Origin of the sequence: Nonlabens sp., from assembly GCF_039941875.1 — a bacterium.
Taxonomy (GTDB): Bacteria; Bacteroidota; Bacteroidia; order Flavobacteriales; family Flavobacteriaceae; genus Nonlabens.
Window position 1 is genome coordinate 1 of sequence record NZ_JBDVDQ010000015.1, and the last position, 57,671, is coordinate 57,671.

Genomic DNA, 57,671 nt, shown 5'->3' on the forward strand with positions numbered 1-57,671 from the left:
CAGTTGATTTTCAACTGCAACCATTAAGGTGGTTATAGCGATGGGGCTCACCTCTTACCTTTCCGAACAGAGAAGTTAAGCCCATTTGCGCAGATGGTACTGCTATTTGTGGGAGAGTATGTCGCCGCCTTCTTTTAAACCTTTGTCTTAAAGACAAGGGTTTTTTTTGTTTATACATGTCCCATGCTGATATAGTGCAGTGCTAGAATCTTAGTGTAAGAGAAACTTCTGTGCTGAAATTAATCGAGTTAAAAGCAAAAGTCAACTTGCTTCAGAAACAGAAAGCAAGAGTTGTTTGTCTAATAGAGTATGGAGAAAAAAGATGATTATTTGAATTTGCTAATTGGTATTGAATAAATGGTATTGAATAAATGGTATTTGATTCGAGATCATAAAAACTACAAGCCTGAATTATCAAAATAAATATAAGAGTATACAGAGAAATAATAGCATCTACTTGTAGCTTTCTTGGACTTCGCAGACAGTTAATTATATCTCTCTATCGAAAAGAGGTTTCAGTCAATGTTTAGCACAAGAGATGCTTATTTTAGTTAATGATTTGCGTTAAAAAGATGATAGTTTAGGTGACGGTAAATTATATTATATAGCGACACATAACTATTTATATTTATTATTGAAATGGACAAGCTATTTAAACTACTAGCATTTAATTGCATCATCATAATGCGTATTACAAGCTATTATACAGTGATGAATTCTCATTATTGATTTAGAAAATATAGAAACATAGTCTACTCTGTGCAGATGAATAGAATAGAAGAAATATGCTAAGTGAAATCTTTTATATAGAAAAAAGAATAAAATATCTCATATAGCATAATTATCCGATCGGCGTTGGTTAATGTATCTCTGAATCTGAATGTAATATATTGTCTTCAAGTAGTAGAAATGAAACTTAATGAGAGACATTATACAGACAATTTGTTGACCTTGATCAATCACTTGGACAGTGACTTTATTGTTGCTGAAATCATTATGAAGCTATGCTAGTTGAATATAACTTTCATTCTAGTTTAATAAATAGTTATGTGATTTAATTATCACTAATTTTATTGTGAAATGATAGTTATATCTTGTTATCATTCTTTGTGAACGTTGTAAAATAAAATCCTGGTACTAATATCAGTAAAAGAATAGGGTGGATCAGAAATCTTCTGATGTAGAATAATAACATCTTTATCCAATTACTGTCAAATTGGGAAAATATTATAAAACCTGTAAGTAGTAGTATATAGAATGTCAGGTTAACCCAAAGAGTTGCTTTTATATAAGATTTAGTTTTAAATAAAACCCATATAATACTTAAAGAGATTATAAGATTAATCAGAAAACGTAAAGTCAGAGATAATATGAATTTTAGTACGTTAAAATCAGGGATGGAGAGGTTTTGAAAATTATTTTTGAAATAAGAATTGAAAGGATCGTAAAATAAATATGATTCAAATACTCTCACAGATATCAAACCTATTATTAATAATGATACCGATAAAATTATTTTCACCTTATGCATTTTTAATATTTTTTATCCAGTATAACCATAAAGTGATTACCGCACCGTATATAATAGTTGGGAAAATAATTTCGTGAGCAAAATGTGCATGCTCTTTATATGATACATATATTAATGCCAATAATACCAGCCTAATCAAATTGACTACATATATAAAACCTATTCCAAACAATATAAATGAAATTGTTTTCTTTAAATCTTTAGCAAATGCGATTATGAAGGAGGTAAACAGTATCATTACACTTACCGCGTTGCATCCTTCGATTACTCGGTATATTTTAGACTGGTTTATAAATAGAATTACAGATGGGTGAGAAGGTGAGTTGATAGTTTCTGTTTGATGCCCCAAGTAGTTAAGAATACTTTTCGTTTGATAGCTTATTTGTGCTGTGATAGGATCTGGATAGTTGTAACTATTCCAATTCACAGTTAAAAACAGATAATAACTTATTGATAGCAAAATGTAAATGCCGAAAAAGACAGCCACAAATTTGAATATAGGATAATAAGGTTTTAATGTTTTCAAATAGATTTATTTTACACAAATTTAGTTATTATAAAGAAACCAAATACTAGCTTTGCTTTTTATTAAAGTTAGATTATGAATTTAGATATCTTAAAGCCAGAAATTACCGATATAGTAAACAGTAATGGTATAGACGTTAGGCAGAAAATGCAATCGATATGCAATTTGTTGCAAAGTAATATTGATACTTATAATTGGGTTGGTTTTTATATGGCACATGAGTCAGAACCTACCCTACATTTGTGGAGTCAGGCAGGATTACCTACAGATCATCTTGTTATACCTTTTGGCAAAGGAATTTGTGGACAAGTAGCGGTTTCAAATTCTAATTTTGTGGTAGAAGATGTTCATGCACAAGATAATTATATAGCTTGTAGCATTCACGTGAAAAGTGAGGTCGTGATTCCTATGTTTAAAGACGGTAAAAATATCGGTCAGATAGATATAGATAGCAATACTATAAATGCTTTCAATGAAGCTGATGAGCGTTTTCTGGAGTGGATTAATGTTCAAGTGGCAACTTTACTATAAGATGTTTATTTTTAAGTAAATTGCGGTATGAATAATTTACTCTATTTTGATACAGGCCTTGGGATGATGATTGCTCAAGGAGCTATAGCAGCACTTGCAGGTTTCGTTTTGTTTTATAAAAAAGTTGTAACCTTCATAAAAGGCTGGTTCGGTTTAAGAAAAGCTGCAAAAGAGAATAGTTTTGAGAGTAATTATAATAAAGACTCCGAAACTAAATAATTTTGAAACATCCTTCATCATACAGAGATCCTTCTGGGTTTATTTTTAAAGAAAACGATAAATTTTTTAGACAGATTAATCCGGTATTTTTTGATGAGTATAAAGCCGCGGTGTCTTCAGGTATCTATAAATCGCTTTTTGATAAAAAATGGTTGGTCTCACATAAGGAGATATCTTCTGGTCATAATAAAATTATTCTAGAGCCAGAGCAATTAGATTTTATTACTTATCCGTATGAGTGGAGTTTTACACAGTACAAACATGCTGCACAGCTTACTCTTAGATTGCAAATTTGGTTATTAGAGAATGATTTTTCTCTTAAAGATGCTTCAGCTTTTAATATAACTTTTCAAAAAGGTAAAGCGATCTTTATAGATACTCTTAGTATAGAACAGTATAAAGTAAACACACCGTGGAGAGCGCTCCAACAATTTAATGAGCATTTTTTCGGTCCTCTCTTACTTGCTCGGTATCATGGAAGTTATCATTTAAAAACATTACAACATTCTATTAATGGTATTGATCTTAACGAAGTAAAAAGACAACTACCGTTTTTTAGTAGATTCAATCCTACCGTGTACAGTCATATTCATCTATTATCTAAATCTGATAATAACAGTGATAAGAATGAAGGCAATTCTGATCAATCTGTGGAGCTCAGTAAAGCTGCTCAGATAAAGATGTTGTCTGCATTAGAGATGTATATTGATGGCATGGAGTCTAAGGAAAATACAGAATGGTCTAAATATTATTCTCAGACCAATTATAACAAGAATTCCTTCGTGTTTAAGAAGGATCTTATTGTAAAATGGAATAAAGAATTAAATTCTAAAAAAGTTATTGACTTAGGTGGTAACGACGGTACGTTTGGTAAAGAGTTGTTGCCTCAGGTAGATCAACTTATAGTGTGTGATATAGATCAGCCTGCGATTGATCAGTGTTATCTTAATCATCTTAAAAGTGATTCAGGTAAATTGATATGTTTGGTAAATGATTTAATGCAGCCATCTCCTGGAGTAGGATTTAATAATCAAGAAAGGGATTCTTTCAATTCAAGAGTAATTGATTTTGCGCCAGATTTAAGTATGGCTTTGGCCTTGATCCATCATATTACTTTAACTGGTAACGTACCATTTGAAATGAGTGCACAATATTTTTCACAATTGTCTAAGTATCTCATTATTGAATTTCCAGATAGAGAAGATAGTTGGGTAGAATTTATATTGAATAGCAAGCGAGACGCTCGTCATTTATTTGACGATTATACTATTTCCGCTTTCGCGAAAGCGTATCAAAAATATTTTAAATTGATAAAATCTGAAAAAATCGAGGGAACAGCACGTACGTTGTTCCTGTTTGAGAGATTCTAATATCCAAGAGTATTCATATTTCAGCAGGTGATCTGCCTCTTATACCCCTTATTTTCCTCCTATGCATTAGGAAGTGAATAAAGCCATGTGTCGTCTGAAAATAAATTCAATAAAGTGCTTCTTTGCTATTATTAAAAAAAAAAACATCTTCTGATTATAATTCGACTGCTTTAAGTGTCTATTAAAAATGGGCTTTAGATAATAAGTTTCTTTAGCATCATGATTATCGAGTCAGCAAGGCTATGTAAGTAGTTTAAATAGGCGATTTAAGGTTAACTTAGCTATATCTAAAAGGTTGCTTAAAAGTAATGATTTAAGCTTTGTGAGTAGCTTTTATTATATTGTATTAATGTGGCAGTTGAAGCGGGAGATTAATGAACTGTTATAATGTGTTTGAGGAGTTGTTTCTAAGCTATAATTAAAAAGAGATTGTACTTAAATTTATTGCATAAAAAAAGGTCTTCATTTCTGAAGACCTTTTGTGGGCGCTAAGGGATTCGAACCCCTGACCCCTTGGGTGTAAACCAAGTGCTCTGAACCAACTGAGCTAAGCGCCCTAAGCGGTTGCAAATATACAACCCTTTTTTGAAACACAAAGAATTTTTACAAGTTTTTTTTAAATTATTTCTGAAATAACAAATGTACTACCGGTTACAAGGATCAAATCTTCATGATTTGCAGCTGTTTTTGAAGCTTCAAATGCTTGATTTACAGTATTAAATATAGTGTTGTTTAAATCGTAGCGATTTAAATGTGAGCTTAAAATATTTTTTTTCATTCCTCGAGGAATATTTGGTGTTGAGATGTAATAAATAGCATTTTTGGGTAAAAGCTTAATTACATTATCAGCATCTTTATCGCTTACCATCCCTAAAACTATATGCAATTGTCTAAATGGTTCCTTTTTTATTTGATTTATCAATAGATTTATACCTGCTACGTTATGTGCTGTATCCAGTATGGTTTTAGGATGCTGGTTAATTACATCATATCTACCTCTTAAACCTGTATTGTGGGCTACGTGTAGTAACCCTTTATTTAGATGCTCTTTTGAAACAATAAAGTGCTCTGGAGTAATTAACTCTATTATTTTACTTGCTAGTCTTGCATTAGATGTTTGATAGTGGCCTTTAAGGTCGGTAGGTGAGCTTTTAGTTCTGTGATCTATGAAATGGACAGAGCTTTGTCGATCATTAGCGATTTTGTTAAATAGCTTTTTTAAGTAGCTTTTTTTCTCACCTATTACCACTGGAATAGACTTTTTAATGATACCTGCCTTTTCTAGAGCAATCTTAGTGTATGTATTTCCTAAGATAGCAGTATGATCTTTATCGATGTTAGTAATAGCGCTTATAATAGGTTTGATAATGTTAGTAGAGTCTAGTCTGCCTCCTAAACCTGTTTCTATGATAGCTATATCTACATTTTCTTCTTTAAAGTGTTGAAAAGCCATACCTACGGTCATTTCAAAAAAGGATAGTTGGTGATCTTTAAAAAAGGATTGGTGCTTATGGATAAATTCTATTACAAATTGTTCGGTACACATCTTACCGTTTATTCTAATACGTTCTCTAAAATCTTTAAGATGTGGAGATGTGTATAGTCCTACTTTATATCCAGCCTCTTGAAGTACACTAGCTATCATATGACTGGTAGATCCTTTGCCATTTGTACCTGCTAGGTGTATAGTTTTATAAGCTTTATGTGGGTTGCTTAGATGGTTATCTAAGTCTATTGTGTTTTGCAAATCGGCTTTATAGGCTGCTTTTCCAGCTCTTTGATACATAGGTAGCTGCGAGAACAGCCATTCTAAAGTTTCTTTATAAGTAAGCAATGTTATTCTCCTACTTTAAATATAACTTCTATAAACCCTACTTGTGTAGGCTGGGCTTTAGGTGCAGGGCTAAATTTATAAGTCATAGCACTTTGTTTTGCAGCTTGTAATAAACAGTTTGCCTTATTAGTGGTTCCTTTCTTACCTGGGAACGCTTGTGTAACCTTTCCAGATCTGTCTACATGAATCTCTACGATTACCTTACCACTTTCAAAACAATCAGGTGTAACGCCGCTACCAGCCACTTTACCACGACCATTTAATCCATAACCTTTACCACCTTGTCCACTGCCAGGCGCGCCGTAATATGTATTAGCATATGGATCGCCATTAATGTCTCCCTTATTACCAGGACCGTCTCCAGGACCTTGTCCTTGGCTAGTTTCTCCATCTACAGTTTCTGCTCCTGCGACGCTGTTTAAAGCATCTAATACGGAAGAATCAGGTTTAGGTTCTGGCTTAGGTTTAACAGGTTTGGTGACAGGTTTAGTTACAGGCTTTGGATCTGGTTTTGCATCTGGATTTGATTCTACCGTAGGTGCTTCTGTATTTTCTTGAGTTACTATATTTTCAACTTGTGGCGTTTCTTGTTGCTCAACTACTTCTGGTTTAGACTCTGGGGCTACTTTAGTCGGTTTTGCCGGTTCAACAGGTCCTGATCCCACAGCGGTGTTACCAAAGTTGATCGCGATACCAGCATCTTCTGGTGGTTCAATTACATTAATTACAGAGACAAATCTGAATACGAGAATAAGCATCAGAATAAGTAGAGTACTTATTCCTGCAGATATCTTTTGTTCTTTTGTCTTTAAGTAACTCATGATTAATTATTTTTTACAGCAAGTACGACTTCAACCTTATTTCTATTTGCAATAGCCATTACTTTAACAGTATGACGTACAGCAGCATTTTCGTCAGATCGCAGCATGATGGTCGGTTTTTCTTTTCCTTCCAATACTTTGAGTATTCTACTTTCTAAGTCCTCTTCTGTAGCTTGCGTTGCATCTACATAATAAAGACCATCTTCTGATATGCTCACGGTAACTTTACCTTGCTTCTGTGTCTTGCCACCTGCGCTAGGTAATGTAAGATCTAAAGCTTCAGGTGTTATCGATGGAGATGTAAGCAAAAAGAATACCAAAAGTAAAAACACGATGTCAGTCATGGACGACATCGAGAATTCTGGACTAACTTTATTTCTACCTCTTAAATTCATAATTAAGCAGGTTCATTTAATAGGTCTAAGAAGTCAGATGCATTCTCTTCCATTTGGTGTACTACTTTATCAGTCTTTACAACTAGGTGATTATAGCCTATATAAGCAACGATACCTACTATAAGACCAGCAACCGTAGTAATCATAGCGGTGTAAATACCGCCAGCTAGACTACCCATGTCTGCACTACCACCAGCATCTGCTAGTGTTTTAAAGGCTAATACCATACCGATAACAGTACCTAAGAAACCTATCATAGGTGCAGCACCTGCGATCGTTGCTAGCATGCTCACGTTTTTCTCAAGTTTGTATACCTCAAGTTTACCTGCATTTTCTATTGCGCTATTGATATCTTCTAAAGGTGAGCCTATACGGCTTATACCTTTTTCAGTCAGTCTTGCTACTGGAGAATCTTCTTTTGCACAAAGCATTTTTGCACTATCCAATCTACCATTAGAAATATGGTCTTTAATGTTAAGCATGAACGAACTGTCTATTTTAGAACTAGATCTTATTTTCATAAGTCGCTCAAAATAAATGTACAAAGCAAAAAATAACAAAAGAATTAATACCGCAATAATAATGGTTCCAGATGGTCCACCAGCGGTAATTAATCCTAGCAAAGATTCAGATTGTTCATTTACTAGAGGTGCTGCCTCTGTAGTAACTTCTGCGGTTTCTTGAAAAAGTAGGCTCATTAAGTATGTAATTAGTATGGTTGTTAACGCAATCTATAGGAGTTTCATTGTCCTATAAATTGCGTTTTTATGTTTAAATAATTCCGCTTTCGCGAAAGCGAGATCACAATAATCTCTTACAATAATACTCTTTTATTATAAAAAGTATACTACACAACCTAATCCTACTAGTGTCAACACAATAGTATAAGGTAAAGCCATTTTTACCATTTTACCATAAGATAAGTTGATAAGTGGCGCTAGTGCAGATGTAAGTAAGAATAAGAATGCTGCCTGACCATTAGGCGTGGCAACACTTGGCAGGTTAGTACCGGTATTAATAGCAACTGCTAGATGTTCATATTGTTCTCTGGTAATTGTACCTGCTGTATAAGCATTGCTAACTTCGTTAATGTATACAGTTGCCACAAAAACGTTGTCAGATATCATACTTAAGAATCCATTTGCAAGGTAAAATATTGCTGGCTGACTAGAAGCATCCTGACTTAGTGCCCATTCTATAATAGGAGCAAATAAGTGTTGATCATGTATCATAGCAACGATTATAAAGAATACAACTAATAGACCTGTAAAAGGAAGTGCCTCTTCAAAGGCTTTACCTAGACTGTGCTCGTCAGTAATACCCATAAATGCAGTTTGTATAACGATTAATGCTAGTCCAATGAATCCTACTGGTGCGATATGAAGTGCTAATCCTACGATTAATAAAATAGCAGATATTGCTTGAACGACAAGTGCATATTTTTCTTTATCAGTACGTTCTTCGTCTCTTTTTTCCATCCATCCTTCTATAATTTGTCGTACTACAGGAGGCATTTTTTGACCAAAACCAAATGTCTTCGTGGTTTCTAATACAATGGTAGTTACTACACCGGCAAAAAGAACAGGAATCGTTATTGGTGCCATTTTAAGGAAAAATTCAATAAATTGATTGTCTGTGTCTATGATACCGGCTGCAGCTAGTTTACCACCTATTAAAAGGTTTTGAGGTTCTCCTACAATAGTACAAACACCACCTAATGCTGTACCTACTACACCATGCATTACTAAACTACGTAGGAAAGAACGGAACTGCTCAAGAGTCTCACCACTTAATTGTTTTCTGTCTAGTTTATTGTCTTTATCTAAATCTAGATCACTAGAATGAATGGTGTGGTATACATTGTAAAAACCTATACCTACACTTATCAATACAGCTGTTACCGTAAGTGCGTCTAAGAATGCAGATAATACAGCACAAATTAATAAAAACACGAGTGAAAGAAGTAGTTTTGATTTGACTTTTGTAAAAATTTTCACAAAAATATGCATCAATAGTGGTTTCATGAAGTAGATACCTGCTACCATAAATACTAATAAAAGTATTACTTCAAGGTTTTGAGAAACTTCGGCATATACACCATGGTCTTCACCAGGTCCACCAGGTGATGTTAAACCTAGTGCAAGTACTTGTATGCCTAATAAACCACCAGATTGTAGTGGGTAACATTTTAATGCCATTGCTAGACAGAAAATAAATTCTGCAATGAAAACCCATCCCATTACCATACCGCTAAGGGTAAAGTAACCGATCACGTTAAAGATTAAGAAAAATATCATGGTTAATTTAAACCACTTGGGACTATTACCTAAAAAGTATTTCATCAAACTAATTGTTTAAGTGCTATTTCAAATGCAGTAGAACTGATTTGTTTTTTTGAACTGTTATTATTAAAAGTATTCTGAATAGCATTACGTATAGTTATGCTAGTATCATTAAAAATTGCTTCGTCGGTCATTTGTACACGACGCTCCATGAAGTAGGCAAATACTCTAGCCATACCACAATTAGAGATAAAGTCAGGGATTAAGCTAACTTGCTCATCTGTATGCTCCATAATAGAACCGAAGAAAATCTCCTTATCTGCAAACGGAACATTTGCACCACAAGAGATAACTTCTAGTCCAGACGCTATCATTTGATCTATTTGATCTTTAGATATTAATCTAGAGGCCGCACAAGGAGCAAAAATCTCAGTTTTGATTTTCCAGATGCGATCATTTACTTCTTCAAAAGGAATTAAATCTTTTGCTTTAAGAGTGTTTCCATCCTTATTAAGAAATAACTCTGTAATTTCTTCATGGCTAAAACCATCTTCATTAATCAATCCACCTACACGGTCTATGATTCCCACTACTTTAGCACCCATTTGAGAGAGGTAAAAAGCAGCAGAACTACCTACATTACCAAATCCTTGTACAACGGCGCGTTTTCCTTTTACATCACCACCATAAATATCATAAAAATGCTTTACCGCCTCTGCAACACCATAACCGGTGATCATGTCTGCAACGGTATATTTTCTAGAAACGTCTGGGGAAAAAGTTGGGTTTTCTATGACTTTAATTACACCCTGACGCAATTGTCCGATGCGATTAATTTTATCTGCTTCACTTGGAGAAAAATGTCCAGTAAAAACCCCTTCTTGTGGATGCCATACTCCACAATCTTCTGTCATAGGTATTACCTCATGAATTTCATCAACGTTAAGATCGCCACCAGTACCATAATAACTTTTTAGTAATGGAGATACTGCTTTGTACCATCTTTCTAGAACGCCTTTTTTACGAGGATCTTGTGGGTCAAAGTTAATTCCAGATTTTGCTCCACCTATAGCTGGACCAGAAACCGTAAATTTTATTTCCATTGTTTTAGCAAGAGAAAGTACTTCGTTTTTATCAAGTCCTTTTCTCATTCTAGTACCACCACCAGCTGCACCACCACGTAAACTATTAATAACTGTCCATCCTTCAGCATCTGTTTCTGGATCATTCCAGTGGAAAACGATTTCGGGACTCGCGTTTTCATAACGTTTAAGTAGTTCTTTCATTTGGCTAGATTAGTTTGCACAAATATAATATAGTGATTATTGGAAATCTACTTTTTTACAATTTCTTAAGGTACGTAGATAACACCACTACTATGATCTCTATCTGCACCAGTAACGCTTGATAAACAGTTGTTTGCATTGCGCAGTTTTAAAACGCCTAGTAATGCAAATATTAATGCTTCTTTGTTTTCTACGATTTCATCTTCTGGAATTGTGATTTTTACAGCTGTGTGCTTCTTTAGAGAATCTATTAAATATGTATTGAAAGCACCGCCACCAGTTATTAATATTGTTTTTTGTGGACTTAATTGATTTGCTATTTGTATCGCAACGTGTTCTGTAAATGTGGTGATGGCATCTAGTGTGTTTAATGGATTTAATATTTTAAAAATATGATTGTTCACCCATTCCAGACCTAGCGACTTAGGTGCAGATTCCGTATAGAATGGTAAGTCGTTTAAACTTTCTAGTTGAGAGGATTGTATTTTTCCCGCTTTCGCGAAAGCGCCACCTGCATCATACTCTTTACCTAATTTAAGAGAATAGTGGTTAAGAACAACATTTACAGGGCATATGTCATAAGCGATTCTTTGCGTGCCTTTTTCAAAACTTAGGTTTGCAAATCCGCCTAGATTAAGGCAGTAGTCATAATCGCCAAATAATAGACGATCACCGATAGGGACTAACGGTGCACCTTGGCCATTTAATTCTACATCTTGAACTCTGAAATCACAAATTACGCGTTCCTTAATGATTTCAGCGAGATGAGGAAGATTACCTATTTGTAAAGTATAGTTATTTTCAGGTTTATGGAAAATGGTGTGACCATGAGAACAGACGGCAATTAAATTATTGATTTTATATTTTTCTATGAAAAGATTTATTTCATTTGCTAGGTACGCAGTGTATTCTTCATTAAGAGTTTCAATAGAGTTGGCGTCATAAGAAATAGCATCAGCTAACTTTTGTTTCATAGCGGTAGAGTAGGCTATGGTTTCTGCGACATGTATCTGAAAGCTCCAGACCTCTTTGCGTACTAATGTAATGTGAGCGATATCAATGCCGTCGAGAGATGTCCCAGACATTACTCCTAAAACGTTATAGTACTGATGATTCATAAGTTAAAGGTGTTGAAAATGGTGTAGAATAGCGTTAGATTTGCAAAACGGAAAAATAACTAAAAAAATACAAGAATAAATGGATTTTGGCCTAACAGAAGAGCATCTAATGATAAGAGATGCTGCAAGAGATTTTGCAAGAACAGAGCTTTTACCTGGAGTTATAGAAAGAGATAATCTTCAAAGATTTCCTACTGAACAGGTTAAGAAAATGGGTGAGCTAGGTTTTCTAGGTATGATGGCATCTCCTAAGTATGGTGGTGGTGGTATGGATACTATTTCTTACGTACTAGTGATGGAAGAGCTTTCTAAAATAGACGCAAGTGCATCGGTAATTGTTTCTGTAAATAATTCATTAGTATGTTGGGGTCTTGATACATATGGTAACGAAGCACAAAAAGAAAAATATCTAACTAAGCTTACTACTGGAGAATCTATAGGAGCTTTTTGTTTATCTGAACCAGAAGCTGGAAGTGATGCTACATCGCAAAAAACAACAGCTATAGATAAAGGTGATCATTATGTGCTTAATGGTACTAAAAACTGGATTACTAACGGTAATAGCGCAGATTTTTATCTGGTAATCGCACAGACAGATAAAGAAAAGAAGCACAAAGGTATCAACGCTTTTATAGTAGAAAAAGGTTGGGACGGTTTTGAAGTAGGTGCAAAAGAAGATAAGTTAGGAATACGTGGTAGTGATACTCATTCTTTAATCTTTAATGATGTTAAAGTACCTAAAGAAAATAGAATAGGTGAAGATGGTTTTGGATTTAAATTTGCGATGAAAACACTTTCTGGTGGTCGTATAGGTATTGCAGCACAAGCATTAGGTATCGCATCTGGAGCTTATGAGCTTGCTAGAGATTATTCTAAGGTAAGAAAAGCATTTGGTACTGAGATCTGTAATCATCAAGCTATTGCTTTTAAACTAGCAGATATGCATACTAATATTACTGCTGCTCGTCACTTAGTCATGCAAAGTGCCTGGGATAAAGATCAAGGACGTAATTATGATATGAGTGGTGCTATGGCAAAACTTTTTGCTTCACAAACTGCAATGGACGTGTCTGTAGAAGCGGTACAAGTGCATGGAGGTAATGGTTTTGTTAAAGAATATCACGTAGAACGTTTAATGAGAGATGCAAAAATCACTCAGATTTATGAAGGTACTAGCGAGATTCAAAAAATAGTAATCTCTAGAGGATTACTTAAAGATTAATATTCTTCAATAAATATAATATCAAGAGCTGTAATTTTTACAGCTCTTTTTTTATGTCATTTATTTAAATAATGTAGCTTTACAATCTATGAAAATATTAGTAACAGGAGGTTTAGGTTATATAGGTTCTCATGTGGTGGTGGAGCTACAAGAACAAGGGTATGAGGTTGTAATTATAGATAACTTATCTAACACTTCTATCGATGTTCTAGATAATATAAAATCCATTACTAATATTGAGCCGGCGTTTGAAAATGTAGACGTAAGAGACAAAGAGGCTCTGTCTAAGTTTTTTAATCAGTATCCGGATATAACAGGGATTATTCATTTTGCTGCTTCTAAAGCAGTAGGTGAGAGTGTGAAGAATCCATTATTATATTATGAGAATAATATTAATGCATTAGTTTATCTATTACAAAACATCCAAGACAAAGAAGCGAGTCTTATATTTAGCTCTTCTTGTACTGTCTATGGTCAGGCAGATGAGTTGCCCGTTACGGAAAATGCGCCTGTAAAACCTGCAGAATCTCCTTATGGCAATACAAAGCAAATAGGAGAGGAAATTATTATCGATACTTGCCGAGTTAAGCCTAATCTTAAAGCAATTGCTTTAAGGTACTTTAATCCTATAGGAGCGCATGATAGTGCAAAAATAGGGGAGTTACCGCTAGGCGTACCTCAAAACCTGGTGCCTTATATAACCCAAACTGCTGTAGGTTTAAGAGAACAACTTTCTGTCTATGGTGATGATTATCCAACTAGAGACGGTACAGCGATAAGAGATTATATTCACGTCGTAGATCTTGCCAAAGCTCATGTAGCTGCACTGTCTAGACTTTTAGAGAAGAAAGCAAAAGATAATTTCGAAGTATTTAATGTAGGGACTGGGACAGGTTCAACTGTTTTAGAAGTAATAACTGCTTTTGAAAAGGCTAGCGGGCAAAAATTAAATTATAAAATAGTAGGTCGTCGCGCAGGTGATGTAATAGAAGCATATGCTCAAACTGAAAAAGTAAGCAATGTTTTAGGATGGAAACCTAAATATAGTCTAGAGCAGGCTCTAGCAAGTTCTTGGGCCTGGGAGAAAAAGGTAAGGAATAAATAGAAGATTAGTGCAGTTTAAAACTAAGCCGACTTATTATTAATGAGTCGGCTTTTTTACGGTTACGTTTTCTCCATTTTTATTGAAATATTGATAAACACCAGTGTTTGTAGTTGTGTTAATCATTATATAGCTAGATGCATCTTTAGTTATTAAAGATGGAGATTGATTTGATAAATAGGAGAATAACTCTGGAAATAAATTTATAGAACTGGTAATTTTTTCTCTATAAGGATTGAATTCCTCTGTTGCTTTTATAGTTAGTAAAGAATTAAAAATACTTTTCTTTAACTCTAAGTCATTAGTAGGTTTAAGAAAGGCACTCCCAGTATATTCAAATCCTGCAAACCCACCATGATCTGCTGCGATTATTATTATTCCATCCTTATCTTTTGTTGTGATTAACTGTATGAGCTTGTTTATTTCGTCATTTATACCAGGTATTTTTTCTAGATAAATTTCTGTCTCTTTTTTAATTCCTAGACTATATTTTTTACTGTGATTGATGTGACTAGGGTTTAGGATTTCTATAAAGAAAAATTGCGGTGCTGTACTTTGATTAATTTCCATTCTTTTTTTGAAATCAGAATAATAATCGATGTCATTACGAAATGCAGGAAAAAACGACACGTCTTCCATTTTAATATTTAAATAATCATAGAATACTTTAGGTCTGTTATAAAGCAAATAATTGCTCTGTAAAATAGCGTTTGTTTCATAGCCATTATTTTTTAAAGTTCTCATAACCGGATTAGTTCCCATAATTTTATCTCTCGCATTGAATAGCTCATTTTTTGCCTTGCCTTGGTCAAAATAATGGTGCTGAGCATTAAATAATGCACTATTAGAAGATAATGTAGATGGATAATTACTTCGGTAGTTGTGATTAAAATTAAAATTGATAGCTTCTAGATTATCATAAAATTGATCGTTTGGGTAGTTATATAACTGTCCAGTCATGGTGGGTTTACCTACATAACCATCTGGCTGAATGAGATAAATATTGGGTTTCTTTTTAAATTTTAATTGTTCAAAATCTTGTGGTTGAGACCATTCTTGAAGACTGTAGATAGATTGATAATAGTAATTACCGAATTGTAATATCGCAGGAATAATCATAAGGCTTAAAAGTAGCACGCCTATTTTATAGAATTTAGATAGAAATATAGAAGATAGAATAGTAATTACAGCAACTAGAATAAGAACTTTCCATCTCCAACTCATATAAATAAATAGAGATAGGATGATAGCAAGATTAAGCAACAAAAAGCAATAATATAAATACTTGCGATAGCTGTTGAATTTCTTTTTGAATAAGAAATCCAATAAACCTATTACTATAGATGGAGTGATTATAAAATAAATTATGAATGCTATAAGTTGCTTCCACGAATTAACTAATGTAAAATTGTTTTGATAAAAATATAATAAAGAATAGATGCCAGGTAAAACTCCAACAGTCCACCAGTAATGATGGTCGTTTTTTAAATATTCTAATATTTTAGCTTTCATAATTTTAATCAGGATATTTATTTACCTCTTTATTTTCTAAAAATAAGAATACCGTTAAGAATCAAATATAAATAAATAGCCCTTAAGTGTGATTTAAGATATTTATTCAGTTCATTTTATTTAATAGAAAAAGCCGATTCAACTTAATGAATCGGCTTTTGATGAATTTCTAAATGTAAACTAATTACTTAGGATCAAGTATCATATTAATTCTTTCTACTAAATCTTGTAAGTGAATTTTAGATAATTTATCACTAGTGCGACTAGCTGCACGAGTAGCATCTCTTTTAAGAGTAACTAACTCTGCACGTACGATAGGTCTAATATCACTTTGTTCTACATCTACTCTTGTACCACCAAAACGGCTTCTAGGAGCTTCATTAGTCATAATGAATTCAAGTCTTTCTACGTAAGCACGTTGTAGGTTACGACGGTAACGATCGATAGTTTGACCTTTAGGAAGTTCTTTGAAGAGACCGTTTCTTAATTCAGTCATCATATCAAGTAAACCATATGCATTGCTACCGTTTACTTCTTCATTTTCCATAAGTCTCGCCATACGGCCAAAGTCAAGAACACTATTAAGTGTGCGTACTTGCATACCACGTATTCTTTCTATTCCACCAGCCGATTCTATTTTATTGAAAATATTTTGATCAATCAACCATTCTGGCGTGTCAAACAATTGTGTATTTAAAAAGGCCATAGCACGTTGTTGCTTATCTTTAGAAGCATGTGTGTAAACAGCACCTTCTTGGCCATAAGCTTTGTACGTTTCCTTAACTCCACCTATATTTCCAGTAACGTGACCCATGTAGCGATTAAACTGTCCCACTAACTGACCGTACATACTTTCTAATTCGTCAAAGTTCTCACCTTCTTCACCAGTCCATTTACCTAAATTAGGCACAATACGCTTTAAATTTTTAATACCGTATTCACTAGCACGCATAGAGTCGTCTCCTAGATCTTCAGTTTGTGAAGTATGATCTACAACACCAAATTGCTGACGACCAAATCTATAAACTGGATCTCCAGCTTTTTCAAGAATCCAGCTATCAAGTGTTTTCTTTTCTTCAATTGCAGTTTTATCAGGTATAGGCATGTAACCCCATTTGATAGAATATTTATCATAAGGACCTACTTCTGGCATAAGAGCTACATCTCCATCTTCTGGCTGTGCGATATAATTAAAACGAGCATAATCCATGATAGATGGTGCAGTACCGAATTCTTTAGTAAAGGCAGGGTCTCTTAATTTTTCTACAGGATAAGCAATAGAACTACCCATGTTGTGAGGTAAACCTAGTGTGTGACCTACTTCGTGAGAACTTACGAAACGTATTAAACGTCCCATAACCTCGTCATCAAAGTTATTCATACGTGCATCTGGGTTGATGGCAGCAGTTTGTATAAAGAACCAGTTATGTAATAAAGTCATTACATTATGGTACCAGTTAATATCACTTTCAAGAATCTCTCCAGATCGTGGGTCACTTACGTGAGGTCCATTTGCATTAGGGATAGGAGATGCTAAGTATCTTACCGTTGAGAATCTAACATCTTCAGGGCTCCATTCTGGATCTTCTTCTTTAGTAGGTGCATCTTTTGCAATGATAGCTTCCTTGAAACCTGCTGCTTCAAAAGCAACTTGCCAGTCTTCAATACCTTGCTTTATATATTTTCTCCATTGAACAGGTGTTGCAGGATCGATATAATAAATAATTTGTTTTTTAGGTACAACTAGTTCACCAGCCTTAAATTTAGCCATGTCTTCATCTCTTACCTCAAGTCTCCATCTATCTAAGTAAGTAACTGTTTTTGTCTTCTGATCATTAAGACCATAATCTTGTTGCCCTCTAGCAAACCATCCTACACGCTGGTCAAAGTAACGTCTCTTCATAGGTACTTTAGGTAAAAGTATCATAGAGTTACTTAATTCTAATGATATAGATTGCACACTTCTGTTAGAAGGTGGCGCACTAGAAAAGTATGTTTTTACGTGTCTCGTTTCTATGTTTTGTGGGTAAGAACGTAGAGTGTCTATGTACGATCTTGTAGCGTCTATTCTACTAACTTTATATCTAGATCTAGCTCTTTGTGGGAAACCTATAGCTTTTACATCTTTAGTAAAGAAGTCGGTTACGTCGATTACAGTATTGTTAGCAACACTATCTTTTTTTATAGCCTTAATAGGGAAGGAGTAAAGGATAGGTTCAAAATTTGAATTTTCTACTGCAATACTAACAGGTAAAGAGTCTGCAGCAACTACTTGATGAGATACAACTCTAAGTAGTACATCTTTATTTTTCTTTTGCCATCTTAATGTTTGAGTATTTTGCTTTCCACCACCAAAACCAAGGCCTGATGCAGTTTTTGCAATACGTGTTACCATTAACATCTCTCTATTAAAAAGACTGTCAGGTATTTCATAAAACCATTTTTCTCCTACTTGATGTACAGTAAATAAACCTTCATCACTTTTGGCTTTTTTAGTAATTACCTTTGAGTAAGGTTGTATGTCGCCTTTTTTAGGTTTCTTAGCTGCTGCGCTTGTCTTAGGCGCTGTTTTCTTTTTCCCTTGGAAAACAGAACAGCTTGTTGTCATGAAGACTGCTAGTAGCAGCATCATTAACATTTTAATTTTGCTCATTGATTTTGTTTTTTATTGATGCCTAAATATATTGTCATAAACATCAATATTTCTTAACAAGACGTTAACGCGATATAGGATTTTCTGTTAAAGTTACTTTTTGTAAATGAATTCTTACGTATTTCGCTTTCGCGAAAGCGAGTTTAAAACAAAAAAACTCGATAATTAAATTATCGAGTTTCTAGTAAAGGATTATAAAGATGTGATTTCACATCAAAATTTAAATAGTTGGCTAATCCTTAGTTTGTAGGAAATGCCCACATGTCGTTGTCTAGTAAATGTCCACCTTGTGCACTAATTGCTGCGTTATAATTAGTACCATTAGTTAATCTTTCAGAGATAGGGTAAAGGAATCTACGAGGAATAATTCTAGAAGGATTAACACCACCTACAGCACTTGGATTAGGTGTTAAAGCCGGGAATTTTGTTCTTCTAAAATCTGTCCATGCTTCAATCGGTGCGTTACCATAAGAAGATTTGTACTTTTCAGTAACAATCGTTTCTATTTTATCATCCATACTTCCTGAAAGAGTTAGAGCAGCAGTATAAGTGTCTGCATCTGTTTGTGATACTCCTACATAAAGCATGTTAGCCTCTACAGCAGCTTGCAGTGCAGCAAGAGCATCTGCATCGGTACCGCTTGTTCTTACGATCGCTTCAGCTTCTATGAATTTAACTTCCCAATAAGAAATTAATGGAGTAGGAGAGTCTGCTTGTCCCCAGAATAATCCTGCTCCTGCAAAATCACCGTCTACGTTAGTGTAAACTGGTAGCCTTGGGTCTCCTGTCATTAAAGAAGTTAACTGTGGGCTTACACCTAGTGTACCAGGTCTGTCATTGTCAAACAAGAACAAAGGATTTGAATTTGCCGCTGGTGAAGAATAAACAAAATCTGCTTGTTCACTTGTACTAGATAATGCTAACTGTGCTTGGGCAAGAGCACTAGCTGCAGCAGTATTATCAACTGAAGTTAAATGGATGTAATAACGAGCCTTTAATGCTCTCGCTGTTTTTTCCCAATCTGCTCCACCAGAACCAACACCATAGAATTCTCCAATACCACTAGATACTCCTCCAGCAATAGATTCATCTAGTAATCTTTGGATAGTAGCATAAACGTCTTCTTGAGAATCAAATGTTGGGTTAAAATTACCTTGATCTCCAATAAATGCATTATCATAAGGTACATCACCCCACATAGTAGTTGCTAGACCTAGATTAGCAGCCATGTATAACTTTGCTAGTGCTCCTACTTCTTCAGTGTTACTTGTGAAAATACCATAACAGTCAGGCATAGCACCTGTACCGTAAAGTGCCGCATCCCAATAGTCATCAGTGTCATCTTCACCTATATTATACTGGTCATATGCTATCTGCTGTGCGTCTAGTCCTTCATACTGTTGGGCAACTATACCTGCTATTCTAGCATTGATGGCAACCATATTTCTATGTGTTTGTGCAATCATACCAGGGTAAACGGCACCTGCATTTACTGATGCGCCATTAGGGTTATTTTGATCTATGTTTTCGTCTGTAATTTCACAGGATACTAAGCTGAGAAATAGGACTCCTATTAATATTTGTATTTTTTTCATATTGGCTTTTTTTAAAAATTAAGATTAAGGTTTACACCATAACTCTTGGTATTAGGTTGATTGAAATAATCTAAACCATAACCATTACTATCTCCTGTTAAGTTCGTTTCAGGATCTACTCCTGGATAATCAGTACTTAACCATAGGTTTCTACCATATGCAGAAATAGATGCGCTTTCAAAGAATGTCTTTTCTAGTAACTTAGAAGGTAAGTTATAAGTAACTGTTAATTCTCTAAGTCTTATCCATGAACCGTCATAGATATTACTTTCACTAGTACCACCAAAGCCATATCTTCTATAGAAGTTGTTGTTTTCACTAATAGTTGAATCGTAATAAGGAACAACTTGTGTATTAGGTAGACCGGTAGATTGTACTGTACCTTGAAAAACAGTAGTTTGATCTCTGTTTAAAGTACGAGTAGATGTACCGAAGTAATCTAGGATACCACAAGTACCACACCATACATCACCACCTTTTCTAATGTCAAAAAGGAATGATAAAGAGAAGTCTTTATAAGAAAAAGTATTGCTTATTCCTGCTTGCCAGTCTGGAGTAGGATCACCTACTATAGAATTCTCAGTACTTTGAATAGGGTAACCATCGTCACCTATTAAAACATTACCAGCGTCGTCTCTTTGAAAACTACTACCGAATATTGCACTAAAAGGCTGTCCAGCAGCTGCTACTGCAGATGTGCTAGAGAATCCATTTAAAGTTACTTGCTCTACACCTGGTGCAAGTGATTCTACAATGTTCTCATAAGTAGTCCAGTTCACATCAATATTCCATTGAAAATCTTCAGTTCTTATAGGTGTATAACCTAGTGCAATTTCCACACCTTTGTTAGAAACTTCTGCTGCGTTATCTATTTTACTAGTAAAACCTGATGAAGATGGAACATCTACAGGTAAGATTACATCAGAAGAAAGTTTGTCATAATAAGTTACGTCAAATTTTAATTTGTTATCAAACATTTTTAATTCCATACCTACTTCAAATTCTCTTGCTTTTTCAGGAGTTAAGTTTGGATTACCAGCTAAACCAGATCTCTCAAAAGATACCGTGTCATAAGCAGGGAAAGAAACGCCTTGAATAAAGCCATCACCACCTATGAATGATCCACCGAATACAGTAGTTGTTGCTAGGGTAGGAGCATCTTTACCTACAGATCCATAGGATAATCTCAGTTTACCATAGTCTAAGAAAGAATCATTTTCTTTAAAAAGTTCCGTAAATACAAAACTAGTACCTAAAGAATAGGATTGGAAAGAATTGTTACCTACAGGTAGTGTAGAAGACCAGTCATTTCTAAATGATGGAGTTACATAAATCATGTCTTTGTAGTTAAAACTAGCCGTTGCAAATGCACCGATTAATTTTTTTCCTCCAGCAGACTCACGTACCTGATTAGAAGAAGCATTGCTTACATCAAAGAATCCTGGAATAGTTAATCCATCACCTATTTGGATACGGCGGCTGAATTTAGTGTAATAACCATCATAACCTACATTGTATGTGAAGCCTAAATCTTCATTTAATTGCTTAGAACCGTTGATAACCATGTTCCAGTTAATATCAGCATTTGCAATCTGGTCATTTATAACTCTACCAGAACCGAATGAAGCATCTAAAACATTAAATCCTGATTTTCTTTGATCTGTATATTGATCTACAGAAAGAGCAGATCTTATTTCAACTTCGTCAGATAATTTGTAGTTGAGACCAACCTTACCTATAAAACGACTTACATCATCTGTGTTAGAATTTTGTGCTACCGTAAAGTATGGGTTGTTGTAAATTCCATTTCTATAACTTCTTTGGCCAGGTAATTCTTGCCCAGCTATATCATAATAGTAAGAAGAAGAATTATCTGCAGCATCTTGACCTGTAAGACCGTTACCGTTATCAAAAGTAGGTGTGCTTCTTACTAGACCTAGCATAATCCCAGATATGTTAGAACCTCTTTGTACACGATTACCGCCAGATACACTGTACTGACCAGACATGTCTAAACTAAATTTGTCATCTAATTTTGCATTTATATCTGCTCTAAAAGTCTTTCTGTCAAATTCTTCGTTAGGTGATATACCGTCTTGTGTTAATCTACCTATAGAACCACGGTATCTTATTGTTTCATTTCCACCTGCAACAGAAAAGTTATTTTCTTGAAGCACTCCTGTTTTAAAGAAGTCATAATGGTCATAAGTGTTTGCAGCTTGTCCATTTCCTGTTCCAGCAGCAACTAGACGACCATTACTATCAAAAGGGTAGTCAGTAGCTCCATCATACTCTAGAGTGTTAACGTTAGGTCCCCAAGAATCTCCTTCAAAAGTTTCTGGACCTCTGTAAGTTAAAACGCCACCTACAACACCACCTTGAGCATAGGTTCTTTGAAGATCAGGTACTTTATTGTATTGAGAGAAAGTTGTGTTGGAGGTAATACTTGCAGTCGTTTTACCTAATTTCCCTTTTTTAGTAGTTATTAATACCACACCATTAGAAGCTCTAATTCCGTAAAGAGTTTGAGCGGCTAGTCCTTTTAGTACAGTTACACTAGCGATGTCGTTAGAGTTAAGATCTACTGCTCTGTTTGAGAAGTCAGTACCACTTAAACCTCCGTCACCATCTGCTTCAGATGTAGAAGAGTTATCAATAGGGACACCGTCTACAATAAATAAAGGAGAGTTACCGCCTACGATAGAACTATTACCTCTAATTCTAATGTTAGCAGACGCTCCAACTGAACCTGAAGAGTTAGTTACACTCACACCAGGTGCTTTACCAGCTAGTGCAGATATTACGTTAACCTCTTTAGCTCTAGTTACTTCATCACCATCTACTGTTGCAATGGCGTATCCTAGAGCTCTTGGTTTAGCTTTTATTCCTTGCGCAATAACTACCACTTCTCCTAATGCTTCAGCATCATCGGATAAAACAACATTAATCACTGCTTCTCCAGCAACATTTACTTCCTTAGTCTGCAGTCCTAAGTAAGAAAAAATAAGTACGTCGCCTTCTTGAGCAAGAATACTATACTTACCATCAATGTCTGTTTGTGCTCCGGTTTTAGTTCCTTTCTTTTGAACATTAACACCCAGTAATACTTCTCCCGAAGAGTCTGATACTGTACCAGAGACTTGTTTTTCTTGTGCAAACGAAAATTGCACGACTAGCATCAATAGAAATACCAGTCTTTTGTGTAGAAATAGTTTCATACGTTTTGATTTATTTGGTTAAAACGCTAAAAATATCACAATTAACTATTGTTAACCTAATTTCCTACAAATTAAATCCTAGTTAGTTAATAGGGATTATAGTTTGTTTTTTTTATAAATCTGTTGTACAGTATTTTAGGTTAAAAACTTTAACATTTTAATTTTTATGGTTATCAAGATAAAATATAGTTGTTATCAATTATTTTGTTTTTTAACAATTATATTGTTTATTTATTACTCTATTATTTTTGTATAGTTATTTATTTTTCCCTATTAATTTTAATTAATATAAATAACTTTCTTATTTCGCTTTCGCGAAAGCGAGTATAAAACAAAAAAAAACTCGATAAATAAATTATCGAGTTTGAGTAAATAGATTCTGAATTTATACGCTTATTACGTATTTATTAAATTAGGATTTAATTGAATAAGTACATCGTTCGTTTCTGATCATTAGGTAAACCTATTATGTTATTTGCATAGTCTTCTTGATAAATCATTTCTCCCTTTTTGATATAACCTCTTGCAAAGGGCACACATGTTGCCCAAGATCCTGATGGTTTGCATTTAGAGACATCGTCTATTTTTACTACTGTATGGTTTTCTACTGTTATAAAAATGTATTTAAAGTCTGTGGCTTTTTTTAAAGCTTCTCCAAAGTTTTCTTTTGAAATATCGATTTTTTCTGCCGCGGTGTCATCTGCAAGTTTTTGAAATTCTTCGATAGGGTTTCCTTTTTCAGATGTAGTAAAAGACTTTATATCTTTTAGATAATCGGTGATATTACCGCTAGCAGTTATATTATTGCTTTTTGTAGCTGAGATTTCTGTGTTACTGTCAGTGCTTTGATCACTGGTGGTTGTTGTAGGGTTGTTATTTGTAGGAGGCAGGCTAGTGGAGGCTTCTTTATCTTCTTTACAGCTTATTAATAAAGTGAGTAAGAATAGAATACTTAGATATTTCATAAAGTTGGGTTTTAGTGGGTAACGATTCTTATTGGTATTATATTTTATATAGGGTACAATGTACGAGAGTTGAATTAAATGTAAAAGCCATCTCTAAAGAGATGGCTTTTATTTAAAATAAGATTAAGAAGAATGATTTACATCATTCCGCCCATGCCTCCTGGCATACCACCAGGCATAGCGCTACCAGCGTTTTCTTCCTTAATTTCTATAAGTGCACACTCTGTAGTAAGTATCATCCCAGAAACAGATGCTGCGTTTTCTAACGCCACACGAGTTACTTTTTTAGGATCGATAATTCCTTCTTTAAGCATGTCTACATATTTATCGTTTTTAGCATCATAACCATTAGAACCTTTAGTTTCTAAAACCTTTGATACAACAACGCTTCCTTCACCACCAGCATTTTCTACTATGGTTCTTAGAGGTGCTTCTATAGCGCGAGCCACGATAGAGATTCCTGTTTCTTCGTCAGCATTGTTAGCGTTAACCTTAGAAAGAACAGATTTTGCGCGTACTAGTGCAACACCACCACCAGCAACTATACCTTCTTCTACAGCTGCACGAGTTGCATGAAGAGCGTCATCTACACGATCTTTCTTTTCTTTCATTTCTACTTCACTAGCAGCACCTACATAAAGTACAGCAACACCACCAGCAAGTTTTGCTAGACGTTCTTGAAGTTTTTCTTTGTCATAGTCAGATGTAGTATTCTCAATTTGAGATTTGATCTGTCCTACTCTAGATGTAATGTCAGTATTGTTACCAGCACCGTTTACTAAAGTCGTGTTATCTTTATTGATGTCTACCTTTTCACAAGTACCTAACATCTCTAAAGTCGTATTTTCAAGAGTAAATCCTCTTTCTTCAGAAATAACAGTACCGCCAGTAAGAATTGCGATGTCTTCTAACATAGCTTTTCTTCTATCTCCAAAACCAGGTGCTTTAACAGCAGCAATTTTTAAAGAACCTCTTAATTTGTTTACTACTAGTGTAGCAAGAGCTTCTCCATCTACATCTTCAGCAATAATAAGAAGTGGTTTACCTGTTTGTGCTACTGGTTCTAGAACAGGCATTAGTTCTTTCATAGTAGAGATCTTCTTATCAAATAATAAGATGTATGGATTCTCTAATTCAGTAGTCATTTTTTCAGAGTTAGTAACGAAATATGGAGATAAATATCCACGGTCGAACTGCATTCCTTCTACAACGTCCACATAAGTTTCTGTTCCTTTTGCTTCTTCTACAGTAATTACACCTTCTTTACCTACTTTTCCGAAAGCCTTAGCGATAAGATCACCTACTACTTCATCGTTATTTGCAGATATAGATGCAACTTGCTTGATCATCTCGCTAGAGTCACCTACCTTTTTAGCTTGCTTTTCTAGATCTTTTACGATAGATTCTACAGCTTTGTCGATACCACGTTTTAAATCCATAGGATTTGCACCAGCAGCTACGTTTTTAAGGCCTTCTTTTACGATAGCTTGTGCAAGTACGGTTGCTGTAGTAGTTCCGTCACCTGCAAGGTCGTTAGTCCTAGAAGCAACTTCTTTTACCATTTGTGCGCCCATGTTTTCTAGCTCATTCTCCAGCTCGATTTCTTTGGCAACACTTACACCATCTTTTGTTACTACAGGAGCACCAAAAGATTTTCCTATAATTACATTACGACCTTTAGGGCCTAATGTTACTTTTACTGCATTAGCAAGTGCATCAACTCCACGTTTGATTCCATCTCTTGCTTCTATATCAAATTTTATGTCTTTTGCCATTTCTTTAATTTTTTAAAATTTACTGTTTTGAACAGTTATTTTTTTAATCGTTAAAATTATTGATGTTGTTCTCGCTTTCGCGAAAGCGGATCTATTTTATTAAACTATCGCTAGAATATCATCCTCACGCATGATAAGGTAATCGCTACCATCTAGTTTTAATTCTGTACCACTGTATTTACCATAAAGAACGGTGTCACCTACTTTTACAGTCATGTCGTGATCTTTTTTTCCATTTCCTACAGCAACTACTTTACCTTGTTGAGGTTTTTCTTTTGCTGTATCAGGAATGTATAAACCAGAAGCTGTTTTTTGCTCTGCAGCAGTTGGTTCTATAACTACTCTGTCTGATAAAGGTTGAATATTTAATGCCATTTTAAAAAATGTTTATTTGATTATTAATGATTTGAGAAGTTCCATAAATATGCCAATTTATTTTCACTGACAAAACTTCTGTAAACAAAAATATCCAGCCTTGTGGGCTGGATATTTTGTCAGTTTATGATGTAGTGATTTGCTATTCACTGTCAGTTTCTGTTCCTTCAGTAGTATTAGTAGCATCGCTAGGTATGTTGTTAGTTGTGCTTTCTATAGCTGTAGGATCTGTTACCTCGATAGAACTTACAGATTTACCTTGAATTAAAGATGTACTAGCAAGAAGTATAAGAACTAAAAGCGCAGTAGAAAGTATCCATGTACTTTTATCTAGAAAATCACCTGTTTTCTTTACACCACCTAATTGTTGTGTACCGCCACCGCCAAAGCTAGAAGATAAACCACCTCCTTTAGGGTTTTGTACCATGATAACTACTATTAGTAAAAATGCTACTAAAACGATGAGTGCTAAAAAAATATAAAATGTTGTCATTATGTATTGTTACTTTGTAAATTCTTAATTTCTTGAATTTGGTCTGCAAATAAACCACTTTTTTCTGGATGTTGCAATACTAAAATCTCATAAGCCTTCAAGGCTTTGGAATAGTTTTTTTGTGCAAGGTAAACTTTAGCAAGAGTTTCCGTCATAAATTGACTTGGATCTTGATATTGATTTGCTACATTAATCGAGGGACTAGGCGATTTACGAGGCTTTATCTTTGGTTTCTCTGCAAGAAATTGATCAATGCGAGCCATCTTTCTAGCGCGGTCATCTATCTCCTCAATTATTTTGGATGATGTTGATTTTTCTTTTATTTCTTCCTCTCTTTTTGAAGAAACCTGATTTTCATCATCATTTTGGGTTGTTCTATCTATAGGTTGTAGACTGGTTAGTTGCAACCACTGAGAGAAACTATATGTTTCATTTTTATTAAACTCTAATGGTTCGTCTACTATAGAGATTCTTTCTTTCTTCTCAAAAAGATCTATATCTGTTACTTGTGTAAAGTCTGTACTAGCATTAAGATCTTCTTCTATAGTTTTTTGAATAGCATCTACTTCAACAGTTGGAGATAATGCGTTTTTTGCATTTTCGTTCTGTTTCTCTTCTTCTTGAAGTTGTTTTATTTGCTCACTAACTTTATTTTGTATAAATAAATCTGATGTGATGAAATCAAATAATACAGATCGGTCCGTAGTGTGTGACGCTGTTCTTTGTAATTCTTTATTATATAAAGGACTACTTTCATTTTTCAACCCTTTGAGATAAATACTGCGAGCTGCCTGAAAATAAGGGAACTCAACAAGGGTCTCTTGCAGCAAGGCTATATGGTCTACAGTGACTCGGTCTGGTTGTGCAAGCACATTGTTTATGTGATTTACATCTACCATTTAGCTAGTGTGTCATTTATAATGTCTTGTGTAAGTTGTTCGTAGATAACTTCTAGTGCTGTTTCTAGGGCAGTACCTTGTAATTGTACGTTTGCATTATAGTCATAGAAGAAACTGTATTTTTTTTCAAAACTTTCTTCGTCTCTCTTAGTATCTGTAAATCGTACATTTATCTCTATCGTTAATCGATTTTGAGATGCTGTACTATTTGCGGTAGCAGTCATAGGGGCGATGTAATATCTAGTAATTTCTCCTTGATATATATAATCACCATTTTTAGTAACTAGACTCAATGTAGATTGATCTTGTATGGCATCTTGTAACTCGATGGTAAACGTTCTTTCTATACCTGGCTCTACCAGTGCTGCCTGATAACCGAAGTAATCAACTTGATACGTCTTAATGTCTGACGGTATGGTTACTCCACTTAAACTATAAAGCCCACAAGAACTTAAACTTAAAAAAGCCAGTCCGATTATTAAAAAGCGTACGTTCTTAAAGATCATATTGTTTTATTTTACGGTAAAGTGTACGTTCTGAGATTCCTAGATCATCTGCAGCAGCTTTTCTTTTACCTTTATGTCTGTCTAACGACTTTTTTATCAATTCTATTTCCTTGTCGGCTAGAGATAGTGATTCTTCTTCTTCTATTTCTTGTGCAAAGTCATAACGATCACTAGTAGGTGGTACCGGTTCTACATAATGATTTTCGGTGTTAACTTTTTGAACTGGTGCTATATGCTCTTCTTGTGTGTAATCATATGCGTTATCTATAACGTCTTCATAATCCTGCTCGTTTTCCTTATGGTTTCCGTAAATACGTTTGATTAAACCAGGATTTTCTTCTCTTACATCTTTTGCGTTACCGCTTTCCATCAGTTCGTTGGTAAGTTTTTTAAGATCGTTCAAGTCATTCTTCATGTCAAATAAGACTTTGTACAAGATCTCACGCTCGTTTGCAAACTCACTATCGCTCTTTTTCTTCTCACCTATAACAGCAGGTAAGTTTTTACCAGCGTCTGGTAAGTAGTTGTGTAAAGTTGCGGCGGTTATATTTCTTTCTTTTTCCAGTACACTTATTTGCTCTGCAATGTTACGTAACTGTCTTATGTTACCACTCCATCTATAATTAGTAAGCATAGAAATAGCATTTTCATCTAGACGCAAAGTAGGCATCTTGTACTTCATCGCAAAATCACTAGCAAATTTCCTGAAAAGCAAATGGATATCACCTTTACGTTCTCTTAATGGTGGTAAGTCTATTTCGACTGTGCTTAGTCTATAGTAAAGGTCTTCTCTAAACTTCCCTTTTTCAATCGCATCATACATCCTTACGTTAGTTGCTGCGACTATGCGAACATCAGTTTTTTGTGTGGTAGAAGATCCTACTTTAAGAAACTCTCCATTTTCTAATACACGTAATAAACGTACTTGTGTAGGTAGCGGTAATTCTCCTACTTCGTCTAGGAAAATTGTTCCACCATCTGCCACCTCAAAATATCCAGATCTGGTAGAAGTCGCACCTGTAAAAGCACCTTTCTCATGACCGAATAATTCAGAATCTATAGTTCCTTCTGGAATAGCACCACAGTTTACAGCGATGTATTTTGCATGTTTCCTAAAAGATTGTGAGTGTATAATCTTAGGAATACTTTCCTTACCGACTCCACTCTCTCCAGTAACAAGTACAGAAATATCTGTAGGAGCGACCTGTAATGACTTTTCTATCGCTCTATTAAAGCCAGGATCATTACCTATTAATTCAAAACGCTGTTTTACCGATTGTACACTTTCCATATTATACGGTGTCGTAAGTTAATGGTCCTTTCATGTCGCTATATCCTATAGCTTTACCTTTAAGAGTAGCGCTTGTACAGTCTGTAATTTCTACCATAACATATTCACCTACTTTGTAATCTTCTTTATCAAAAATAGCAACGTAGTTTTGAGTGTTTCTTCCTGCCCAGTGTTGATCAGATTTTTTAGATTCTTTTTCAATGAGGCATTCCACTGTTTTCCCTACAAAGTATTGTGCTCTTTCATGACCAGTTCTTCTTTGTACCGCTATAATCTCACTAAGTCTTCTACTTTTTACTTCTTCAGGTACATCGTCTTCTAGTTTACGAGCAGCCATTGTTCCTGGACGTTCAGAATAAGAAAACATGAATCCATAATCATATTTTACATATTCCATAAGGCTTAAAGTATCTTTATGGTCTTCTTCAGTTTCTGTAGGGAAACCAGTGATCATATCTTGAGAAACTGCACATTCTGGTATAATAGCGTGTACACGATCTATTAAATTCATGTATTCTTCACGAGTATGCAGTCTATTCATTTCTTTTAAGATGCGATTGCTACCAGACTGCACAGGTAGGTGTATATAATTACATATGTTTCTATGTGCTGCAATAGCATGTAAAACATCGTCACTTATATCTTGTGGATTACTAGTAGAAAAACGTATCCTTAAATCAGGGTGCGCATTTGCAACTTTATGTAATAACTGTGCAAAATCTACAGCGGTAGCCTTTGCCATCTTACTGGCTTTTTTAAAATCTTTTTTAAGCCCGCCACCATACCATAGGAAAGAATCTACATTCTGTCCTAATAAAGTGATTTCTTTAAAACCTTTATTCCATAAATCATTCACTTCTTCGAGTATGGAATGTGGATCGCGACTGCGTTCACGACCACGAGTAAATGGTACGACACAAAAGGTGCACATATTATCGCAACCTCTGGTAATAGATACAAAGGCAGTAACACCGTTAGAGTTTAACCTAACAGGCGCGATGTCTCCATAGGTTTCTTCTTTAGATAGAAGCACATTTACAGCATCTCTTCCTTCATCTATCTCGGCAACTAGATTAGGTAGGTCTTTATAAGCATCTGGTCCTACGACCATATCTACTATTTTTTCTTCTTCTAGAAACTTAGATTTTAGTCGCTCGGCCATGCAGCCTAGAACGCCTACTTTCATATTAGGGTTCTTACGTTCCTTAACACGGTTATATTTTTCTAATCTTTTACGAACGGTTTGTTCAGCTTTGTCTCTAATAGAGCAGGTGTTAACTAATACTAAATCAGCTTCTTCCATGTTATTAGTGGTGTTGAATCCTTCTTTTGCAAGAATAGATGCAACTATCTCACTATCAGAAAAATTCATCTGACATCCGTAACTTTCTATATAGAGTTTGCGCGTGTTTGTAGCATTGTGTTCTAACACGACAGCAGTTCCTTGCTTTTCTTCTTCAATAATCTTTTCCATCAATCGTCATCATTAATATAACGTTGCAAAGATATGTTTTATGACACAATGGCAGCATTAAGTTGGTTAATATTTTTTCAATCTCGATTAAGGCTATTTTTCATAATGGTAATAATGCATATAATAAGGACGGTTTTTGTTGCGGTCTCGCTTTCGCGAAAGCGGAATTCTAATCATCTTTTTACATAAAAACATTTTTATAGAGTAAAATAATTATAAAATGCAGATATGTTAATAAGGTTAAACGTCAAGAACTGAACGCTTTAAAATTTCAGGCGCCTTTTCAACTACTTGTTTAACAGATGTTTGTGGAGGTCATAAAAATAACTCATACCTTTGCATTTCAAAAATCATAGTTTAATGGCAAAGAATCTTGTTATTGTAGAGTCGCCGGCTAAGGCGAAAACGATAGAAAAATTTCTAGGTAAAGATTTTAAAGTGGCGTCCAGTTTTGGGCATATTGCAGACTTACCTTCTAAGGAATTAGGCGTAGATGTAGATAAGAATTTTGAGCCTAAATACATAGTGAGTAGTGACAAGAAAGATCTTGTAAGAAAACTAAAAAAGATGGCTGCCGATGCAGAGATGGTCTGGCTAGCAAGTGATGAGGATCGAGAAGGTGAGGCGATAGCGTGGCACCTAGCAGAACAGCTAGATCTTAAAGCAGGAAACACAAAACGTATCGTATTTAATGCGATTACTAAAAGTGCTGTGCAAAACGCGATTGATAACCCACGTACTATAGATTATGACCTAGTTAATGCGCAACAAGCGCGTCGTATACTGGATCGTATAGTTGGGTATGAAATTTCACCTATTTTATGGCGTAAAGTAAAAGGTGGAGCGAGCGCAGGACGTGTGCAATCTGTTGCTGTGCGTTTAATCGTAGAGCGTGAGGATGAAATACTGAACTTTAGTTCTGATAATTTTTTCAGAGTTGATGCAGATTTTAATACGGATGAAGGTGCGTTGCTCAAAGCAAAGCTACCTAGTAATTTAAAGTCGCTTAAAGAGGCTCAGGACTTTCTTGAGGTAAATAAAGGTGCAAAATTTGAAGTAGCAGATCTTGTTAAAAAGCCTGCTAAAAAATCTCCTGCACCACCATTTACTACTTCTACTTTACAACAAGAGGCGTCACGTAAATTGTTTTTTAACGTAAGTCGTACCATGCAGCTGGCACAACGCCTTTATGAGGCTGGTTTAATTACTTATATGAGAACAGATTCTGTTAACTTAAGTAAGGAGGCAAAGCAAGGCGCTGAAGAGGAAATACATAAAGCTTATGGAAGTGAATTCCATAAGGAACGTAATTATAAAGGAAAGTCTAAAGGTGCTCAAGAGGCGCATGAGGCTATACGTCCTACTAATTTTGCTGTCCATAGTTCTGGAGCAGATCGCGACCAGATACGTCTGTATGAGTTGATCTGGAAAAGAGCAATTGCAAGTCAGATGAGTGATGCAAAATTAGAACGTACTAATGTTACCATATCTGCAGATAAGCATGAGAAGAATTTTACTGCTAGTGGTGAGATTGTAAAGTTTGAAGGTTTCTTAAAAGTATATTTAGAAAGTACTGATGATGAAGATCTTGAGCAACAAGGATTATTGCCAGATCTTAAAATAGGGCAGTCATTATTAAATAAAAAAATCACAGCTACAGAGAGGTTTACTAGACCGCCTTACAGGTATACAGAAGCTTCTCTTGTAAAGCAACTAGAAGAATTAGGTATAGGACGTCCGTCTACATATGCACCTACTATTACTACCATTCAGAATAGAAAATACATTGAAAAAGGACAATCAGAAGGTCTTGAGCGTGACTATGTTCAACTTACTTTAAGTAAAGATAAGGTGGCAGAGAAAAAGCTTACTGAAAAGACTGGGTCTGATAAAAATAAAATGATTCCTACCGATGTCGGTAGAGTTGTGAATAGCTTCTTAGTAGAACACTTTGGAAGTATTTTAGATTATAATTTCACAGCAAATGTGGAGGAATCTTTTGATAATATCGCCGAAGGAAAAGAAGAATGGACCGATATGATGGGACATTTTTATAAAAGTTTTCACCCTACAGTACAAGATGTTGCTGAGAATGCAGAACGTGAAGTAGGAGAGCGTGTCTTAGGAGTTCATCCAGAAAGTGGTAAACCTATTAGTGTGCGTTTAGGAAGATTTGGTGCTATGGCGCAAATAGGTACGGTAGAGGATGAAGAGAAACCAGAATTTGCAAGTTTATTGCCTACTCAACATCTAAATACAATTACCTTAGAAGAGGTGATGGAGTTGTTTAAGCTGCCTAGAACTGTAGGTGAGTATAATGGTCATCCTGTTGAAGTAAACCAGGGACGTTTTGGTCCGTATGTGAAGTTTAATGAAAAGACATTTGTCAGTCTAGAGAAGGATGATGATCCTATGACTCTTACCTTCGAGCGTGCTGCAGAGTTGATTCAGATGAAAGAAAAGGCAGATGCTCCTATCTATACTTATGATGAGCAACCTGTGACTAAAGGTGTTGGTCGTTTTGGGCCGTATATTAAATGGGCAGGAATGTTTATTTCGGTAAATAAAAAATATGACTTTGATAATCTTTCTAATGATGATATAGAAACTTTAATAAAGGATAAGATTCAGAAAGAGAAGGATAAGCTTATCGTAGACTGGGAAGAAGAAGGAATACGAATTGAGAAGGCTAGATGGGGAAGGCATAATGTTATCAAAGGAAAGATTAAAGTAGAGCTTTCTAAGGATATCAATCCATTGAAAATAACATTGGAAAAAGCTCAAGAGCTTATTGCAAAAAAGGCTCCTAAGAAAAAAGCAGCCGCTAAAAAGAAGGCGCCTGCAAAAAAGAAAACCGTTGCTAAGAAAAAAGCACCAGTTAAAAAGAAAACAACAAAGAAATAAGTAAATGGCTTTAGAGTTTCTAAAACCGCTCAATGACGCAGTTGTAACGCACGCAGAATTGCAGCCTGACCAAACCATTGCAAAGTCTATAAGATTCCATACCTCACAAGATGGTTTGCCTAGTTTGAAAGGCGTACAGTTAGTTATTATAGGAGTGTTAGAGAATCGTAGAGATTCTAATGCGCTGTTTCAGGTAGAAAGTCTTGATCAAGTTCGTGAGAAGTTATACGAGCTATATCCAGGGAACTGGAGTACTGCATTAGCAGATTTAGGAGACGTTCATGCTGGAGATAGTGTTGAGGATACATATTATGTAGTAAAACAACTTACAGAACACTTTTTAAGAGAAGGTATAATTCCGATGTTTTTAGGAGGTAGTCAGGATTTAATGTATCCTATATATCGTGCGTTTGATGAATTTCAACACATGATAAATGTTGTTAATGTAGACTGTAGATTTGATTTGGGTGATATAGATTTACCTATTACTTCTCGCAGTTATGTTGGTAAAATGATTGCGCAAGAACCTTATAATCTATTCAATTATAGTAATCTAGGTTTTCAGACTTATTTTAATTCACAAGATGAAATAGATCTTTTAGATAGGATGTATTTCGATGCCATACGATTGGGATATCTAGATAATGACATTACATTAGCTGAGCCTGTTCTTAGGGACGCAGATATTGTAGGGATAGACATGAGTGTAGTGAGGGCAGGAGATCTTTCCTACAAAAAAGCAAACCCAAACGGACTTGATGGAAAGCAGGTATGCAGTTTATCGAGATATGCTGGGATAAGTGATAGGCTTAAAGTCTTTGGGATTTTTGAAATAAATAGTGAAAGGAATTCTGGAGCACAACTTGCTGCAGAGATGATTTGGTACTTTATCGAGGGTGTTAATTATCGTAGTTTTGAGTATCCTGTCGATATCTCAGATGGATGTATGATCTATAAGGTGCCTATTGATGACGAAGTTCTTACCTTTTACAAATCTAACGACAGTGGTCGCTGGTGGATTGAATTACCTTTTATTTCAAATGTTAATAATAAACTAAAACAAAATACGTTATTACCATGCGATCGACGAGATTATGAAATGGCATGTGATCAGATTCTTCCTGATAGATGGTTGAAAGCGAGACGTAAGAACGAAATATAGATATGGAATCTATCTTTATTATAATTTATTGATAAAAAAAAGTTGTGGAATCGAAATCTTTTAGATAGGTTTACGGCCTTAATTCATAAAGAAAACTTAAAATACCCTTATGAAAAAGTTATTTGTCCTTTTAGCAGTAGCATCACTTTTTGCAAGTTGTGGAAAAGGAGACCGAGGAATGGTTACAGGAGAGCGTGGAAAGAAATGGCATCCAGAAAAACCTTATGGTATGACGTTAGTGCCAGGTGGTGCATTTATTATGGGTAAATCCGATGATGATATCGCAGCAACTCGTAACGCACCTACTAAGACCGTTACAGTTCCTTCCTATTACATGGATGAAACTGAAATTACCAATGCAGAATACCGTCAGTTTGTTTACTGGACTAGAGATTCTTTGTTCAGAACTAATCTTGCGATTATGGCTGATGAGAATGGAGCTCTTCCTGGAGATGATGGAATCGGTGAGTTTGCATTTCTTGATGCTGAAGGAGCTGAGGGAGATGAATTAACGCCTTGGGAACAATATGTTCAAGATAACTATGTAGGATTAGGTCCTACAGGTTATGAAGGTCGTAAGTTGAATCACGATATTGATTTGATTTGGGATACGGAAGATATGCCAGATGAGTTTTACGCAGAAGTTTATGATAATATGATCATACCTTTTGAAGAAGCTTATAACGGTGAGCGTACTATAGATACAGAGAAAATTATCTTTACTTATACGAGTCTTGATGTGAATGCCGCGGCTAGAAATCGTGATGAATCTAAGTCAAGAAAAGATTTTATAGAACAAGTTCCTGTGAAAATCTATCCTGATACAACTGTGTGGATTCGTGATTTTAACTACAGTTATAACGAGCCTATGCATAATGATTATTTCTATCATGAAGCATATAGTGATTATCCTGTAGTAGGTGTTAACTGGAATCAGGCTAAAGCTTTTTGTCAGTGGAGAACATTGTATCACAATGCTTATCGTAAGCAAAGAAATGTAGAGCGTGTGAATGAATACCGTCTTCCTACTGAGGCAGAATGGGAGTATGCTGCTCGTGGTGGTCTAGAAGGAGCGACTTACCCTTGGGGTGGTCCTTATGCAAAGAATGACAGAGGTTGTTTCTTAGCTAACTTTAAACCTTTAAGAGGTGATTATGCTGCTGATCAAGCTTTGTATACTGTAGAGGCAGAGTCTTACGAGCCTAACGAGTATAATCTTTACAATATGGCAGGTAACGTATCAGAATGGGTGAATTCTTCTTACGAAGCTGGTGCATATGAACATATGTCTTCTATGAGTCCTGTAGTGAATGATGCTAACAATAAACGTAAAGGTGTACGTGGTGGATCATGGAAAGATGTTTCTTATTTCCTTCAAGTAGGTACACGTGATTATGAATATCAAGATAGCGCAAGAAGTTACATAGGTTTCCGTACAGTACAGTCGTACATGGGTACTGATGTTACTCTTAATGCTGCAACTAACTAGATTTTCAATCAAGTAAATAATAACTTAACTTAACTTAACTTAAAAACTTAACACAATGGCACAGTCTAAAACAACAAAGAAAATATTTAACATGGCTTACGGTATCGGAGCCTCTGTAGTAATTGTTGGAGCATTATTTAAAATTCTTCACTGGGATTTTGGATACGGTTTCTCAGGGAATAACCTTCTTATGATCGGTTTGATTACAGAAGCAGTTATTTTCTTTATCTCTGCATTTGAACCAGTAGAAGATGAATTAGACTGGTCTCTAGTATACCCAGAATTAGCAGGTGGACAATTAGCTAATAAAAAAACTGTTAAAAAAGAAGAGCAACCTAAAGATGCTCAAGGATTATTATCTCAAAAATTAGATGCTATGCTTAAAGAAGCTAAGCTTGATGGTGAGTTAATGTCTAGTTTAGGTAACAGTATCCGTTCTTTTGAAGGTGCTGCTAAAGGAATTGCTCCTACTGCTGAAGCAATGTCTTCAACTAAAAAATATTCAGAAGAAATGGCTCTTGCTGCTGCTCAAATGGAATCTTTAAACAGCCTTTATAAAGTTCAAGTTGAAAGCTCTTCTCGTCAAGCACAAGCAAATGAAGCCATCGCAGAAAATGCGACAAAACTTCAAGAGCAAATGGCAGGTCTTACTAATAACTTGTCTTCTCTAAACGGAGTTTATGGTAACATGTTAGGAGCTATGAAAGCTTAATTAGTTTATTATTAAAACTATTATTAACAATAACTAATTAGAATATTATGGCAGGAGGAAAACAGTCCCCAAGACAGAAGATGGTAAACCTGATGTATCTGGTTTTTATCTCAATGTTAGCATTGAACATGAGTAAAGAGGTGCTTAATGCATTTGGTTTACTTAATGTAAATATAGAAGAAAGTAATGTTGCTGCAACTGCAAAGAACGAGTTGGCAATGAATGGTTTGTCAGAACTTGCAAATGAACAACCTGATCAATACGGTGATGCAAAGAAAAAAGGTCAATTGGTTGATCAGGTTTCTAAAGAGTATTTTTCATATTTAGAAGAGTTAAAGAATGAAATGGAAGGTACTGTAGAAAATCCATCGGATTATGCAGTAATGGATAAGGGTGATTTTCTTGATGTTAAATTTTTAGAAGGAGGAGTAATTACTAAAGATGGTCAAGAATTTTTAGATCGTATGAAGGGATATAGAGATGCTGTAAAAGCTGCTGTTCCTGAAAATGTTGAGCTAAATAATGACTTAGATAAAAAGTTTACGCCTAATGATGTTACTAATAAGGATGGTAAGGAAATTCCTTATTTAGATTATCATTATAAAGGTTATCCTTTAATTGCTTCTATAGCAAAGATTACATTACTACAGAGTGAGGTTAAAAATACTGAGTCTCAAGTTTTAAGTAGTTTGATTAGTAAAGAACAAGCTAGTGCTTTAAGTGTTACCAAGCTTACTACTTTGATGGAACAACCTAAGTCGGCTTACTATAACGGTGAGATTTTTGATGGTAGTATTGTTTTAGGAAAAAAAGATCCTAATTTCAAGCCTACAAAAGTTGAATTAAAGCTAGATGGTAGAAAGCTATCTGAGAATCAGTATTCTATTGAGGCAGGTAAAATTGTATTAAAAGTAGGTGCTGGTGCTCCTGGAGATCATAAGATTACTGGTCAGTTAATATTTATGGAAAATGGTAAAGAAGAGCCAATCGAAGTTGATCAGTCTTTCGCAACTATTCCTAAACCTAACTCAGCAACTATTGCTGCTGATAAGATGAACGTTGTTTATCGTGGTGTTGCTAACCCAATGACTATCTCTTTTGCAGGTATTTCAGGAAATAGCGTAAACGCTTCTGCTCCTGGTTTAACTAAAAAGAGTGGTAACAGTTATATGATGAGTCCTGGTGCAGGTAAAACTGTTAAAATTAATGTTACAGGAACTTTACCTGATGGAGCAAAAGTTTCAGATTCCAAAGAATTCCGTATTAAGAATTTACCTCGTCCAACCGGTATGATAAGTAAGTCTTATGAAAATGTTAGTAAGACACGTTCTAACTTAGGTATTTCAACGGTTTCTGCGGAGTTTTTAGACTTTGACTTTGACTTGAAACCTCGTGTTACTGGTTTCTTATTTAAGGTTCCTGGACAGCCATCTGTACCTGTTTCTGGTACTAAGTTGAGTTCAGCTGCAAAGAATACTTTGAAGAAAGCACGTAAGGGAGATATCGTTCAGATTACTAAGATCAAGGCAGCATTGCCTGGTGTTAATGTGAAGAGTGTTTCTGACATTGCTATCGAAATTACAGATTAATAAAAATTTAAATTCAAATTATGAATAAGATCATAGTTTTATTAGCAGCAGTTGTTCTTTCAGGGACAGCTTATGCACAAAACAATATCCTTAACGCTAAAAGTCCTGCTGAATTCGGTACTAAAACCGAATCTCAAATGGAAAATGATAACGATAAGCCTTTACCATATGGTTTTGTTGGAGATCGTGATATCTTATGGCAACGTACGGTATGGGAATCTATTGATCTTGATGAGAGAGTTAATTTCCCATTGTACTACCCTGTAGATACAAATTATGTAGGAAAGGAACGTCGTTCTTTGTATCACGTGTTAACTAAAGCAGCTATGTCTGGTGAGATTACTCTTTTCGGTGATTCCTATTTTAATGAAGCTCGTGAATTTAAAGATATTGAGAGTACTTTAAAAAGTCAGATTATTACTAATGCTGGTATTGATGTTCTTAATGACGAAGGAGTTGTTGTTGATGAAGGGGTTAGACCTTTAGATATCGATACTACTTATAATATTCCTGGTTTTGATGAATATATTGAGACTAAGACTATAGGTGCAGATGATGTAAAGGAATATAGAATTAGAGGTTTGTGGTATTTTGATACACGTCAAAGCGAGTTGAGATATAGATTATTGGGTATTTGTCCAGTTACTCCAGATGTAAACTTCCCAGATGACCCAACAGGTGTTGAATTGTTTTGGATTTATTATCCCGATGCAAGAGAGATGTTACATAATTCAAAAGCTTTTAATACTTTGAATTCTGCAAGACCTATTTCTTTTGATCACATCCTAAATTCTAGAAGATTCAACGCTCTTATTTATAAGATGGATAACGTTCAAGGAGATAGAGAGATCGATCAATATATTTCTGATAACTCTATGATGCAACTTTTAGAGTCTGATAGACTTAAGGAGATCGTTCGTAATTTTGAAATTGATATGTGGAACTATTAATCGTTCACATTTAATATTATTAATGCCTCGCAATAGCGAGGCATTTTTTTTGCTTTGAATTTTGAATCATATTTGTATCTTATATCATCTTTATTAATATTATGAGTTTTAAAAAATCAGTGGATGTAGTTATTGTAGGTTCTGGAATTGCAGGTTGTACATTAACCTGGCAGTGGATTTTAAAGGGTAAATCTGTTGTAATGATTTCAGATATAGATAAAGGATCTTCAGCTGTTGCTGCTGGTGTTTATAATCCTACTATATTGAAAAGATTTACTAGTGTGTGGAAGTCTAGGGAGCAATTAGAGGTTCTTAACTCGTTTTATCCTCTAGTGGAGCAAACGGTAGGTGTTTCTTTTTTGCATCCTATTAATATTCTTAGAAGATTTCATGACGATAAAGAAATTAAGACATGGTTGAAAAAATCTCATAAGGAGGATTTAAAGGATTTCATGTCTCCGGACATTGTGGATCTTGAGATGGTTGGTATTGATGCTCCATCTAATTTTGGTTTGGTAAAAGAAACCGGTTGGTTAGATACTTTAGGTTTTATGAATGCTAGTTTAAATTATCTAAAGAGTCGGTCTTCTTTGCTTACCGAGTCCTTTGATTTTGATCAATTGTCTCATCAAGAAGATCATATTTGTTATAAAGATATTAGAGCAGATAAAATCATCTTTGCTGAAGGTTTTAAAATGCGATCTAATCCTTATTTCAGTGATCTACCTTTGCAGGGTAATAAAGGTGAAGTGCTTACTATTAAAGTGCCTGGTCTTAAATTAGATCATATTATTAAATCTTCTGTTTTCTTGATGCCTTATATAGATGATTTATTTTGGGTAGGCGCCACGTATAGTAGAGATGATTTTACAGATAATTCTACAGAAGTCGCAAAGGAGTTTTTGACTTCTAGATTAGAACGTTTCTTGAGCTTGCCTTATGAAGTGGTAGACCACAAGCACGGTATAAGACCTACCACTTTAGATAGGAGACCTTTTATAGGATCACACAAAGATTATAATAACTATTATGTATTTAATGGTATGGGTAGTAGAGCTGTGTTGATTACGCCTTGGGCTGCTCAAAACTTGTTCGATAGTATATATTATGACACAGATATTAACGAAGAAATGAATGTGAATAGATGCTATAAATAATTCACATTAGAGTATGTATTATAATCATAAAAGCCGCTTTAAAGTATTTAAAGCGGCTTTTATGATGTGTGAGAAACTCAGAGAACTATCTTTTTTTGTCCTTTGTTTTATCATAATCCATAAATATATTGATCCATATATTTCTAGAGACTCTTATCACCATGGGTAGGCTAAAAATCGATATCAATGTGATAGCTATAAAAATATTCCATCTTGATAAGTCCAGTATGTAATATCCCAGTACAAAAGTGGCGATTGCTATTGCTACACCTACTCCATAACTCACATACATCGATCCATAGAAGAAACTAGGTTCGATTTTATACTTAGTATCACAGTGACTGCACCTTTCATTCATTTCCTGTGTTTTACTAGGATTATAGAGATTGCGACTGGTGTACATGGACTCATTTTGGCATACAGGACACGTTCCTGTAAAAATGCTGTATAATTTAGTACCTTTTAGCATAAGAAAGTTTTAGTGTTAACGCGCAGTTGCGCATCTTTGCAAAGATACAAAACGACTATGCTCAACGTTCACGATTTACATGTAAGTTTCGGTGGAGAACCGTTATTTGAAGAAATTACTTTTAGACTTAATCCGGGAAACCGTGTGGGTTTAATAGGTAAAAATGGTGCTGGAAAATCTACACTTTTAAAAGTTATTTCTGGAGATATTCCTTATGACCAGGGTAATATAGCTATCGAGAAAGATATCAGTATAGGTTTCCTAAAACAAGACATCGATTTTGTAAAAGGGCGTACGGTTTTAGAAGAGGCGTATACCGCTTTCGCGAAAGCGAGACAAATAGAAGCTCAAATAGAGGAGATAAATGAACAATTAACCACTAGGACAGATTATGAATCTGACTCGTATTCTAAATTGATTGAAGACATCGGTGATCTTAATCATGAATACGAAATTATAGGTGGTTATCAATACAAAGGAGAAACAGAGAAGATTCTTAAAGGTCTTGCTTTTAAGCCAGAGCAATTTGATAAACTAACAGATGAGCTTTCTGGTGGGTGGCGCATGAGAATAGAACTTGCAAAGCTCTTATTAGAAAAACACGATATTCTTTTATTAGATGAGCCTACTAACCACCTTGATATTGATTCCATACTTTGGTTAGAATCATTTTTACAAACTTATCCAGGAGCAGTCGTTATAGTAAGTCACGATAAGATGTTTCTAGATAACGTAACTAATCGTACCATAGAGATAAGTCTAGGTCGTATTTATGATTATCCTAAACCTTATACTAAGTTTCTAGCCCTACGTGCAGAGATACGCGAGCAGCAGGCAGCTACCTTTAAGAATCAACAAAAGGAGATAGAACGTACAGAAAAGTTAATTCAAAAATTTAAAGCCAAAGCCAGTAAAGCTACCATGGCACAGTCGCTAGTTAAAAAACTAGATCGCATGGATGTGGTGGAGATAGAGCAGACAGATAATGCTGCAATGAATATAAATTTTGCTAAGTCCATACAGCCTGGTAAAATAGTTCTAGAAATCGATCAGGTGAGTAAATCATTTGGTGATAAAGATGTTTTAGATAAAGTAAGCCTTACTCTAGAACGTGGTAAACGTGTTGCTTTTGTTGGGCAAAATGGAATGGGGAAATCTACATTGGCAAAAATTATTGTTGGAGATGTAAAGGCTCAAGGTGATATTAGTTTAGGACACAATGTTCAATTAGGATATTTTGCACAAAATCAAGCTGAGTATTTAGACGGTGAGAAAACAGTTCTTGACATTATGCTAGATGCTGCGACAGACAGTAATAGAGTAAAAGTACGTGATATGTTAGGTTCTTTTCTTTTTAGAGGAGACGAGGCAGAGAAGAAAGTGAAGGTGCTTAGTGGTGGAGAACGTAACAGGCTAGCGCTTTGTAAGCTGTTATTGCAACCATTTAATGTACTTATAATGGATGAGCCTACTAACCACCTAGACATTCAGTCTAAGAATGTGCTTAAAGCTGCGTTAGTAAAATTTGACGGTACATTAATAGTGGTTTCTCACGATAGAGAATTCTTGCAAGGTTTAACAGAGACTGTTTACGAGTTCCGTGATCATAAATTAAACCTCTATTTAGGTGATATAGATTATTACCTAGATAAAAGAAAGGCCGATGATATGAGGGCGATTGAAAAAGTAGAAGTGGTTAAGGATGTTTCGCTTTCGCGAAAGCAAGAAACAGAAAAGAAACAACTCTCTTATGAAGATCAGAAAAAACAAAAATCTCTTAATAATAGGCTGTCAAAGGCAGAAGCCAAGATCAATGACTTAGAAAAAACCATTCAAAAACTAGATGCAGAACTTGCTGCAAATTATGATGAGTTGGTTAAAAAAGAAGGTTTCTTTGATGGCTATCAGGCAAAAAAGAAGGAGTTAGAAGAGTGGATGACTAAGTGGGAAACTGTGTCTGAGCAGCTGGATGCCATGTAAGTTTCTTTATGTAAATTTTAACAATAACAGTTTAGACCTTTTATAGTTTTGCTGGTCTCAACGTTATTAAAATTTAAACATGCGCAAAGCAATACTCTCTATACTTGCTGTTATAATTATCATTGGAGCTTTTTTTGTCTCACAAATGATTGCCGATAGCAAAACCGCTCCTAAACCCATAGTAAAAAAGGACGTTAAAATCGTTGTTACAGACACGATCCAAAACACAACAGTACCTATTATAATTCCGGCAAATGGAATTTTACAAGCTAAAAAGCGTGTAGAATTATATGCAGAAGTAAGTGGTGTTTTTAATTCTACTGGTAAGCTTTTTAGAAAAGGTCAAGAATACAGCGCAGGTCAGACCATGATAAGCATGGATAACAGAGAATTTTATGCACAAGTACAAAGTGCTAGAAGTAATCTTAATAATCAAATCACTGCAATCATGCCCGATTTAAGACTGGATTATCCAGATTCTTACGCACAGTGGCAGTCCTATCTTTCTAACTGGAATAGTAATGCGAGTACTCCAGCTTTACCTACTGCTGTTAACGAGCAAGAAAAGTACTTTATTACAGGACGTAATATCTATACTACTTATTATAACATTAAAAATCTAGAAAGTCGTTTAGGTAAATATAGAATTACCGCTCCATTTAAAGGTGTACTGACAGAGGCTATGGTTACTGAGGGTACTTTAATAAGAAGCGGACAGCAACTAGGAGAGTTTATACAGACTGGATCTTATGAATTACAGGTGGCAATAAGTGCAGATTTTGCCGACTTGTTGAAAGTAGGAGAAGAAGTAGAGCTTAAAAATATTTCTAGTTTAAAATCTTACAAAGGCAAGGTGACTCGTATTAATGGAAAGGTAGACCAAGCATCTCAAACTATTACTACTGTTATAGAAGTAAATAACGACAGCCTTAAAGAAGGTATGTACCTTACAGCAAATCTGGATGCACAACAAATTGAAGATGCGGTAGAGTTGGACCGAAGTTTAATACAAAATGAGAATCAATTATTTGCTGTTAACGATGGTAAACTAGACTTGATAACTGTACAGCCTATTCATTACTCGGATAAAACAGTTGTGGTTAAAGGTATCAAAGATGGGACGGTTATAATATCTCAATCAGTTTCTGGAGCTTATCAAGGAATGATAGTAGAGACAGAAGAAACTGCGAGTAAGGCTAGTAATGAAGAGTTAGATTCTAAAAAAGCAGCATGAGATCAATAATAGGTTATTTCATAAAGCATAGTGTTGCTGTAAATGTCGTAATAGTAGGGATGATAATTTTTGGAGTTTTTGGGATGGTTTCCCTTAAATCTTCATTTTTCCCGCTTACTGACTCAAAAATTATAAATATAAGCGCAACTTATCCTGGAGCATCGCCTCAAGAGATAGAAGAAGGTGTTGTACTTAAAATTGAGGATAATCTTAAAGGTATAGAGGGAATAGATAGGGTAACTTCTGCTTCTCAAGAGAATGCAGGAAGTATTACGGTAGAGATCCTGAAAGGTTACGATATCGACTTCATGTTATTAGAAGTGAAAAACGCGGTAGATCGTGTTCCTTCTTTTCCAGTGGGTATGGAGCCGTTAGTTGTTTCTAAAGGAGTCGAATCTAGACCTACTATCTCTTTTGCACTTAGTGGTGAAGATGTGCCACTTAAAACCTTAAAGCAACTAGCTAGAGAGATAGAAAATGATCTAAGAGGTATAGATGGTATTTCTCAAATAGCCATAGAAGGATATCCTGATGAAGAAATTGAGATCGCTGTAAATGAAAATACACTTAATGGATATGGTCTTAGTTTTCAAGACATTTCTGATGCTGTATCCAGCTCAAATATCCTTACCACTGGTGGTAATATTAAAACAGATACAGAAGAATACCTGATTAGAGCAAATAGTAGGTCTTATTATGGAGATGAATTAAGTCATATCCCTGTAAAAACATTGTCAGACGGTACAAGTATTCTTTTAAAAGATGTGGCAATAATTAGAGATCGATTTTCTGAAACGCCTAATGCTACTTATTTTGATGATAAACTTGCTGTTAATATTACAGTAACCAGTACAAATGCCGAGGATTTAATAGACGCGGCAGATAAGGTGAAGGAATATATAGAAAACTACAACCAGAGATTTACTAATGTACATTTAGATATTGTTAGGGACCTTTCTGTAACCTTGAATCAGCGTACAGCACTATTGACAGAAAACGCTATTGTCGGTATGTTATTAGTACTGTTATTTCTTTCAGTGTTCTTAAACACGAGATTAGCATTTTGGGTAGCATTTGGTTTACCTATTGCATTTTTAGGAATGTTCATATTTGCAGGTCAGTTTGATGTTACCATAAATGTACTTTCCCTCTTTGGGATGATTATCGTGATAGGTATTCTAGTAGATGATGGTATTGTAATAGCCGAAAATATCTACCAACATTATGAAGATGGTAAGTCACCAGTGCAAGCAGCTATAGATGGTACAATGGAGGTGATTCCGCCTATTTTAAGTGCTATCATAACGACATTACTGGCTTTTTCCACATTCTTATTCTTAGAAGGTAGGATAGGAGATATTTTTGGGGAAGTCTCAGTCATTGTTATTTTAACACTTGTTGTATCGCTGGTAGAAGCACTGGTTATACTGCCAGCTCACTTAGCACACTCTAAAGCTTTACAGCCTAAGTCAGATAAGCCTAAGAAAGGTATTGCTAAGGCATTTCAAAAAATGCGAGTGATTAATGAATATGGAGATAAATCTATGAACTGGATGCGTGATAAACTGTACGCACCTGTTTTAAGATTCTCATTGTCTAACAAGCTCTTTGTTTTCTCATTATTCTTCGCGGCTTTATTTTTAACAGTAGGTTCTATGAATGGAGGTATTATTAAAAGAGCCTTCTTTCCACGTGTATCAAGTGATCAAGTTACAGTTACACTGGCTATGCCTAACGGTACATCAGAGTTTATAACAGACTCGATTATCAACTCCATAGAGGTAAAAGCGCTTCAAGTAAATAAAGAGTTTACAGCAAAATATTTACAAGATGAGATTTATGGTGATAGCATACAGTTGTTTGAGAATATCATCAAATCACAAACATCGTCGTCATCAGCTAGTTTACGTATCAATCTATTGCCTGGAGAAAGTAGGCCAGATGATCTAGATGCGGCTATAGTGTCTAATTATTTGAGAGATCTTGTAGGAGTTATCCCTAGTGCAGAAACTCTTACTTATGGTTCTGGTGGTAACTTCGGTGGTAGTCCTGTGGCAGTTTCTTTACTTAGTAATGATATTACAGAGCTTAAAGCTGCCACAGCAGAGTTTAAAGAAATACTAGCAGCAAATCCTTTATTGAAAGATATAGAGGATAATGACCCTGCTGGTATAAAAGAAATCAATCTAGTATTAAAAGAAACAGCCTATTCACTAGGTCTTACTACTAGAACAGTTATGGCGCAAGTACGATCTGGTTTCTTTGGGACAGAGGCGCAACGTTTTCAGCGTGGTCAGGATGAAATTAGAGTATGGGTGCGTTATGATAGAGATAATCGTAATAGTATAAAAGACTTAGATGAGTTTAGAGTATTAACTCCTGCTGGTGACCGTGTGCCACTTAGAGATGTAGCATCTTACACCGTAGAAAGAGGTGATGTTGTTATTAATCACTTAGAAGGTAGAAGAGAGGTTCTTATTAGCGCAGACCTTAAAGATCCGAGCCAGGATGCTACAGAGATATTAGAGAATATTAAGGCAGAGGTTATTCCTAGTCTACAAAACAAATATCCAACTATATCGCCTAATTATTTGAGTGGACAAGCACGTGAGGCAGATAAATTTTTATCAAGTCTTGTTGTAGCAGGACCTGTTATCTTGCTGTTGATTTATTTTGTGATTGCATTTACCTTCCGTAGTTGGTTGCAACCTATAATGCTTATTGTTCTTATTCCTTTTAGCTTTGTGGCTGTAGGATGGGGACACTGGATTCATGGTTTTCCAGTTAATATTTTATCACTACTTGGTATTATTGCCTTGATAGGTATTATGGTAAATGATGGACTTGTACTTATAGGTAAGTTTAATAGCTCCATAAAAGAAGGGTTAAGTTTTGACGATGCTCTTTTTGAGGCAGGAAAAAGCCGTTTTAGAGCTATTTTCTTAACCTCAATAACTACTATAGCTGGTCTTGCACCACTATTATTAGAAAAGAGTAGACAAGCTCAGTTTTTAAAACCTATGGCCATTTCTATTTCTTATGGTATAGCAATGGCTACCGTATTAACCTTGGTTATGTTACCACTGTTTTTAAGTTTTGGTAATAGTGCAGAGGCTGCTATATATTGGTTACGTACCGGTAAAAAGGCTAAAAAAAGAGATTTGACAGGTATCGCACCAGAGCAAAACGAACTAGATAGTGATGAAAATGAATAAGCAATTATATAGTTTAGGTCTTGTTATGTGTTTCGCTTTCGCGAAAGCGTACTCACAACAAATTACAGAGACGTTACTAAGTAGAGAGCAAGCTGTTGAGCTCATGCTAGAAAATAACTACGGAATTAAAATAGCTAACAATACGACTGAAATTGCTGAGAATAATGCAGGTATCCTAAATTCAGGTTACTTACCTTCTTTGCAGGGAACGGCTAGTGCTAGTTATGATGATACAGATTCTACTACTGACTTTGATGGTGCTCTAGATGAAAGCGGAGTGCCGCGCACAAACATTGAAATCAATGATGCCGAAACCAGGCAGTACAATGCTGGTGTTGCTTTAAATTATACATTATTTGACGGATTAGGTAGGTTGTATAATTACAAGCGTTTAAAAGAGCAATATAGTTTAAGCAAATTAGACGCTCGAGCGACTGTAGAGAATACGACTTTACAATTAATGAGTGTTTACCTAGAAATTTCAAGAATTACAGAAAACTTAAGTGTTTTTGAACAAACGTTAGAAATTTCTAAAAAGCGAGAAGAGAGAGCGCAGTACCAGTTTGAGTACGGTCAGGTAAATAAGCTAGAGGTGCTCAATGCGAGAGTAGATATAAATACGGATAGTGTAAATGTTCTTAATACCAGACAACAACTACGCAATACTAAACGCGATCTTAATTTGTTATTAAATAGAGATTTAACTAGTGATTTTGAGGTAGATACTACTATCGTTCTTCAAAATTTATTGAAAGTAGATAGTTACTTGGAAAAGGTAAGTGAAAATAACATACGTCTATTGCAGTCTGCATCTACTTTACAGATAAGTGATTATGATATAAAAACAAGTAAAGCACTGTTGCTACCTACTATAGGTTTATCTGGTTCTTATGGTTGGAATCAATTAGATAGTCCGTCTAGTGCTTTCTTTCCTGCTACTACGAGGACTAGTGGTTCTTTTACTCTAGGGGCATCTTTAACATGGGATATATTTGATGGAGGTAGGAGTATTACTGGGCTTCGTAATTCACGTATAGCTTATAAGAATGAAGAATTATCTAAAAAGCAAATAGAACAAGAAGTAAGCAGGGATATCGCCAATGCTAAAGGTAACTATACAAATGCACTTGCTATTTATAGAATGCAACAACAAAATGTGCTAACTAATAATAGTAATTTTGAAAGGACTGAAGAGCAGTTTAAACTGGGACAAGTAAGTAGTATCGAGTTTAGACAGGCACAGGTGAATCTATTAAATGCAAAAACTATTGAGAATCTAGCAAAATATGATGCAAAACTAGCCGAGTATCAATTACTCCAACTAGCTGGTCAATTGCTTAATATCCCTTTATGATAGAACATTTTTTCATGTGTCCTCATTGCTGGCAAGAGATATCTATGTTGTTAGATCCAGCATATTCACAGGTTTATGTTGAGGATTGTGAAGTGTGCTGTAATCCCATTGAGTTAAAAGTAAGTTTTTTTGATGGTGAAATGTCTGGTTTTGAGGCAAGAGAGATAGGGCAGTAAAAGTTTTTTAAAAAAAGCTTGTGTAAGGTTTAAAGGCTGCGTATATTTGCAGCCCATTAGAACAGGAAGTTGTTAGAGTAATGATCTGAAGTTGTAAAACAAGTAACTGATAGTTTTTAAATCGCGAGGTAGAGCAGTAGGTAGCTCGTCGGGCTCATAACCCGAAGGTCGCTGGTTCGAGTCCAGTCCTCGCTACTAAGAAAAAAAGCTCTTGAGAAATCAAGAGCTTTTTTGGTTTTATATATTTTAGTGCGGCCCGTTTTTATGGGAAAACGCTATTTTTATATTAGAATATTTTCAAATGATTTCAAGAACAACCGTAGATGCCGTATTTGACGCTGCCCGTGTAGAGGAGGTGATAGGTGATTTTGTTCAATTAAAGAAATCAGGTTCTAACTTTAAAGGATTAAGTCCTTTTACTGATGAACGTTCACCTAGTTTCATGGTGAGTCCAGTTAAGCAAATTTGGAAAGACTTTAGTTCTGGTAAGGGTGGGAATGCTGTTACTTTTATTATGGAGCATGAGCATTTTACGTTTCCTGAAGCGATAAAGTGGTTAGCTAAAAAGTATGGTATTGAAGTCGAAGAAACAGAACAGACTGATGAGCAGAAGCAAGTTCAAAATGAAAAAGAATCTATGTTTCTTGTTTCTAAATATGCTGCAGAGTGGTTTCATGGACAATTAAAAACTGATGAAGGAAAAGCTATAGGGTATAGTTATTTTAAAGAGCGTGGTTTTACTGATGAAACTATCGATTACTTTCAGTTAGGTTATAATCCAGATCAATGGAGTGCTTTTACAGATGCAGCAATAAAAGCAGGTTATCAACTAGAGTTCTTGAACAAAACAGGTGTTTCAATTGTTAAAGAGGACAAGAAATTTGACCGGTTTAAGGGTCGTGTAATGTTTCCTATACGTAGTCTTTCTGGGCGAGTTTTAGGTTTTGGAGGTAGAATTCTTAATAATGAGAAAAAGGCTGCGAAGTATCTCAATTCTCCACAGAGTGAGATTTATGATAAATCAAATGTACTTTATGGTATATACGAGGCAAAGCAAGCTATAGCAAAAGAAGATCTTTGTTATCTAGTAGAAGGTTATACTGATGTAATACAATTGCATCAGGCAGGAGTGAAGAATGTGGTTTCTAGTTCTGGTACTGCGCTTACTAGTCAGCAAATTAGATTAATTCAACGACTTACTAAGAATATTACTGTATTGTATGATGGTGATGCAGCTGGAATGAGAGCGGCTATACGAGGTACCGACCTTATATTAGAAACTGGGATGAATGTGCGTGTGTGTACTTTCCCTGATGGGGAGGACCCTGATTCTTTTGCAAAATCTCATACAGAATCTGAAATAGTAGATTTTCTTTCTAATAATGCTCGTGATTTTATCTCTTTTAAATCTAGTCTTTTAAAAGAGGAATCAGCAGGTGATCCTATCAAGAAAGCTGACATGATCAGGGATATAGTAAATAGTATAGCAAAAATTCCTGACGATATTTCTAGGGAGATTTATGTTAGAGAAAGTGCTGCTATTCTCGATATAGGTGAAGATGTATTATTTTCTACGCTAGCTCAAGTTCGTAATTCTGGACTTATAGAACAAAAGAAGAAGCAAGTTAAAGAGCAGGCACAGGCGCCTATGACTAAAGTGGAAGCTTCTTCTGAAAATGTAAATGTAGACCGTAGAGGGCTATTAGAACGATCTATTATTGCTATCTTGTTATTGTACGGTGGTAAAGATGAGGTTTTTGAAGATGAATATATTCAGGATGGTAGTGGTGTAGAAGTCGAATATGAAACAGTAAAAGGAGAACAACGTGTGTATGAGAAAATTTACATGGACTTGCACTCTGATGAGATTAAGTTTGCTAATTCTGATTTTCAAGCAATTTATACTAAGATAATTGATGTTCTATTGTTGGAGCAAAAGCTAGACGTTCAATTGATACTGTCAGCTTTTGAGGGTGAATATGCAAGTGTCATTGCTGATATAACTATGTCAGACGATAAGTATAGTCTTCATGATTGGGAACGTAATCAGATTTTTCCAAAGCACAAAGACCAGTCGGTGTCTGAATATACTAGCCAGGTGTTATTGCATTTCCGACAATTTTTGATCTACGATCTAGTGGAAAATATCAATAGAATTATCGCAAAGAATTCTCCTGAAGTAGATAACCAAGAAGCTTTAAGGCAAGTAATGGATTACAATTTGTTAAGGACTAAAATTGATTTAAAAAACAGAACGGTTATACCTTCTGATGGTTTAAGTAGGTTCCTGTTTAACTAGTGATTTGTAATAAACGTGACTGGTGTATAAGGTCGGCTATATTATCAACGTTTAGTTTTTTAAGTAATCTAGTTTTGTAAGTACTTACCGTTTTCTCATTAATGGATAGCTGCTGAGCTATTTCTTTATTTCGCTTACCTCTAGATAATAAGTTAAGAACTTCTATCTCTCTAGTAGAGAGTTTTTTGAATTTAAGAATGTTACTAGTCTGTTTGTTATTCAATTGATGTTTGATGTCTTCAGACAGAAAAGTCTCTCCACTTGCTACAGTAAGTAATGATTTTCTGATTTCTTTTACAGAGCGCGTTTTTGCTATGTAGCCATTTGCACCTGCTTTTACCGAGCTTATAGCGTATATTTCTTCAGGATGACAACTTACAACTAGAATTTTGATGTCTGGAAAATGGGATCTTATTTCTCTAAGAGAACCGACACCGTTAGAATTGGGTAAATCGACTTCGAGAATTAGCACATCTGGATCGTGTTTTGTGATGCCAGAAATAAGATCTTTACCGTCATCTATTTTGCCTACAAATTGAAAGTCTTTATAGTCTTTCATCATAGCTTTTAACCCTTTATTAAAGATGGGGTGATGGTCTGCTAATAAAATGTCCATTTCTTATTAATTATTGTATCTACAAATATATACAGCTCATAAGTAATTCTTACAAAATCAAGTGTGCGTATTGCCTTACATCACAGAGAATTAGGTGTTAAAAATTACCTAAAATTAGAGGGTATTTCGCACACAGGAATAGGGTTCATCTTATGTTGATTCCTGCTGTTAAATGATAAATAAATGTTTAACACTTCTTGCTCTCTGTTACTTAAATCTTCAACATTATAGCCTTTATTTATTTGATTCATAGCCCATTCTAGCTCGTCATAACTGGCTCCTATTTGGTCTTCATCTGTTTTTTCTGCTCCATAAAGACCATCACTAGGTGCTGCTTTCATGATGCTTTCAGGTACATTTATCAGCTCACCGATGGCATAAACCTCGCTTTTCATCAAATCTGCAATAGGGCTAACGTCCACACCGCCATCACCATATTTTGTGTAAAAACCGACGCCAAAATCTTCTACTTTGTTACCGGTACCTGCCACTAATAATCCATTTACACCACCGTGGTAGTAAAGTGTGGTCATTCTTAGTCTTGCTCTGGTATTACCTAAAGTAAGTTCCACCTGTGGATTAGTGTCTATGCTAGGCATGTTAGATTTGAAAATATCAAAAACAGGTGTTAAGTCACTACGTACGTCAGTAACATTACTAAAGCGTTTTTTTAATTGCTCTATATGCTCTTGCGCTCTGGTCACATGATCTTTATGCTGGTGGATAGGCATTTCTACACAAAGTAGATCTAACCCAGTCATCGCGCATAAAGTAGATGTAACAGCGCTATCTATACCGCCACTTACACCTACTACGTAACCTTTGACTCCAGCTTTAGTAGCATAATCTTTTAACCATTTTACTATATAATCAGTAACTTTATCAGTTTTCATAATCGTATTTTTGCAAGCCTAAAAATAAATAAAATAATAGCGAGTTATTGGTGTATGAAGATTAAGTTATTTAAGTTTTTTGTTATTATCGCTTTCGCGAAAGCGATAACCTCATGCACATCTGGTTCAAAAGTAGAAGAGGAGATTTCTAATATACCTCTAGATGTAGAGTTCGTACAGTTTCATAAAGAGTTTGCAGATGCTCAAAAAGCAGATTTGTCTACGTTGAAAGGAGAGTACCCACTGTTTTTTCCGGTAACAGTGCCTGATAGCGTATGGATGGCAAAAATGGAAGGTAAAGATTCTATACATAATGTATTAGAAAAAGCCGTAGATGATGCTGATTTTAATTATGTGGGAATAGAAGGAGAGTTAGAAGATGTAATGCGCCACGTGGTGTATTATTTTCCAGATTTTGAACCTACTCCTATAGTAACCGTACTGTCAGATGTTAATTACAGACAAAAAGTTATACCTACTGCTAGCCAGTTAATAGTTTCTATAGATACTTATTTAGGTAAGGATCATGAGTTGTATATAGGGATTAATAAATATCAAAGAGAGAATTTAAATATAGAACAGCTACCGGCTGATGCTTCTCTAGCTTATGCACGACTCTTTGTTGAGCCTAGTATGGAGCGTAGTTTATTGGGTAATATGATTTATCATGGTAAGCTGCATTATCTACAAGAATTATTTGCGCCTAACGCAACTGGTGATCAGTTGTTTAATTATACTCCTGAAAAATATATTTTTACTGTGGAGAATGAAGGTGAGATGTGGAGGTATTTTATAGATAACGAACTACTATACGATACAGATTCAAAATTATTATCTCGTTTTATATTACCAGCACCTTTTTCTAAATTCTATTTAGAGGTAGACCAACAGACGCCAGGTGGTGTAGGTCGCTATATAGGTTACAGAATGGTTAAATCATTTATGGATAATAATGAGGTAGATATAGAAACGATGATTCGATTAAAGCCAGAAGAAATTTTTAAACGATCTAAATACAAACCATTACAATAATGTCAGATAATAAAAATAGATCTACTATTAAGATAGGGATCGAACTTGATGAAAATAGAGTGCCAGAACACATAAGATGGAGTGCGCCAGACGGTGGTGTAGATGCTGCAGAGGCTAAGGCTATGATGGTTTCTATGTGGAACAGTGTAGAGAAGGAGTCTTTCCGTATAGATTTATGGACCAAAGATATGCCTGTAGATGAGATGAGAGTCTTTTTTCATCAGACACTTGTTTCTATGGCAGACACCTATCATCGTGCAACAAATGATGATAAAATGAGAGATACGATGATTGATTTTTGCGATTATTTTGCAGAAAAATTAAATCTCAAAGAGAGTAAATAACTCTTTTAAATAAATGGAAGAACCATTATTTGATCATAAGCTATTGATAGAAATGTCATGGTATAAAATGCCCTTCGGTGCTCATAAAGGTAAATTCCTTAGTGAGTTACCGGAGTCGTATTATGTCTGGTTTAGAAGACAAGGGTTCCCTAAAGGTAAGTTAGGTAACTATATGACAACTGTTTTTGATATGAAGGTAAATGGTATCGAAGGTATTTTACGAGAGATACGTAAAAACACGGTTAACGATAGGCCGGTTTTTTAATCGCCTGTCTTATAAGGTATCGTTTATACTACCTATGTAATTAAGTAGTTCTTCTTTTCCTTGATTATTAGAAGAGCTAGTTACAAAGTATGGAGGCATTTCTTCCCATACACCTTCAGTAAGAAACTTTTTATAAGCCTCTACATTACGTTCTAAGGCATTGGGTTTTAACTTATCGGCTTTAGTAAAAATAATACTAAATGGAATACCGCTCTCACCTAGCCATTCCATAAATTCAACATCTATAGGTTGTGGCTCATGTCTTACATCTACTAGTACAAATCCTGAAATCAGTTGCTTGCGTTGTTCAAAATATTTAGTGATAAATTTCTGAAACTTTGCTTTGCTAGTCTTAGATACTCTAGCATACCCATAACCAGGTAAGTCGACTAGGTGCCAAGATTTATTAATTAAAAAATGATTGATTAATTGAGTTTTTCCCGGTCTACCAGATGTTTTAGCTAGGCTCTTCTTATTAGTAAGCATGTTAATTAAAGAAGACTTTCCTACGTTAGATCTACCGATAAATGCGTATTCTGGAATCCCTGAGTTAGGACATCTTTTTACGTCTTGGTTAGATATAACAAATTCTGCGCTAGTAATTTTCATATGGCAAAGGTAATGATTAGTCGGCTAGAATTATGATCAGACGGTTTATAGAAACTGCTTGATTCACGATGACTATGGATTAATGAAGGAAAAGAGATTCTTTAATTATAACTTTCTTTTTTCTAGCCAGCTATTAAGAATTTCATTGAACTCGTCTGGATGTTCCATCATGGCTGCGTGCCCACATTTATCTATCCAGTATAGGTCGCTGTCTGCAAGTTTTTCATGAAACTCGTCTGCAACTGCAGGCGGTGTCACACTATCTTGTTTACCCCAGATAATACAAACCGGAGTTGTCATATTAGGTAAATCCTTAGACATGTTGTGTCTGATCGCACTTTTTGCTATAGCTAGTGTTTTGAGTAATTTGTTACGATCATTAACTGTAGCAAATACTTCGTCTACTATTTCTTTAGTAGCGACAGCAGGGTCATAAAATACATCTTGACTTTTTTCTTTGATGTAATCGTAGTTTCCTTTTTTAGGATAACTCTCACCCATCGCGCTTTCATAAAGACCAGAGCTACCAGTGATTATGAGAGCTTTAATTTTTTCAGGAAATAACTTTGTAGTGACTAGTCCGATATGACCACCTAGAGAATTGCCTAGTAAAATAACTTCTTTCCAGCCCATATGGTCGATAAAGGCGTTGATGTGCTTTGCAAATGTACCGACGCTAGTTTTAATTAGTGGCGTGGTGTACAGCGGTAAAGTAGGCACAACTACTTGATAACCTTTTGAGGGGAAATAATCGATCACACCTTGGAAATTACTCAAACCGCCCATTAAACCATGAAGTATGATTATAGGTGTTCCTTTTCCAGTAATGTAATACTCAAATTTACCGTCTTTGATTAAGTCGTGCGTCATAGGGTAATTCTAAGTGGCAAATATAGTTGTTTTGAATGTAGCAAGATGCCTCAATTTCTTTAGTTTTTAAAGAGATAATTCACTTTTTATTTAAAATAATAAATGTTGCTGTCTCGCTTTCGCGAAAGCGGAATTAACATCCTTTTTAAGTATTAAGTACCAATTCTTAAATTGTTAATAACTAGGGTAGTTATTCAGAATAAGGCTCATTTATCAACAATGTGGTAAAATGTGGTAAAAAGTGGTATTTAATTTCTTATTTTTGATTTAATAGCGCTAAATGGCTATTTCAAGTGAACAACTTTATAGGAACATACGAGTGTAAAACTGACGCCAAAGGGCGATTTATGATGCCAGCTGCTTTAAAAAAGCAACTGACACCGGTCGTTCAGGAAGGTTTTGTGATTAAACGAGCTGTTTTTCAGCCTTGTTTAGAGCTTTATCCTATGAGTCAGTGGAATAAAATGATGGAAAAATTGAACGGTTTAAATCGTTTCAATAGAAAGCATAATGATTTTATACGTCGTTTTACAGCAGGAGTTAAAACTGTTGAGGTAGATGCAAATGGGCGATTACTTATACCTAAGGATCTAATCACCTTTGCTGGAATTACAAAAGAAGTAACCGTTTCAAGTGCGGTGAATATATTAGAAATCTGGGACAAGCAGAAGTATGAAGCGGCTATTGATGACTCGCTAGATGACTTTGCTGATCTCGCTGAAGAAGTAATGGGAAATGACACAATCGACCTCTTATCATAATCCGGTTCTTTTAAAAGAAACCGTAGATGGATTGAATATTAATCCGTCTGGAACGTATGTGGATGTCACCTTTGGTGGTGGTGGTCACTCTCGTGAGATTCTCTCGCGTCTAGGTCCAGGTGGAAGGCTGTTTGCTTTTGATCAAGATACAGATGCGCTTGCAAATACCATAGATGACGATCGTTTCATGTTGATTAATCAAAATTTTGGTTACATGAAAAGATTCTTAAGGCTTTATGGAGCAAAAGAGGTGGATGGAATACTAGCAGACTTGGGTGTTAGTTCTCATCAATTTGACGAGGCTGCGCGTGGTTTTTCAACTCGATTTGATGCTAGACTCGATATGCGCATGAATCAGGATCAAGAGTTAGATGCTGTAGTTGTGGTTAATCAGTATGATGAAGAAGATCTAGTGAGAATATTTAAGGCTTATGGTGAGTTGCGTATTGCGCATAAGTTAGCCAGAAGAATAGTAAGTGCTAGAGAAGAGTCTGAGATATTAACGGTGGCAGATCTCAAGGAGATTTGTTCTCCACTGGTGCCAGAGAGAATTGAGCATAAGCTAATGGCTCAAGTGTTTCAGGCTATACGTATAGAA

The 57,671-nt window shown here is 35.3% G+C and carries 49 protein-coding genes, 2 tRNA genes and 1 rRNA gene (1 of these 52 running past the window's edge); 25 read left to right on the top strand and 27 right to left on the bottom strand.

Annotated features, from left to right (window positions below; genetic code table 11):
- Positions 1–24 precede the first annotated feature (24 nt).
- A 5S ribosomal RNA gene (rrf, locus tag ABJF08_RS09365) occupies positions 25–133 on the top strand.
- A 954-nt stretch (positions 134–1,087) separates the two neighbouring features.
- Here the strand turns inward: rrf and ABJF08_RS09370 are convergent.
- Positions 1,088–1,531, bottom strand: coding sequence for an exosortase F system-associated protein (locus ABJF08_RS09370; RefSeq protein ID WP_348115894.1), 444 nt, complete (start codon positions 1,529–1,531; stop codon positions 1,088–1,090).
- Complete coding sequence (gene xrtF / locus ABJF08_RS09375; RefSeq protein WP_348115895.1) at positions 1,524–2,057, bottom strand: exosortase family protein XrtF; 534 nt, start codon at positions 2,055–2,057, stop codon at positions 1,524–1,526. The genes ABJF08_RS09370 and xrtF overlap by 8 nt, the downstream gene beginning before the upstream one ends.
- 75 nt (positions 2,058–2,132) lie before the next feature.
- On the opposite strand from xrtF, the gene ABJF08_RS09380 reads away from it, so the two are divergent.
- The 3 genes from ABJF08_RS09380 to ABJF08_RS09390 are packed head-to-tail and all read left to right on the top strand — an operon-like array spanning position 2,133 to position 4,177.
- Complete coding sequence (locus ABJF08_RS09380; RefSeq protein ID WP_348115896.1) at positions 2,133–2,588, top strand: GAF domain-containing protein; 456 nt, start codon at positions 2,133–2,135, stop codon at positions 2,586–2,588.
- A 27-nt stretch (positions 2,589–2,615) separates the two neighbouring features.
- Positions 2,616–2,807 carry a hypothetical protein gene (locus ABJF08_RS09385; protein ID WP_348115897.1) on the top strand — a complete coding sequence of 64 codons (192 nt, stop codon included), beginning with the start codon at positions 2,616–2,618 and terminating at the stop codon, positions 2,805–2,807.
- A gap of 2 nt (positions 2,808–2,809) precedes the next feature.
- The gene (locus tag ABJF08_RS09390; protein ID WP_348115898.1) at positions 2,810–4,177 is read left to right on the top strand and encodes a class I SAM-dependent methyltransferase; all 1,368 of its coding nucleotides are present in this window, start codon (positions 2,810–2,812) and stop codon (positions 4,175–4,177) included.
- 482 nt (positions 4,178–4,659) lie between these two features.
- On the opposite strand, the gene ABJF08_RS09395 is transcribed toward ABJF08_RS09390, so the two are convergent.
- The 8 genes from ABJF08_RS09395 to ABJF08_RS09430 form a co-directional block, all read right to left on the bottom strand.
- Positions 4,660–4,734, bottom strand: a tRNA-Val gene (locus ABJF08_RS09395).
- Between the two features lie 59 nt (positions 4,735–4,793).
- Complete coding sequence (locus ABJF08_RS09400) at positions 4,794–5,963, bottom strand: Mur ligase family protein (RefSeq protein ID WP_348115992.1); 1,170 nt, start codon at positions 5,961–5,963, stop codon at positions 4,794–4,796.
- A gap of 50 nt (positions 5,964–6,013) precedes the next feature.
- Positions 6,014–6,832, bottom strand: a complete 819-nt coding sequence (locus ABJF08_RS09405) for a hypothetical protein (protein WP_348115899.1) — start codon at positions 6,830–6,832, stop codon at positions 6,014–6,016.
- 2 nt (positions 6,833–6,834) lie between these two features.
- Positions 6,835–7,227 (bottom strand): biopolymer transporter ExbD, encoded by a 393-nt coding sequence (locus tag ABJF08_RS09410; protein WP_348115900.1) that lies wholly within the window; start codon positions 7,225–7,227, stop codon positions 6,835–6,837.
- Between the two features lie 2 nt (positions 7,228–7,229).
- Positions 7,230–7,925 (bottom strand): MotA/TolQ/ExbB proton channel family protein, encoded by a 696-nt coding sequence (locus tag ABJF08_RS09415; RefSeq protein ID WP_348115901.1) that lies wholly within the window; start codon positions 7,923–7,925, stop codon positions 7,230–7,232.
- A gap of 135 nt (positions 7,926–8,060) precedes the next feature.
- Positions 8,061–9,569: a sodium/proton antiporter NhaB gene (gene nhaB, locus ABJF08_RS09420; protein ID WP_348115902.1), complete on the bottom strand. Its 1,509-nt coding sequence runs from the start codon at positions 9,567–9,569 to the stop codon at positions 8,061–8,063.
- Positions 9,569–10,795 carry a Glu/Leu/Phe/Val dehydrogenase dimerization domain-containing protein gene (locus ABJF08_RS09425; protein ID WP_348115903.1) on the bottom strand — a complete coding sequence of 409 codons (1,227 nt, stop codon included), beginning with the start codon at positions 10,793–10,795 and terminating at the stop codon, positions 9,569–9,571. The genes nhaB and ABJF08_RS09425 overlap by 1 nt, the downstream gene beginning before the upstream one ends.
- Positions 10,796–10,860: 65 nt before the next feature.
- Positions 10,861–11,913 carry an anhydro-N-acetylmuramic acid kinase gene (locus ABJF08_RS09430; RefSeq protein WP_348115904.1) on the bottom strand — a complete coding sequence of 351 codons (1,053 nt, stop codon included), beginning with the start codon at positions 11,911–11,913 and terminating at the stop codon, positions 10,861–10,863.
- A gap of 79 nt (positions 11,914–11,992) precedes the next feature.
- On the opposite strand from ABJF08_RS09430, the gene ABJF08_RS09435 reads away from it, so the two are divergent.
- Both ABJF08_RS09435 and galE read left to right on the top strand, forming a co-directional pair.
- Positions 11,993–13,135, top strand: coding sequence for an acyl-CoA dehydrogenase (locus ABJF08_RS09435; RefSeq protein WP_348115905.1), 1,143 nt, complete (start codon positions 11,993–11,995; stop codon positions 13,133–13,135).
- An 88-nt stretch (positions 13,136–13,223) separates the two neighbouring features.
- Positions 13,224–14,240, top strand: a complete 1,017-nt coding sequence (gene galE / locus ABJF08_RS09440) for a UDP-glucose 4-epimerase GalE (protein ID WP_348115906.1) — start codon at positions 13,224–13,226, stop codon at positions 14,238–14,240.
- A gap of 36 nt (positions 14,241–14,276) precedes the next feature.
- Here galE and ABJF08_RS09445 read toward each other — a convergent pair whose 3' ends face one another.
- From ABJF08_RS09445 to miaB, 12 genes are all read right to left on the bottom strand, one after another.
- Positions 14,277–15,749: a hypothetical protein gene (locus tag ABJF08_RS09445; protein WP_348115907.1), complete on the bottom strand. Its 1,473-nt coding sequence runs from the start codon at positions 15,747–15,749 to the stop codon at positions 14,277–14,279.
- 184 nt (positions 15,750–15,933) lie between these two features.
- Positions 15,934–18,402, bottom strand: a complete 2,469-nt coding sequence (locus ABJF08_RS09450; RefSeq protein ID WP_348115908.1) for a zinc-dependent metalloprotease — start codon at positions 18,400–18,402, stop codon at positions 15,934–15,936.
- Positions 18,403–18,641: 239 nt separating this feature from the next.
- Positions 18,642–19,997, bottom strand: a complete 1,356-nt coding sequence (locus tag ABJF08_RS09455) for a SusD/RagB family nutrient-binding outer membrane lipoprotein (protein WP_348115909.1) — start codon at positions 19,995–19,997, stop codon at positions 18,642–18,644.
- A gap of 11 nt (positions 19,998–20,008) precedes the next feature.
- A complete protein-coding gene (locus ABJF08_RS09460) occupies positions 20,009–23,215 on the bottom strand; it encodes a SusC/RagA family TonB-linked outer membrane protein (protein ID WP_348115910.1) in 3,207 nt (1,068 codons plus the stop codon).
- 419 nt (positions 23,216–23,634) lie between these two features.
- Complete coding sequence (locus ABJF08_RS09465; RefSeq protein ID WP_348115911.1) at positions 23,635–24,180, bottom strand: hypothetical protein; 546 nt, start codon at positions 24,178–24,180, stop codon at positions 23,635–23,637.
- Positions 24,181–24,317: 137 nt separating this feature from the next.
- The gene (gene groL / locus ABJF08_RS09470) at positions 24,318–25,955 is read right to left on the bottom strand and encodes a chaperonin GroEL (RefSeq protein ID WP_348115912.1); all 1,638 of its coding nucleotides are present in this window, start codon (positions 25,953–25,955) and stop codon (positions 24,318–24,320) included.
- Positions 25,956–26,054: 99 nt separating this feature from the next.
- On the bottom strand, positions 26,055–26,330 hold the full coding sequence (locus ABJF08_RS09475) for a co-chaperone GroES (protein WP_104515795.1): 276 nt from the start codon (positions 26,328–26,330) through the stop codon (positions 26,055–26,057).
- A gap of 142 nt (positions 26,331–26,472) precedes the next feature.
- The gene (gene secG, locus ABJF08_RS09480) at positions 26,473–26,823 is read right to left on the bottom strand and encodes a preprotein translocase subunit SecG (RefSeq protein ID WP_348115913.1); all 351 of its coding nucleotides are present in this window, start codon (positions 26,821–26,823) and stop codon (positions 26,473–26,475) included.
- A complete protein-coding gene (locus tag ABJF08_RS09485; RefSeq protein WP_348115914.1) occupies positions 26,823–27,722 on the bottom strand; it encodes a hypothetical protein in 900 nt (299 codons plus the stop codon). The genes secG and ABJF08_RS09485 overlap by 1 nt, the downstream gene beginning before the upstream one ends.
- The gene (locus ABJF08_RS09490) at positions 27,716–28,228 is read right to left on the bottom strand and encodes an LptE family protein (protein ID WP_348115915.1); all 513 of its coding nucleotides are present in this window, start codon (positions 28,226–28,228) and stop codon (positions 27,716–27,718) included. The genes ABJF08_RS09485 and ABJF08_RS09490 overlap by 7 nt, the downstream gene beginning before the upstream one ends.
- Positions 28,218–29,519, bottom strand: a complete 1,302-nt coding sequence (locus ABJF08_RS09495) for a sigma-54 dependent transcriptional regulator (RefSeq protein ID WP_348115916.1) — start codon at positions 29,517–29,519, stop codon at positions 28,218–28,220. Before ABJF08_RS09495 ends, ABJF08_RS09490 begins: the two co-directional genes overlap by 11 nt.
- 1 nt (position 29,520) lies before the next feature.
- The gene (miaB, locus tag ABJF08_RS09500; RefSeq protein ID WP_348115917.1) at positions 29,521–30,993 is read right to left on the bottom strand and encodes a tRNA (N6-isopentenyl adenosine(37)-C2)-methylthiotransferase MiaB; all 1,473 of its coding nucleotides are present in this window, start codon (positions 30,991–30,993) and stop codon (positions 29,521–29,523) included.
- 360 nt (positions 30,994–31,353) lie between these two features.
- Between miaB and topA the strand changes: the two genes are divergently transcribed.
- The 7 genes from topA (at position 31,354) to ABJF08_RS09535 (ending at position 40,956) form a co-directional block, all read left to right on the top strand.
- A complete protein-coding gene (gene topA / locus ABJF08_RS09505; protein ID WP_348115918.1) occupies positions 31,354–33,897 on the top strand; it encodes a type I DNA topoisomerase in 2,544 nt (847 codons plus the stop codon).
- 4 nt (positions 33,898–33,901) lie between these two features.
- Complete coding sequence (locus ABJF08_RS09510; protein ID WP_348115919.1) at positions 33,902–35,059, top strand: formimidoylglutamase; 1,158 nt, start codon at positions 33,902–33,904, stop codon at positions 35,057–35,059.
- Positions 35,060–35,168: 109 nt separating this feature from the next.
- Positions 35,169–36,548: a gliding motility lipoprotein GldK gene (gene gldK, locus ABJF08_RS09515; RefSeq protein ID WP_348115920.1), complete on the top strand. Its 1,380-nt coding sequence runs from the start codon at positions 35,169–35,171 to the stop codon at positions 36,546–36,548.
- 55 nt (positions 36,549–36,603) lie between these two features.
- The gene (gene gldL / locus ABJF08_RS09520; RefSeq protein WP_348115921.1) at positions 36,604–37,260 is read left to right on the top strand and encodes a gliding motility protein GldL; all 657 of its coding nucleotides are present in this window, start codon (positions 36,604–36,606) and stop codon (positions 37,258–37,260) included.
- Between the two features lie 47 nt (positions 37,261–37,307).
- Positions 37,308–38,849: a gliding motility protein GldM gene (gene gldM, locus ABJF08_RS09525; RefSeq protein ID WP_348115922.1), complete on the top strand. Its 1,542-nt coding sequence runs from the start codon at positions 37,308–37,310 to the stop codon at positions 38,847–38,849.
- A 20-nt stretch (positions 38,850–38,869) separates the two neighbouring features.
- Positions 38,870–39,799, top strand: coding sequence for a gliding motility protein GldN (gene gldN, locus ABJF08_RS09530; RefSeq protein WP_348115923.1), 930 nt, complete (start codon positions 38,870–38,872; stop codon positions 39,797–39,799).
- 101 nt (positions 39,800–39,900) lie between these two features.
- Positions 39,901–40,956 carry an FAD-dependent oxidoreductase gene (locus ABJF08_RS09535; RefSeq protein ID WP_348115924.1) on the top strand — a complete coding sequence of 352 codons (1,056 nt, stop codon included), beginning with the start codon at positions 39,901–39,903 and terminating at the stop codon, positions 40,954–40,956.
- Positions 40,957–41,041: 85 nt separating this feature from the next.
- Here ABJF08_RS09535 and ABJF08_RS09540 read toward each other — a convergent pair whose 3' ends face one another.
- Positions 41,042–41,425 carry a DUF983 domain-containing protein gene (locus tag ABJF08_RS09540; RefSeq protein WP_348115925.1) on the bottom strand — a complete coding sequence of 128 codons (384 nt, stop codon included), beginning with the start codon at positions 41,423–41,425 and terminating at the stop codon, positions 41,042–41,044.
- 57 nt (positions 41,426–41,482) lie between these two features.
- On the opposite strand from ABJF08_RS09540, the gene ABJF08_RS09545 reads away from it, so the two are divergent.
- From ABJF08_RS09545 to dnaG, 7 genes are all read left to right on the top strand, one after another.
- Entirely contained in the window at positions 41,483–43,405 is a 1,923-nt protein-coding gene (locus tag ABJF08_RS09545; protein WP_348115927.1) for an ATP-binding cassette domain-containing protein, read from the top strand.
- A gap of 79 nt (positions 43,406–43,484) precedes the next feature.
- Entirely contained in the window at positions 43,485–44,639 is a 1,155-nt protein-coding gene (locus ABJF08_RS09550; RefSeq protein WP_348115928.1) for an HlyD family efflux transporter periplasmic adaptor subunit, read from the top strand.
- The gene (locus tag ABJF08_RS09555) at positions 44,636–47,854 is read left to right on the top strand and encodes an efflux RND transporter permease subunit (RefSeq protein WP_348115929.1); all 3,219 of its coding nucleotides are present in this window, start codon (positions 44,636–44,638) and stop codon (positions 47,852–47,854) included. The genes ABJF08_RS09550 and ABJF08_RS09555 overlap by 4 nt, the downstream gene beginning before the upstream one ends.
- Positions 47,847–49,208, top strand: a complete 1,362-nt coding sequence (locus ABJF08_RS09560) for a TolC family protein (RefSeq protein WP_348115930.1) — start codon at positions 47,847–47,849, stop codon at positions 49,206–49,208. The genes ABJF08_RS09555 and ABJF08_RS09560 overlap by 8 nt, the downstream gene beginning before the upstream one ends.
- Positions 49,205–49,384, top strand: a complete 180-nt coding sequence (locus tag ABJF08_RS09565; protein WP_348115931.1) for a CPXCG motif-containing cysteine-rich protein — start codon at positions 49,205–49,207, stop codon at positions 49,382–49,384. Before ABJF08_RS09560 ends, ABJF08_RS09565 begins: the two co-directional genes overlap by 4 nt.
- A 122-nt stretch (positions 49,385–49,506) precedes the next feature.
- Positions 49,507–49,579 (top strand) — tRNA-Met (locus ABJF08_RS09570).
- A gap of 106 nt (positions 49,580–49,685) precedes the next feature.
- A complete protein-coding gene (dnaG, locus tag ABJF08_RS09575; RefSeq protein ID WP_348115932.1) occupies positions 49,686–51,683 on the top strand; it encodes a DNA primase in 1,998 nt (665 codons plus the stop codon).
- On the opposite strand, the gene ABJF08_RS09580 is transcribed toward dnaG, so the two are convergent.
- Positions 51,676–52,299, bottom strand: coding sequence for a response regulator transcription factor (locus tag ABJF08_RS09580; protein WP_348115933.1), 624 nt, complete (start codon positions 52,297–52,299; stop codon positions 51,676–51,678). The genes dnaG and ABJF08_RS09580 overlap by 8 nt on opposite strands.
- A gap of 104 nt (positions 52,300–52,403) precedes the next feature.
- On the bottom strand, positions 52,404–53,192 hold the full coding sequence (nadE, locus tag ABJF08_RS09585; RefSeq protein ID WP_348115934.1) for an NAD(+) synthase: 789 nt from the start codon (positions 53,190–53,192) through the stop codon (positions 52,404–52,406).
- 54 nt (positions 53,193–53,246) lie between these two features.
- On the opposite strand from nadE, the gene ABJF08_RS09590 reads away from it, so the two are divergent.
- Genes ABJF08_RS09590 through ABJF08_RS09600 form a run of 3 tightly spaced genes read left to right on the top strand, consistent with a single transcriptional unit; the run spans position 53,247 to position 54,833 of the window.
- Positions 53,247–54,224 (top strand): gliding motility lipoprotein GldB, encoded by a 978-nt coding sequence (locus tag ABJF08_RS09590; protein WP_348115935.1) that lies wholly within the window; start codon positions 53,247–53,249, stop codon positions 54,222–54,224.
- Positions 54,224–54,568, top strand: coding sequence for a gliding motility protein GldC (gene gldC, locus ABJF08_RS09595; protein WP_104515773.1), 345 nt, complete (start codon positions 54,224–54,226; stop codon positions 54,566–54,568). Before ABJF08_RS09590 ends, gldC begins: the two co-directional genes overlap by 1 nt.
- Positions 54,569–54,581: 13 nt before the next feature.
- Entirely contained in the window at positions 54,582–54,833 is a 252-nt protein-coding gene (locus ABJF08_RS09600; protein ID WP_348115936.1) for a DUF3820 family protein, read from the top strand.
- Positions 54,834–54,842: 9 nt separating this feature from the next.
- Here the strand turns inward: ABJF08_RS09600 and yihA are convergent, their stop codons facing one another.
- Positions 54,843–55,442: a ribosome biogenesis GTP-binding protein YihA/YsxC gene (gene yihA / locus ABJF08_RS09605; RefSeq protein WP_348115938.1), complete on the bottom strand. Its 600-nt coding sequence runs from the start codon at positions 55,440–55,442 to the stop codon at positions 54,843–54,845.
- Between the two features lie 105 nt (positions 55,443–55,547).
- Positions 55,548–56,312 carry an alpha/beta hydrolase gene (locus ABJF08_RS09610; protein ID WP_348115939.1) on the bottom strand — a complete coding sequence of 255 codons (765 nt, stop codon included), beginning with the start codon at positions 56,310–56,312 and terminating at the stop codon, positions 55,548–55,550.
- A 293-nt stretch (positions 56,313–56,605) separates the two neighbouring features.
- Between ABJF08_RS09610 and mraZ the strand changes: the two genes are divergently transcribed.
- Positions 56,606–57,073, top strand: a complete 468-nt coding sequence (gene mraZ / locus ABJF08_RS09615) for a division/cell wall cluster transcriptional repressor MraZ (protein WP_348115940.1) — start codon at positions 56,606–56,608, stop codon at positions 57,071–57,073.
- Positions 57,048–57,671: the 5' portion of a 16S rRNA (cytosine(1402)-N(4))-methyltransferase RsmH gene (rsmH, locus tag ABJF08_RS09620; protein WP_348115941.1), read on the top strand. 294 nt of this gene lie beyond the right edge of the window; only the first 624 of its 918 coding nucleotides appear in the window; the start codon lies at positions 57,048–57,050; its stop codon lies beyond the right edge, outside the window. Before mraZ ends, rsmH begins: the two co-directional genes overlap by 26 nt.

Excerpts from the sequence above, each read along its gene's own strand:
- ABJF08_RS09370 (WP_348115894.1), bottom strand. The coding sequence starts at position 1,531 with ATGCATAAGGTGAAAATAATTTTATCGGTATCATTATTAATAATAGGT.
- ABJF08_RS09380 (WP_348115896.1), top strand. The coding sequence starts at position 2,133 with ATGAATTTAGATATCTTAAAGCCAGAAATTACCGATATAGTAAACAGT.
- ABJF08_RS09385 (WP_348115897.1), top strand. The coding sequence starts at position 2,616 with ATGAATAATTTACTCTATTTTGATACAGGCCTTGGGATGATGATTGCT.
- ABJF08_RS09400 (WP_348115992.1), bottom strand. The coding sequence starts at position 5,963 with ATGTATCAAAGAGCTGGAAAAGCAGCCTATAAAGCCGATTTGCAAAAC.
- ABJF08_RS09405 (WP_348115899.1), bottom strand. The coding sequence starts at position 6,832 with ATGAGTTACTTAAAGACAAAAGAACAAAAGATATCTGCAGGAATAAGT.
- ABJF08_RS09410 (WP_348115900.1), bottom strand. The coding sequence starts at position 7,227 with ATGAATTTAAGAGGTAGAAATAAAGTTAGTCCAGAATTCTCGATGTCG.
- ABJF08_RS09415 (WP_348115901.1), bottom strand. The coding sequence starts at position 7,925 with ATGAGCCTACTTTTTCAAGAAACCGCAGAAGTTACTACAGAGGCAGCA.
- nhaB (WP_348115902.1), bottom strand. The coding sequence starts at position 9,569 with ATGAAATACTTTTTAGGTAATAGTCCCAAGTGGTTTAAATTAACCATG.
- ABJF08_RS09425 (WP_348115903.1), bottom strand. The coding sequence starts at position 10,795 with ATGAAAGAACTACTTAAACGTTATGAAAACGCGAGTCCCGAAATCGTT.
- ABJF08_RS09430 (WP_348115904.1), bottom strand. The coding sequence starts at position 11,913 with ATGAATCATCAGTACTATAACGTTTTAGGAGTAATGTCTGGGACATCT.
- ABJF08_RS09435 (WP_348115905.1), top strand. The coding sequence starts at position 11,993 with ATGGATTTTGGCCTAACAGAAGAGCATCTAATGATAAGAGATGCTGCA.
- galE (WP_348115906.1), top strand. The coding sequence starts at position 13,224 with ATGAAAATATTAGTAACAGGAGGTTTAGGTTATATAGGTTCTCATGTG.
- ABJF08_RS09445 (WP_348115907.1), bottom strand. The coding sequence starts at position 15,749 with ATGAAAGCTAAAATATTAGAATATTTAAAAAACGACCATCATTACTGG.
- ABJF08_RS09450 (WP_348115908.1), bottom strand. The coding sequence starts at position 18,402 with ATGAGCAAAATTAAAATGTTAATGATGCTGCTACTAGCAGTCTTCATG.
- ABJF08_RS09455 (WP_348115909.1), bottom strand. The coding sequence starts at position 19,997 with ATGAAAAAAATACAAATATTAATAGGAGTCCTATTTCTCAGCTTAGTA.
- ABJF08_RS09460 (WP_348115910.1), bottom strand. The coding sequence starts at position 23,215 with ATGAAACTATTTCTACACAAAAGACTGGTATTTCTATTGATGCTAGTC.
- ABJF08_RS09465 (WP_348115911.1), bottom strand. The coding sequence starts at position 24,180 with ATGAAATATCTAAGTATTCTATTCTTACTCACTTTATTAATAAGCTGT.
- groL (WP_348115912.1), bottom strand. The coding sequence starts at position 25,955 with ATGGCAAAAGACATAAAATTTGATATAGAAGCAAGAGATGGAATCAAA.
- ABJF08_RS09475 (WP_104515795.1), bottom strand. The coding sequence starts at position 26,330 with ATGGCATTAAATATTCAACCTTTATCAGACAGAGTAGTTATAGAACCA.
- secG (WP_348115913.1), bottom strand. The coding sequence starts at position 26,823 with ATGACAACATTTTATATTTTTTTAGCACTCATCGTTTTAGTAGCATTT.
- ABJF08_RS09485 (WP_348115914.1), bottom strand. The coding sequence starts at position 27,722 with ATGGTAGATGTAAATCACATAAACAATGTGCTTGCACAACCAGACCGA.
- ABJF08_RS09490 (WP_348115915.1), bottom strand. The coding sequence starts at position 28,228 with ATGATCTTTAAGAACGTACGCTTTTTAATAATCGGACTGGCTTTTTTA.
- ABJF08_RS09495 (WP_348115916.1), bottom strand. The coding sequence starts at position 29,519 with ATGGAAAGTGTACAATCGGTAAAACAGCGTTTTGAATTAATAGGTAAT.
- miaB (WP_348115917.1), bottom strand. The coding sequence starts at position 30,993 with ATGGAAAAGATTATTGAAGAAGAAAAGCAAGGAACTGCTGTCGTGTTA.
- topA (WP_348115918.1), top strand. The coding sequence starts at position 31,354 with ATGGCAAAGAATCTTGTTATTGTAGAGTCGCCGGCTAAGGCGAAAACG.
- ABJF08_RS09510 (WP_348115919.1), top strand. The coding sequence starts at position 33,902 with ATGGCTTTAGAGTTTCTAAAACCGCTCAATGACGCAGTTGTAACGCAC.
- gldK (WP_348115920.1), top strand. The coding sequence starts at position 35,169 with ATGAAAAAGTTATTTGTCCTTTTAGCAGTAGCATCACTTTTTGCAAGT.
- gldL (WP_348115921.1), top strand. The coding sequence starts at position 36,604 with ATGGCACAGTCTAAAACAACAAAGAAAATATTTAACATGGCTTACGGT.
- gldM (WP_348115922.1), top strand. The coding sequence starts at position 37,308 with ATGGCAGGAGGAAAACAGTCCCCAAGACAGAAGATGGTAAACCTGATG.
- gldN (WP_348115923.1), top strand. The coding sequence starts at position 38,870 with ATGAATAAGATCATAGTTTTATTAGCAGCAGTTGTTCTTTCAGGGACA.
- ABJF08_RS09535 (WP_348115924.1), top strand. The coding sequence starts at position 39,901 with ATGAGTTTTAAAAAATCAGTGGATGTAGTTATTGTAGGTTCTGGAATT.
- ABJF08_RS09540 (WP_348115925.1), bottom strand. The coding sequence starts at position 41,425 with ATGCTAAAAGGTACTAAATTATACAGCATTTTTACAGGAACGTGTCCT.
- ABJF08_RS09545 (WP_348115927.1), top strand. The coding sequence starts at position 41,483 with ATGCTCAACGTTCACGATTTACATGTAAGTTTCGGTGGAGAACCGTTA.
- ABJF08_RS09550 (WP_348115928.1), top strand. The coding sequence starts at position 43,485 with ATGCGCAAAGCAATACTCTCTATACTTGCTGTTATAATTATCATTGGA.
- ABJF08_RS09555 (WP_348115929.1), top strand. The coding sequence starts at position 44,636 with ATGAGATCAATAATAGGTTATTTCATAAAGCATAGTGTTGCTGTAAAT.
- ABJF08_RS09560 (WP_348115930.1), top strand. The coding sequence starts at position 47,847 with ATGAATAAGCAATTATATAGTTTAGGTCTTGTTATGTGTTTCGCTTTC.
- ABJF08_RS09565 (WP_348115931.1), top strand. The coding sequence starts at position 49,205 with ATGATAGAACATTTTTTCATGTGTCCTCATTGCTGGCAAGAGATATCT.
- dnaG (WP_348115932.1), top strand. The coding sequence starts at position 49,686 with ATGATTTCAAGAACAACCGTAGATGCCGTATTTGACGCTGCCCGTGTA.
- ABJF08_RS09580 (WP_348115933.1), bottom strand. The coding sequence starts at position 52,299 with ATGGACATTTTATTAGCAGACCATCACCCCATCTTTAATAAAGGGTTA.
- nadE (WP_348115934.1), bottom strand. The coding sequence starts at position 53,192 with ATGAAAACTGATAAAGTTACTGATTATATAGTAAAATGGTTAAAAGAT.
- ABJF08_RS09590 (WP_348115935.1), top strand. The coding sequence starts at position 53,247 with ATGAAGATTAAGTTATTTAAGTTTTTTGTTATTATCGCTTTCGCGAAA.
- gldC (WP_104515773.1), top strand. The coding sequence starts at position 54,224 with ATGTCAGATAATAAAAATAGATCTACTATTAAGATAGGGATCGAACTT.
- ABJF08_RS09600 (WP_348115936.1), top strand. The coding sequence starts at position 54,582 with ATGGAAGAACCATTATTTGATCATAAGCTATTGATAGAAATGTCATGG.
- yihA (WP_348115938.1), bottom strand. The coding sequence starts at position 55,442 with ATGAAAATTACTAGCGCAGAATTTGTTATATCTAACCAAGACGTAAAA.
- ABJF08_RS09610 (WP_348115939.1), bottom strand. The coding sequence starts at position 56,312 with ATGACGCACGACTTAATCAAAGACGGTAAATTTGAGTATTACATTACT.